This is a genomic window from Effusibacillus lacus (assembly GCF_002335525.1).
GTDB lineage: Bacteria > Bacillota > Bacilli > Tumebacillales > Effusibacillaceae > Effusibacillus > Effusibacillus lacus.
In genome coordinates, this window is the sequence record NZ_BDUF01000024.1 from 1 (window position 1) to 57,064 (window position 57,064).

The 57,064-nt window shown below is 52.4% G+C and carries 61 protein-coding genes (1 of these 61 cut by a window edge); 52 read left to right on the forward strand and 9 right to left on the reverse strand.

What is annotated here, in order from left to right:
* The first annotated feature begins 742 nt into the window (after positions 1 to 742).
* From EFBL_RS06185 to EFBL_RS06220, 8 genes are all read left to right on the forward strand, one after another.
* The gene (locus tag EFBL_RS06185) at positions 743 to 2,119 is read left to right on the forward strand and encodes a sigma-54 interaction domain-containing protein (protein WP_096181272.1); all 1,377 of its coding nucleotides are present in this window, start codon (positions 743 to 745) and stop codon (positions 2,117 to 2,119) included.
* Between the two features lie 286 nt (positions 2,120 to 2,405).
* Positions 2,406 to 3,617 carry an ABC transporter substrate-binding protein gene (locus EFBL_RS06190; RefSeq protein WP_096181273.1) on the forward strand — a complete coding sequence of 404 codons (1,212 nt, stop codon included), beginning with the start codon at positions 2,406 to 2,408 and terminating at the stop codon, positions 3,615 to 3,617.
* Between the two features lie 9 nt (positions 3,618 to 3,626).
* A complete protein-coding gene (locus EFBL_RS06195; protein WP_096181274.1) occupies positions 3,627 to 4,508 on the forward strand; it encodes a branched-chain amino acid ABC transporter permease in 882 nt (293 codons plus the stop codon).
* Positions 4,508 to 6,271 carry a branched-chain amino acid ABC transporter ATP-binding protein/permease gene (locus tag EFBL_RS06200; RefSeq protein ID WP_096181275.1) on the forward strand — a complete coding sequence of 588 codons (1,764 nt, stop codon included), beginning with the start codon at positions 4,508 to 4,510 and terminating at the stop codon, positions 6,269 to 6,271. The genes EFBL_RS06195 and EFBL_RS06200 overlap by 1 nt, the downstream gene beginning before the upstream one ends.
* Positions 6,255 to 6,989, forward strand: coding sequence for an ABC transporter ATP-binding protein (locus tag EFBL_RS06205; RefSeq protein WP_096181276.1), 735 nt, complete (start codon positions 6,255 to 6,257; stop codon positions 6,987 to 6,989). Before EFBL_RS06200 ends, EFBL_RS06205 begins: the two co-directional genes overlap by 17 nt.
* 39 nt (positions 6,990 to 7,028) lie before the next feature.
* Positions 7,029 to 7,847 carry a methyl-accepting chemotaxis protein gene (locus EFBL_RS06210; RefSeq protein ID WP_096181277.1) on the forward strand — a complete coding sequence of 273 codons (819 nt, stop codon included), beginning with the start codon at positions 7,029 to 7,031 and terminating at the stop codon, positions 7,845 to 7,847.
* A 15-nt stretch (positions 7,848 to 7,862) separates the two neighbouring features.
* On the forward strand, positions 7,863 to 8,648 hold the full coding sequence (locus tag EFBL_RS06215; RefSeq protein ID WP_096181278.1) for a 3-hydroxybutyrate dehydrogenase: 786 nt from the start codon (positions 7,863 to 7,865) through the stop codon (positions 8,646 to 8,648).
* Positions 8,649 to 8,758: 110 nt separating this feature from the next.
* Positions 8,759 to 10,705 carry an AMP-binding protein gene (locus tag EFBL_RS06220; protein WP_096181279.1) on the forward strand — a complete coding sequence of 649 codons (1,947 nt, stop codon included), beginning with the start codon at positions 8,759 to 8,761 and terminating at the stop codon, positions 10,703 to 10,705.
* 76 nt (positions 10,706 to 10,781) lie between these two features.
* Here the strand turns inward: EFBL_RS06220 and EFBL_RS06225 are convergent, their stop codons facing one another.
* A complete protein-coding gene (locus EFBL_RS06225; RefSeq protein WP_096181280.1) occupies positions 10,782 to 11,027 on the reverse strand; it encodes a type II toxin-antitoxin system RelE/ParE family toxin in 246 nt (81 codons plus the stop codon).
* Positions 11,005 to 11,307, reverse strand: coding sequence for an AbrB/MazE/SpoVT family DNA-binding domain-containing protein (locus EFBL_RS06230; protein ID WP_096181281.1), 303 nt, complete (start codon positions 11,305 to 11,307; stop codon positions 11,005 to 11,007). Before EFBL_RS06230 ends, EFBL_RS06225 begins: the two co-directional genes overlap by 23 nt.
* Before the next feature lie 194 nt (positions 11,308 to 11,501).
* On the opposite strand from EFBL_RS06230, the gene EFBL_RS06235 reads away from it, so the two are divergent.
* Both EFBL_RS06235 and spoIIR read left to right on the forward strand, forming a co-directional pair.
* Positions 11,502 to 12,089 (forward strand): class I SAM-dependent methyltransferase, encoded by a 588-nt coding sequence (locus EFBL_RS06235; RefSeq protein ID WP_096181282.1) that lies wholly within the window; start codon positions 11,502 to 11,504, stop codon positions 12,087 to 12,089.
* A 128-nt stretch (positions 12,090 to 12,217) separates the two neighbouring features.
* Positions 12,218 to 12,922: a stage II sporulation protein R gene (gene spoIIR / locus EFBL_RS06240; RefSeq protein WP_096181283.1), complete on the forward strand. Its 705-nt coding sequence runs from the start codon at positions 12,218 to 12,220 to the stop codon at positions 12,920 to 12,922.
* Here spoIIR and EFBL_RS06245 read toward each other — a convergent pair.
* From EFBL_RS06245 to EFBL_RS06260, 4 genes are read right to left on the reverse strand one after another with little or no spacing between them, the layout of a single operon-like run.
* Entirely contained in the window at positions 12,903 to 13,640 is a 738-nt protein-coding gene (locus EFBL_RS06245) for an ABC transporter ATP-binding protein (RefSeq protein WP_096181284.1), read from the reverse strand. The genes spoIIR and EFBL_RS06245 overlap by 20 nt on opposite strands.
* Positions 13,633 to 14,457 (reverse strand): ABC transporter permease, encoded by an 825-nt coding sequence (locus EFBL_RS06250; RefSeq protein WP_096181285.1) that lies wholly within the window; start codon positions 14,455 to 14,457, stop codon positions 13,633 to 13,635. Before EFBL_RS06250 ends, EFBL_RS06245 begins: the two co-directional genes overlap by 8 nt.
* A 20-nt stretch (positions 14,458 to 14,477) precedes the next feature.
* A complete protein-coding gene (locus EFBL_RS06255) occupies positions 14,478 to 14,996 on the reverse strand; it encodes a nitrous oxide reductase accessory protein NosL (RefSeq protein WP_096181286.1) in 519 nt (172 codons plus the stop codon).
* On the reverse strand, positions 14,993 to 16,324 hold the full coding sequence (locus EFBL_RS06260; RefSeq protein ID WP_165912661.1) for a right-handed parallel beta-helix repeat-containing protein: 1,332 nt from the start codon (positions 16,322 to 16,324) through the stop codon (positions 14,993 to 14,995). The genes EFBL_RS06255 and EFBL_RS06260 overlap by 4 nt, the downstream gene beginning before the upstream one ends.
* A gap of 105 nt (positions 16,325 to 16,429) precedes the next feature.
* Here EFBL_RS06260 and EFBL_RS06265 point away from each other — a divergent pair, with 105 nt between their 5' ends.
* Both EFBL_RS06265 and EFBL_RS06270 read left to right on the forward strand, forming a co-directional pair.
* Complete coding sequence (locus tag EFBL_RS06265; RefSeq protein ID WP_165912660.1) at positions 16,430 to 17,011, forward strand: GNAT family N-acetyltransferase; 582 nt, start codon at positions 16,430 to 16,432, stop codon at positions 17,009 to 17,011.
* A gap of 136 nt (positions 17,012 to 17,147) precedes the next feature.
* Positions 17,148 to 18,197: an L-threonylcarbamoyladenylate synthase gene (locus EFBL_RS06270; RefSeq protein WP_096181289.1), complete on the forward strand. Its 1,050-nt coding sequence runs from the start codon at positions 17,148 to 17,150 to the stop codon at positions 18,195 to 18,197.
* Between the two features lie 71 nt (positions 18,198 to 18,268).
* On the opposite strand, the gene EFBL_RS06275 is transcribed toward EFBL_RS06270, so the two are convergent.
* Positions 18,269 to 18,631: a VOC family protein gene (locus EFBL_RS06275; RefSeq protein ID WP_096181290.1), complete on the reverse strand. Its 363-nt coding sequence runs from the start codon at positions 18,629 to 18,631 to the stop codon at positions 18,269 to 18,271.
* A gap of 201 nt (positions 18,632 to 18,832) precedes the next feature.
* Between EFBL_RS06275 and EFBL_RS06280 the strand changes: the two genes are divergently transcribed.
* Genes EFBL_RS06280 through glyA form a run of 6 tightly spaced genes read left to right on the forward strand, consistent with a single transcriptional unit; the run spans position 18,833 to position 22,984 of the window.
* Positions 18,833 to 19,393 carry a manganese efflux pump MntP gene (locus tag EFBL_RS06280; protein ID WP_096181291.1) on the forward strand — a complete coding sequence of 187 codons (561 nt, stop codon included), beginning with the start codon at positions 18,833 to 18,835 and terminating at the stop codon, positions 19,391 to 19,393.
* Between the two features lie 12 nt (positions 19,394 to 19,405).
* Positions 19,406 to 20,173 (forward strand): ZIP family metal transporter, encoded by a 768-nt coding sequence (locus EFBL_RS06285; protein WP_096181292.1) that lies wholly within the window; start codon positions 19,406 to 19,408, stop codon positions 20,171 to 20,173.
* A gap of 45 nt (positions 20,174 to 20,218) precedes the next feature.
* The gene (locus tag EFBL_RS06290) at positions 20,219 to 20,677 is read left to right on the forward strand and encodes a low molecular weight protein arginine phosphatase (RefSeq protein WP_096181293.1); all 459 of its coding nucleotides are present in this window, start codon (positions 20,219 to 20,221) and stop codon (positions 20,675 to 20,677) included.
* 23 nt (positions 20,678 to 20,700) lie between these two features.
* Entirely contained in the window at positions 20,701 to 21,171 is a 471-nt protein-coding gene (gene rpiB / locus EFBL_RS06295; protein WP_096181294.1) for a ribose 5-phosphate isomerase B, read from the forward strand.
* A complete protein-coding gene (locus tag EFBL_RS06300) occupies positions 21,165 to 21,716 on the forward strand; it encodes a TIGR01440 family protein (RefSeq protein WP_096181295.1) in 552 nt (183 codons plus the stop codon). Before rpiB ends, EFBL_RS06300 begins: the two co-directional genes overlap by 7 nt.
* A gap of 17 nt (positions 21,717 to 21,733) precedes the next feature.
* Positions 21,734 to 22,984: a serine hydroxymethyltransferase gene (glyA, locus tag EFBL_RS06305; RefSeq protein ID WP_096181296.1), complete on the forward strand. Its 1,251-nt coding sequence runs from the start codon at positions 21,734 to 21,736 to the stop codon at positions 22,982 to 22,984.
* A gap of 584 nt (positions 22,985 to 23,568) precedes the next feature.
* Here the strand turns inward: glyA and EFBL_RS06310 are convergent.
* A complete protein-coding gene (locus tag EFBL_RS06310) occupies positions 23,569 to 24,327 on the reverse strand; it encodes a potassium channel family protein (protein WP_165912659.1) in 759 nt (252 codons plus the stop codon).
* A 208-nt stretch (positions 24,328 to 24,535) separates the two neighbouring features.
* Here EFBL_RS06310 and upp point away from each other — a divergent pair, with 208 nt between their 5' ends.
* The 33 genes from upp (at position 24,536) to EFBL_RS06480 (ending at position 56,400) form a co-directional block, all read left to right on the forward strand.
* Entirely contained in the window at positions 24,536 to 25,165 is a 630-nt protein-coding gene (gene upp, locus EFBL_RS06315; protein WP_096181298.1) for a uracil phosphoribosyltransferase, read from the forward strand.
* 11 nt (positions 25,166 to 25,176) lie between these two features.
* Complete coding sequence (gene wecB, locus EFBL_RS06320) at positions 25,177 to 26,319, forward strand: non-hydrolyzing UDP-N-acetylglucosamine 2-epimerase (RefSeq protein WP_096181299.1); 1,143 nt, start codon at positions 25,177 to 25,179, stop codon at positions 26,317 to 26,319.
* 163 nt (positions 26,320 to 26,482) lie between these two features.
* Positions 26,483 to 27,667 carry an acetyl-CoA C-acetyltransferase gene (locus tag EFBL_RS06325; protein ID WP_096181300.1) on the forward strand — a complete coding sequence of 395 codons (1,185 nt, stop codon included), beginning with the start codon at positions 26,483 to 26,485 and terminating at the stop codon, positions 27,665 to 27,667.
* A 248-nt stretch (positions 27,668 to 27,915) separates the two neighbouring features.
* Positions 27,916 to 28,308 (forward strand): ATP synthase subunit I, encoded by a 393-nt coding sequence (locus tag EFBL_RS06330; RefSeq protein WP_096181301.1) that lies wholly within the window; start codon positions 27,916 to 27,918, stop codon positions 28,306 to 28,308.
* 4 nt (positions 28,309 to 28,312) lie between these two features.
* Positions 28,313 to 29,071: a F0F1 ATP synthase subunit A gene (atpB, locus tag EFBL_RS06335; RefSeq protein ID WP_172899655.1), complete on the forward strand. Its 759-nt coding sequence runs from the start codon at positions 28,313 to 28,315 to the stop codon at positions 29,069 to 29,071.
* Between the two features lie 51 nt (positions 29,072 to 29,122).
* Complete coding sequence (gene atpE / locus EFBL_RS06340; RefSeq protein WP_096181303.1) at positions 29,123 to 29,341, forward strand: F0F1 ATP synthase subunit C; 219 nt, start codon at positions 29,123 to 29,125, stop codon at positions 29,339 to 29,341.
* Between the two features lie 97 nt (positions 29,342 to 29,438).
* Positions 29,439 to 29,927, forward strand: coding sequence for a F0F1 ATP synthase subunit B (gene atpF / locus EFBL_RS06345; RefSeq protein WP_172899656.1), 489 nt, complete (start codon positions 29,439 to 29,441; stop codon positions 29,925 to 29,927).
* On the forward strand, positions 29,921 to 30,469 hold the full coding sequence (locus EFBL_RS06350; protein ID WP_096181304.1) for a F0F1 ATP synthase subunit delta: 549 nt from the start codon (positions 29,921 to 29,923) through the stop codon (positions 30,467 to 30,469). The genes atpF and EFBL_RS06350 overlap by 7 nt, the downstream gene beginning before the upstream one ends.
* A gap of 14 nt (positions 30,470 to 30,483) precedes the next feature.
* Positions 30,484 to 31,992 (forward strand): F0F1 ATP synthase subunit alpha, encoded by a 1,509-nt coding sequence (gene atpA / locus EFBL_RS06355; RefSeq protein ID WP_096181305.1) that lies wholly within the window; start codon positions 30,484 to 30,486, stop codon positions 31,990 to 31,992.
* Between the two features lie 72 nt (positions 31,993 to 32,064).
* Positions 32,065 to 32,922: an ATP synthase F1 subunit gamma gene (atpG, locus tag EFBL_RS06360; RefSeq protein WP_096181306.1), complete on the forward strand. Its 858-nt coding sequence runs from the start codon at positions 32,065 to 32,067 to the stop codon at positions 32,920 to 32,922.
* 22 nt (positions 32,923 to 32,944) lie between these two features.
* Entirely contained in the window at positions 32,945 to 34,354 is a 1,410-nt protein-coding gene (atpD, locus tag EFBL_RS06365) for a F0F1 ATP synthase subunit beta (RefSeq protein ID WP_096181307.1), read from the forward strand.
* Between the two features lie 28 nt (positions 34,355 to 34,382).
* Positions 34,383 to 34,799, forward strand: a complete 417-nt coding sequence (locus tag EFBL_RS06370) for a F0F1 ATP synthase subunit epsilon (RefSeq protein WP_096181308.1) — start codon at positions 34,383 to 34,385, stop codon at positions 34,797 to 34,799.
* 110 nt (positions 34,800 to 34,909) lie between these two features.
* Positions 34,910 to 35,293, forward strand: coding sequence for an NADH-quinone oxidoreductase subunit A (locus EFBL_RS06375; protein WP_096181309.1), 384 nt, complete (start codon positions 34,910 to 34,912; stop codon positions 35,291 to 35,293).
* Positions 35,284 to 35,832, forward strand: coding sequence for a NuoB/complex I 20 kDa subunit family protein (locus EFBL_RS06380; protein WP_424955050.1), 549 nt, complete (start codon positions 35,284 to 35,286; stop codon positions 35,830 to 35,832). The genes EFBL_RS06375 and EFBL_RS06380 overlap by 10 nt, the downstream gene beginning before the upstream one ends.
* Complete coding sequence (locus EFBL_RS06385) at positions 35,829 to 36,629, forward strand: NADH-quinone oxidoreductase subunit C (protein ID WP_096181310.1); 801 nt, start codon at positions 35,829 to 35,831, stop codon at positions 36,627 to 36,629. The genes EFBL_RS06380 and EFBL_RS06385 overlap by 4 nt, the downstream gene beginning before the upstream one ends.
* 6 nt (positions 36,630 to 36,635) lie before the next feature.
* Entirely contained in the window at positions 36,636 to 37,739 is a 1,104-nt protein-coding gene (locus EFBL_RS06390; protein WP_096181311.1) for an NADH-quinone oxidoreductase subunit D, read from the forward strand.
* Complete coding sequence (gene nuoH, locus EFBL_RS06395) at positions 37,739 to 38,731, forward strand: NADH-quinone oxidoreductase subunit NuoH (RefSeq protein ID WP_096181312.1); 993 nt, start codon at positions 37,739 to 37,741, stop codon at positions 38,729 to 38,731. The genes EFBL_RS06390 and nuoH overlap by 1 nt, the downstream gene beginning before the upstream one ends.
* Before the next feature lie 13 nt (positions 38,732 to 38,744).
* Positions 38,745 to 39,224 (forward strand): NuoI/complex I 23 kDa subunit family protein, encoded by a 480-nt coding sequence (locus EFBL_RS06400; RefSeq protein WP_231705699.1) that lies wholly within the window; start codon positions 38,745 to 38,747, stop codon positions 39,222 to 39,224.
* Entirely contained in the window at positions 39,225 to 39,758 is a 534-nt protein-coding gene (locus EFBL_RS06405; protein WP_096181313.1) for an NADH-quinone oxidoreductase subunit J, read from the forward strand.
* On the forward strand, positions 39,758 to 40,069 hold the full coding sequence (nuoK, locus tag EFBL_RS06410) for an NADH-quinone oxidoreductase subunit NuoK (RefSeq protein ID WP_096181314.1): 312 nt from the start codon (positions 39,758 to 39,760) through the stop codon (positions 40,067 to 40,069). The genes EFBL_RS06405 and nuoK overlap by 1 nt, the downstream gene beginning before the upstream one ends.
* A gap of 28 nt (positions 40,070 to 40,097) precedes the next feature.
* On the forward strand, positions 40,098 to 42,002 hold the full coding sequence (gene nuoL, locus EFBL_RS06415; protein WP_096181315.1) for an NADH-quinone oxidoreductase subunit L: 1,905 nt from the start codon (positions 40,098 to 40,100) through the stop codon (positions 42,000 to 42,002).
* Positions 41,999 to 43,522, forward strand: a complete 1,524-nt coding sequence (locus EFBL_RS06420; protein ID WP_096181316.1) for a complex I subunit 4 family protein — start codon at positions 41,999 to 42,001, stop codon at positions 43,520 to 43,522. Before nuoL ends, EFBL_RS06420 begins: the two co-directional genes overlap by 4 nt.
* Before the next feature lie 3 nt (positions 43,523 to 43,525).
* Complete coding sequence (locus EFBL_RS06425; protein WP_096181317.1) at positions 43,526 to 45,037, forward strand: NADH-quinone oxidoreductase subunit N; 1,512 nt, start codon at positions 43,526 to 43,528, stop codon at positions 45,035 to 45,037.
* Positions 45,038 to 45,417: 380 nt separating this feature from the next.
* Positions 45,418 to 46,293 carry an IS1/IS1595 family N-terminal zinc-binding domain-containing protein gene (locus tag EFBL_RS06430; protein WP_096181318.1) on the forward strand — a complete coding sequence of 292 codons (876 nt, stop codon included), beginning with the start codon at positions 45,418 to 45,420 and terminating at the stop codon, positions 46,291 to 46,293.
* Between the two features lie 686 nt (positions 46,294 to 46,979).
* The gene (gene fdhD / locus EFBL_RS06435) at positions 46,980 to 47,738 is read left to right on the forward strand and encodes a formate dehydrogenase accessory sulfurtransferase FdhD (protein WP_096181319.1); all 759 of its coding nucleotides are present in this window, start codon (positions 46,980 to 46,982) and stop codon (positions 47,736 to 47,738) included.
* Between the two features lie 43 nt (positions 47,739 to 47,781).
* A complete protein-coding gene (gene fdnG / locus EFBL_RS06445; RefSeq protein WP_131927755.1) occupies positions 47,782 to 50,754 on the forward strand; it encodes a formate dehydrogenase-N subunit alpha in 2,973 nt (990 codons plus the stop codon).
* Positions 50,754 to 51,587: a 4Fe-4S dicluster domain-containing protein gene (locus tag EFBL_RS06450; protein ID WP_096181322.1), complete on the forward strand. Its 834-nt coding sequence runs from the start codon at positions 50,754 to 50,756 to the stop codon at positions 51,585 to 51,587. Before fdnG ends, EFBL_RS06450 begins: the two co-directional genes overlap by 1 nt.
* Positions 51,584 to 52,255, forward strand: a complete 672-nt coding sequence (locus EFBL_RS06455; RefSeq protein WP_096181323.1) for a formate dehydrogenase subunit gamma — start codon at positions 51,584 to 51,586, stop codon at positions 52,253 to 52,255. Before EFBL_RS06450 ends, EFBL_RS06455 begins: the two co-directional genes overlap by 4 nt.
* A gap of 12 nt (positions 52,256 to 52,267) precedes the next feature.
* A complete protein-coding gene (locus EFBL_RS06460; RefSeq protein ID WP_096181324.1) occupies positions 52,268 to 53,065 on the forward strand; it encodes a formate dehydrogenase accessory protein FdhE in 798 nt (265 codons plus the stop codon).
* A 74-nt stretch (positions 53,066 to 53,139) separates the two neighbouring features.
* Positions 53,140 to 53,391 (forward strand): DUF1146 domain-containing protein, encoded by a 252-nt coding sequence (locus tag EFBL_RS06465; protein ID WP_096181325.1) that lies wholly within the window; start codon positions 53,140 to 53,142, stop codon positions 53,389 to 53,391.
* Positions 53,392 to 53,474: 83 nt separating this feature from the next.
* Positions 53,475 to 54,239: a YwmB family TATA-box binding protein gene (locus EFBL_RS06470; protein WP_096181326.1), complete on the forward strand. Its 765-nt coding sequence runs from the start codon at positions 53,475 to 53,477 to the stop codon at positions 54,237 to 54,239.
* Between the two features lie 45 nt (positions 54,240 to 54,284).
* A complete protein-coding gene (gene murA, locus EFBL_RS06475) occupies positions 54,285 to 55,550 on the forward strand; it encodes a UDP-N-acetylglucosamine 1-carboxyvinyltransferase (RefSeq protein ID WP_096181327.1) in 1,266 nt (421 codons plus the stop codon).
* Between the two features lie 184 nt (positions 55,551 to 55,734).
* On the forward strand, positions 55,735 to 56,400 hold the full coding sequence (locus EFBL_RS06480; protein WP_096181328.1) for a putative endonuclease domain-containing protein: 666 nt from the start codon (positions 55,735 to 55,737) through the stop codon (positions 56,398 to 56,400).
* A 93-nt stretch (positions 56,401 to 56,493) separates the two neighbouring features.
* Here the strand turns inward: EFBL_RS06480 and EFBL_RS21625 are convergent, their stop codons facing one another.
* Positions 56,494 to 56,619 carry a hypothetical protein gene (locus EFBL_RS21625; RefSeq protein WP_269432682.1) on the reverse strand — a complete coding sequence of 42 codons (126 nt, stop codon included), beginning with the start codon at positions 56,617 to 56,619 and terminating at the stop codon, positions 56,494 to 56,496.
* 429 nt (positions 56,620 to 57,048) lie between these two features.
* Between EFBL_RS21625 and spoIID the strand changes: the two genes are divergently transcribed.
* On the forward strand, positions 57,049 to 57,064 hold the 5' portion of the coding sequence (gene spoIID / locus EFBL_RS06485; RefSeq protein ID WP_096181329.1) for a stage II sporulation protein D. The gene runs 989 nt beyond the window's last position; the window shows 16 of its 1,005 coding nt (coding positions 1-16); its start codon is at positions 57,049 to 57,051; the stop codon falls past the right edge of the window.

Genomic DNA, 57,064 nt, shown 5'->3' on the forward strand with positions numbered 1-57,064 from the left:
AATTAACGAAAATCCTGTTCCGTTTCGTTGGAAGTACGGCTTGGAGTCTGCTGCTAGGTAAAAGTAAGTCTATTATGGAAACGAACTACTAGTATTTGCTGTAAACGGTTTGACTACATACTATGGTGCTATGCTTTATTTATGGAGTGGACATACTCGATTGATTTATTGGACGTGGTTTGTTTTTGTTTTGACAAGTCATATTTTATTCACTATCTATCCAAAGATTTTTTCTCCCTTATTAAATCTGATTATAAAAATTGTTTTGCACGTTGTTACTACGTACTTATTAATGGTCATTTTTGGATTGCTTAAGGTGTAAAGAAGTACCGGTTCTTTGGCCCATATAAAAAATAGCACTGTATTTCAGGCTTATTTTGTCCGATTCAAAGGTACTCCCCAAAATAGGACTGTTTTTCAACCCTATATGCTATTCCTTACTTGTACACCTCGAAACTCACCCGAATAAGGCTGAAAATCAGCTCTATTTTTAAAATGACACTCAATAAATCAAAAATAAGGCTGGAAATCAGTCTTATTTCCACAATTTATACATTATGCAAACTAAAAGTCGGTCATGGAGAAGTCCCACGGGCTTGTCTCAAAAATCATAAAACAAGTTCCTGCTTTGGCCGTTGCAGCAGGCAGAAGCGGAGTTTTCAGTGAATAGAAAGGATTCCTGAATCCCCCAGCGAACTGAATAAGATACAGTTGAATGAGGTATCGGAGAGGGGGGCGCCTCATGGCAGAACAGAACCAAGTAAATGATCGCATAAATTGTCGCAATCTTCTGGAGTCAGTATTTGAGAAGGCTTACGAATCGATTGTCGTTTGCGATGCTGACGGGTACATTCTGATGATGAACCAGGCTTACAGGGACTTTCTGGGTGTGCAGGATGTGGTGGGGCGGCATGTGACCGATGTAATCGAAAACACACGCATGCATATCGTGGCCAGGACGGGCAAACCGGAAATCGCCGACATCCAGCGGATCAAAGGGCAGTATATGATTGCCAGTCGCATCCCGATTTTCGAAGATGGCAAACTGGTGGCAGTCGTCGGAACGGTCATGTTTCAGGATGTCCGGCAGCTGCAAGCCCTTGCCGCAACGGTGGACCAGTTGAAACAGGAACTTGCCTATTACAAACGGGAACTGCGGCGGAAAATGGGGGCGGTCTACCGGTTTGAACAGATTGCAGGCTCCAGCCAGAGAATGGAAGAGGTAAAGAATCTGGCGCGCAAAGTGGCCAACAGCGATACGACGGTTCTTATTATCGGTGAAAGCGGAACCGGCAAGGAGCTGTTCGCTCACGCCATCCATGCGGCCAGCAAACGGGAAATGGGGCCGTTCATCCGGGTCAATTGCGCGGCCATTCCGGATTCGCTGCTGGAATCGGAGTTGTTCGGTTACGAAGAAGGCGCTTTCACGGGGGCTGCCCGCAAAGGCAAGAAGGGGAAGTTTGAACTGGCCGACCATGGAACGATTCTGCTGGACGAAATTGGGGACATGCCGCTCAATTTGCAGGCCAAATTGCTGCGGGTGCTTCAGGAAAAAGAAGTGGAACGCGTCGGCGGTACCCGGCCCATCCCGATCAACGTGCGGGTGATTGCGTCCACCAACCGGAACCTGCAGGAGCTGATTCGCGAAGGCAAGTTTCGGGAAGACCTCTACTACCGGCTAAACGTCCTGAAACTGGAGATCCCCCCTCTGCGGGAAAGGGGGGAGGATCTGCAGGAATTGGTGGAAAGCCTGCTGGAGCAGCTGATGGAAACAACGGGCCTGGTAGTTCGCGAGATTCATCCGGACGTCTGGGAGATCTTGCGGAAGTACTCCTGGCCGGGCAACGTCCGGGAGTTGAGGAATGTACTGGAACGTGCCCTTCATAATATGGAAGGGAATTGCCTGAAAGCCGAACATATATCCGTCTCCCAAACGGACATGTACCGGACGAATCCTGCCGCTCCCTTGACGTTGAAAGAAAGTTTGGAACTGGCGGAGAAAGAGGCAATCAAACGGGCCTTGGCGGCTGCCGGGGGAAACCGGCCGGAGGCAGCCAGGATTCTTGGAATCAGCAAATCCGGACTTTATCAGAAACTTGACAAATACGGTCTTTCCTAGAATCAATTGCGTTTCAGCATATGGGTCCCAATACCGTTTAAGGGAGTCCAAAATTTTGGAATGGCGTCCAGTATTTTAGACGTCTTCTTTTTCTGGCTTTGTTACAAAAATGTGACAAATTTTCGCCGATGATGAATCCGGCAGCGTGTAGAAAAGTCCAAATTTTTGGACTACTGAATTTTTAAATGAGGGTAAAATCGGAGGTCGACGCTGCCGGAAGGAGTTGGCACGATGTTTGCAATTAATGTTTTCCGAAACAAATTCAGGTTTTAGGGGGTCAAAATGCATGAAACAAGAGCGCGTATGGAAGAAATTAACCGCCTTGACGGCAACCGGAATGCTGGCCGGAACGATGCTGCTGGCCGGGTGTGGTCCGAAGCTGGACCAACCTGCTGCCAAACCCGGTGAAAGCGCTTCCGGAGGGAAAGGTGACTTTGTCATCGGCATGCCCATCTCCCTCTCCGGCGGAACGGCCCTTTATGGGGAAGCGGCAAAGCGGGGCGCCGAACTGGCCATCAAGGAGTTTAACGAGAAAGGCGGCTTCCAGGGACGCAAGGCGAAACTGGTTCCCTACGACGACGAAGCCAACCCGGAGAAAGCAAAGCAGCACGTACAGCGGCTGATTGAACAGGATAAGGCAGTTGCCATCATCGGGCCTGCCAACTCCGGCAATGCAATGGCCCAGATCCCGATTGTGCAGAACGCCAAGATTCCGCAAGTGATCCCGGTGGCAACAGGTACCGCCATCACACAGCAGTTCAAGGATGAGCCCAAAAACTTCATCTTCCGAGTGGCTCCGTATGATGCGGGACAGGTGAAGAAGATGGTCAGCTGGGTCTTTGACGACAAGAAGCGGGAAAAAGTGGGTCTTCTGTACGACACCACCGGCTACGGCCAGGGCGGCAAGAAAGACCTGGATGCATTACTGGCAAACAAGGGCAAGAAGTTCCTGGCGTCCGAATCCTTCGGACCGAAAGACACCGACATGACATCCCAGCTCACCAAGCTGAAGAATGCAGGTGTTGACACCGTAATCGTATACGGATTGGCGGATACCATGGCCCAGATTCTCAAGTCTGCGGACAAGATCGGCTATAAGCCCACCTTTGTCGGCTCCTGGGCGTTCGGCGACCCGACGGTGAAGAAGCTGGCGGGCGACCTGGTCAACAATGACGTGCATTTTGTCCAGTCCTTCACCATTGATCAATCAGATGCGGCCAAGGCTTTCCATGAAAAAGTGGTCAAAGCCTACGGGGAAGACGTATTCCCGATTGCAACCGCACAGGGATACGATTCAACCAATCTGGTGCTGCAAGCCATCAGCAAAGCAGGACCCGACAGCCCGGAGAAGATCCGCGATGCGATTGAAGAGTTGAGTGATTTCAAAGCGGTCACCAGTGCGCCGGCAAAGCCTTTCGCCAAAGACAGGCATGAAGCGATTCTGGAAGAGAACATGTTCATGGCCACCTACAAAAACGGCGTAATTGTCAAAGACTAGGGGATCACAATGGAACAGGCGATTGTATCGGGACTGATACTCGGATGCATCTATGCGCTGGTGGCGCAGGGTTATTACATTACGCATATAACGACCAATACGTTGAATTTTGGCCAGGGTGACTTCCTGATGTTGGGTGCCATGGTGGGGTTGAGCAGTCTGGGGATGACTCTCCCCTTCCTCCCCGCATGGCTGGCCTTTCTGATTGCCGTTGCGGTGGTTGTACTGCTGCAGGCAGTTCTGGGCATGGCGCTGGAAAGGGTCGCCATCCGACCCCTGAAGAGTTTCGTCTCCATCAGCTGGATCCTGTCCACCGTGGCCGTGTCCATCATTGTTCGAAATCTGGCCATGATCATCTGGGGCAAGCCGACCCTTCCGTTTGCCTCTCCTTTCGGCGACAAAGTGGTGCGCATTGGTTCGGTGGGGATTCTGCCTCACGAAATCTTTATTGTAATTTGTGCGGTCGTGGTCATGGCCGTGTTGATGCTCGGGTTGAACCGGACCACCTTTGGCAAGGGACTGCGGGCGGTGGCGTTAAACCCCGATGCGGCAAGTCTTATGGGTGTGAACCCGAAAAAAATGGCTGTGACAGCCTACGTCATGTCCTGTATTCTTGCGGGAATCGGCGGACTCATGGTGGGTCCCATTACCAACGTGGTCTTCTTCATGGGAGTCGACTTGGGGCTGAAAGCGTTTGCCGCCGCCATTCTGGGCGGACTCGGCAACCCGTGGGGAATCCTGATCGGAGGCCTCCTGATCGGGGTCAGCGAGCAGGTAGCGGCACTCTATGACTCGCTGGCGAAGGATGCAGCCGCCTTCGTGCTGATCTTGCTTGTGCTGTTGATTCGTCCGCAGGGGCTGTTCGGAAAAAGTGTGAAGGAGAAATACTGATGAAACAGTTTGCGTTGCGTTTTGCGCTGCCGATCGCGTTCATATTCATACTTCCCTACGTGTACCCGAACAGTTTCTTCATGAAGATCATCACCAGTTTTGCCGCCCTTTATCTGGTGGTCGTCGGTCTCAATCTGCTGGTGGGGATTGCCGGCCAGCTCTCCTTGGGGCAGACCGGATTTTTCGCCATTGGCGCCTATGGGGCAGCACTGCTTGTCATGAAGCTGCAGCTTCCCTTCTTCGTGTCCATCTTTGTGGCGGCAGGAGTAACGGCGCTGTTTGGAGCCATTGTCGCCATGCTTTCCCTTCGGTCCCACGGGCCTTACCTGGCGATGGTCACCATTGCCTTCGGTTTGCTTGTTGAGATCGTGGCCAACCGCTGGGTGGATGTGACGGGAGGTCCTGCCGGCTTGTTTCTGCCGAAGGCGGATCTGTTCGGGTATGCGTTAAACAAGGTGGAATACTTTTACTTTGCGGCCCTGCTTGCGTTGGCAGGCCAGTGGGTTGCAACCAATCTTACCCGCAGCCAATTTGGACGTACGCTGCATGCTCTCCGCAACAGTCCGGTTGCGGCCGAAAGCCTGGGCGTCAATGTCACCGGCTGGAAAGTGGGAGCCTTTGTCCTCTCGGCTTTCTATGCGGGAGTTGGGGGAGCGCTGTTTGCGTTTCAGGACGGATATATCAATTCCGACTCCTTTACCTTCTCAAGTTCCATTATGTTTCTTGTAGCCGTGATTGTGGGAGGTGCCGGAACCGTACTGGGACCTTTCGTGGGAACCCTGATTATCGAAGTGCTTCCTACATTCTTTGCCAATCTTTATGACTATCATCTGTTAATCTTCGGCTCCATTCTCCTTCTGACCCTGGTGTTCCTGCCCGAAGGCGTTGTCGGAACCCTGGGAGGCCGTTGGAGGAAGAAGCCGCCGGCGGTTCCCGAACAGATCGAACCATATAGGATCGAACCGGCGGATATGGGCGAGATTGCCATCCGGATTGAAGGACTCAAGAAATATTTTGGCGGAGTCAAAGCCATCGACGGAGTGACCTTCACGGTGCAGCGCGGAACGATTCACGGCGTGATCGGTCCGAACGGCTCCGGCAAGAGCACGATGGTGAATCTCTTAAGCGGGGTCTATACGCCTTCGGAAGGGCAAGTGCTTTTGAACGGGAACACGGTCCAGGGAAAACCCACCTTCCGGATTGCCAAAATGGGCATGACACGTACCTTCCAGAATATCCAGCTGTTTAGCGATCTGACTGTGATGGAGAACGTATTGGTCGGATTTCATCGGCAGTTTCGCAGCGGAATGTTCAGGCAGATGCTGGCCCTCCGCTCAGTAAAGCGGGAAGAGCAGCAGTTTGTGGATCAATGTTTCCGCATCTTGAAGCTTGTGGGTCTGGAACAGAGGGCCTATGAAATCGCGGACAGCCTTTCCTATGGGGAAAAAAGGCTGATGGAGATCGCCCGGGCATTGGCAATGAAGCCGAGCGTCCTGCTGCTGGACGAACCGGCTGCCGGGGCAAGCCCCGTCGAAGTGGAGCGGATCGTCAATGTCATCCGCAAATTGCGGGATGCGGGACTGACCGTGATCCTGATCGAGCATCACATGGAGATTGTCATGGAGTTCTGCGATTCCATCACGGTGCTTGATTTCGGCATCAAACTGGCGGAGGGGACTCCGGAACAGATCAGCAGGAACGAAAAAGTGGTCGAGGCGTATCTGGGCGGCGAAGAGGTGATGAAGCTTGTTGGCGGTTTCTGATTTGACAGTATCCTACGGGCAGGCAAACGCCCTGCAAAACGTGTCTCTTCGCGTGGACGACGGGCAGATTGTAGCTTTGATCGGCCGCAACGGCGCGGGAAAGACCACATTGCTCAAGGCCGTTTCCGGTTTGCTGCCGATTCGGAGCGGTTCGGTCCAAATCGATGATACGATCCTCAACGGAACAAAAGATGGCACTGCGTACAACACCCCAGCCCATAAAATCATCGGCATGGGGGTCGGGCATGTGCCCCAGGGGAGGCAGGTTTTCTCCGATCAGACGGTGGAAGACAACCTGATCCTGGGAGGCTATTTGATTCGCAATAACAAACAGCTGCTGCAGGAGCGGATGGAGCGGGAATACAACCGGTTTCCGCGGCTCCTCGAACGGCGGAAACAGTTGGCCGGAACGCTGTCCGGCGGGGAGCAGCAAATGCTTGCCATGGCCAGAGCGCTGATCATGGATCCGAAAGTCCTGCTGCTGGACGAACCTTCCATGGGCCTGGCTCCGCTTTACGTCAAGCTTGTGCTTGACACCATTCTGGATTTGAAAAAACAGGGCGTGACCATACTTCTGGTGGAACAGCTCGCAACAGCTGCCCTTGCAATATCGGATTATGCCTATGTGCTGCAAAACGGAGACATCGTGATTGAAGGCGAGTCATCCAAACTGCGCAATGATCCTGCCCTGATTCAAACCTATCTGGGTGTTTCATGAGATCTCCTTCAATTTCGGCGGAAATGGGGAGGGATTGCCTTGAGGCTGGAGAGCTTTGTCAAACATGCTCCTGTTTTTAAGCAGCTTTTGGATTTGTACGTGGACTCGCTATTGTGCGTATCAGATCTTACAACGTATTTGTATGCTGAGGCCAGTTCCAATTTTGACCTTGGGGTGCGCAAAGGGGATTCTGTCAAGGAGGGTTCCACGCTGGCGCTGGCAATGGCTGAAAAAAAGCCGGTCAGAAAACGAATGGATCGCTCCTTGTACGGGGTTCCCTATATTGCCATGGCGGTGCCGATTTTTGCAGAGGATGGTACGGTATGCGGGGGACTGGTCTGCTGCGTTTCCACGGATCGGCAGGAACAGCTTTATTCTTCCTCCCAGGAGTTTTCATCTCTGACGGAGGAGCTTGCCGCAACTGCCGAGACATTCACACGCAATACCGAATCCCTTGCAAAAGCCAATCTGGACATTATGAATCTCGCAAAAGCACTTGATCAGCAAATGGTGGAAATTGAAAAGGTCAACCGCTTGATCGCCCAAGTGTCGCAGCAAACCAACCTGTTGGGCTTGAACGCACTGATAGAAGCGGCCCATGCAGGCGATAAGGGGAAAGGGTTTTCGGTTGTAGCCAATGAGATCCGGCGGCTTGCAGGGGAATCCCAGGCATCAGCCAAGGGAGTGACGGACAATGTCCGGCAGGTACAAGAGAGCGTCAGTGAATTGCTCCGGCATGCCGAAATCATTGCACAGTCCTCTCAGGAACAGGTTGCCGGCGCCGAGGAATTGACAGCCATGTCCCATCACATTTCACAATTGGCCGCATCTCTGAACAAATTAGCAAATATTATCTGAGTCGGAGGGATTTTGTTGAGCGGAATCCTGGAGCAAAAAGTGGCGATCGTAACAGGTGCGGCTAGCGGAATTGGACTGGAAATAGCCCGTACGTTTGCCGGCGAGGGCGCGAAAGTTATTGTTTCGGACCTCGATGAGGAAGCGTCCCAGGCTGCGGCAAAGCGGCTCCAGAACGAAGGGTATGAAGCATTGGGGCTGCCCTGTGACGTTACCGTGGAAGAACAGTTTAAGAATTGCATTGATATAACGCACAAAGCATTCGGGAGGCTGGACATTCTCGTCAACAACGCAGGCTTGCAGCACGTTGCTCCGATTGAGCAGTTCAGTACCGAGAAGTTTGAGCTGTTGATCAAAGTGATGCTGACAGGACCTTTCATTGGAATCAAAAATGCCTTCCCGATTATGAAGCGACAGGGATTTGGCCGTGTCATCAACATTGCATCCATCAACGGGTTGGTTGGATTTGCCGGGAAAGCGGCCTACAACAGCGCCAAGCACGGAGTAATCGGATTGACCAAGGTGGCTGCGTTAGAAGGAGCTGCCCACGGGATTACCGTAAACGCTCTGTGTCCCGGCTATGTGGATACGCCGCTGGTTCGCAATCAGTTGGAAGATTTGGCGAAGACCCGAAACGTCCCGTTGGAGAAGGTGTTGGAGGAAGTGATCTACCCCCTTGTTCCCCAGAAGCGCTTGCTTTCCACGAAAGAAGTGGCTGACTATGCGGTGTTTCTGGCGAGCGACAAAGGCAGGAGCATCACTGGTACGTCCGTTGTGATTGACGGTGGGTATACCGCGCAATAATTTGGGCAAATCCGTCAAATTTCCCGCCGGAACCAATCTGATATCTGAAAAGTTATGCTATTATAAATATAGAAATCGCTTACAATCAAAGAAGCGGGGGAGTGGGGATAGTGACGAGCAAAGCAGTATGGGTTCCCGATCAGTCCTTGATTGAATCGACCCGTCTGTATCAGTGGATGAAGCAGCTTGGTTTTGACGACTATGAGAGTTTCTTGCAGGCATCTGTCAAAGACATCGCCTGGTTCTGGCAGGAGGCGGAACGGGTTCTCGGCATCGAGTGGTTCCGTCCTTATGAAACGACGCTTGATCTGTCTAAGGGCATCAAATGGCCCGACTGGTATGTGGGCGGCCAATTGAATGTTGTTCACAACGCGGTTGACAAATGGGCGAAGAATCCGGCCACTTCCCAACAAACGGCGCTGGTTTGGGAAGGAGACGATGGTACGGTCAAACGGTACACCTTTGCCGAACTCAGCAGCTGGGTGGCCCGTGTGGCACTGGGTCTTCGCAAACAGGGTATCGACAAAGGGGATCGAATCTCCATCTACATGCCGATGATTCCGGAGACGGTTGTGGTGATGCTGGCTGCGGCAAAAATCGGGGCCATGTTCTCCCCGGCATTCTCCGGTTACGGAGCCGATGCGGTGGCAACAAGACTGAACGCGGCAACAGCGAAAATGCTGGTCACAGCGGACGGGTTCCTGCGGCGCGGCAAAGCGGTTCCGATGAAAGAGGAAGCGGACAAGGCGGCTGCCATGGCTCCTTCAGTGGAGAAGGTAGTGGTCGTAAGAAGGTTGGGCCGGGACATTCCGTGGACGGAAGGACGGGACATGGACTGGAGTGAATTGGATTCCGCCACAGGGGCTGCCTCCACCCAAATCATGAACAGTTCCGATCCGTTAATGCTGTTGTATACATCCGGGACTACCGGGAAGCCGAAAGGGGCGGTTCATACCCATGCGGGATTCCCGTTGAAGGCAGCCTTTGACGCAGGCATTTGCATGGACCTGAAACAGGGAGATACCCTGTTCTGGGTCACCGATATGGGCTGGATGATGGGACCGTTCATGATCTTCGGGGCCTTACTCAATGGTGCGGCTGCGGTGCTCTACGAAGGATCGCCCGATTATCCGGAGCCGGATCGGTTGTGGAAACTGACAGCCGATCACCGCGTGACGCATCTGGGCATATCGCCCACCCTGATCCGCTCCCTTATGAAACATGGGGAGTCCTGGGTGAAGAAGCACGACATCAGCAGTCTGCGGGTCATCGGGTCCACGGGGGAACCCTGGAACCCGGAACCCTGGATGTGGCTTTTTGAACGGGTTGGCAACAGCCGAATCCCCATTTTCAACTATTCAGGCGGCACAGAGATCTCCGGCGGCATTCTTGGCAATGTGCTGGTTCGTCCGATTGGACCCGTCACCTTCAACTCTCCGCTGCCGGGCATGGATGTTCAGGTTTATGACGAGCACGGGCAGCCGGTTCGCAACACAGTCGGCGAGTTGGTGATCAAACAGCCTTGGGTCGGCATGACCAACGGTTTCTGGCAGGAACCCGAAAGATATGAGAGCGCCTACTGGAACCGCTGGCCCGACACCTGGGTCCACGGGGATTGGGTAACACTTGATGATGAAGGCTTCTGGACCATCACAGGCCGTTCCGACGATACATTGAACGTGGCAGGAAAACGCTTGGGGCCGGCGGAAGTGGAATCGGTTCTCGTAGGTCATCCGGCAGTGCTGGAGGCGGGAACCATTGGAGTCCCGGATGAGTTGAAAGGGGAAGTGGCCGTCTGTTTTGTCGTCCTGAGACCGGGTCATGAAATGACAGACAAACTGCGGCAAGAGCTGCTGGACCTGGTGGCTGACAAACTGGGCAAAGCCCTCCGCCCGAAAACTCTCTACTTCGTAAACGACCTGCCAAAGACCCGAAACGGCAAGATCCTGCGCCGGGCCATGCGAGCCGCTTACCTTGACAAAGATGCAGGCGACCTGTCTTCACTGGAAAACCCGGATGCGGTGGAAACGGTTCGCAAACTTGCACATAATAACTGACAACTTGCTTTTAAGGATCGAGTCCGCTCTTTGTTAGTAAAGGGCGGCTTTTTTCTCGCGGGCGACTAGAATTTTCTCAGAATGTCTGGTGTCCAATGGCATGAACGATCAACGTATCGCCAGTGTTCTCAAAGATTATTCGGATATCCATGTTTACATAGGCTTCCCAAAAAGCAGTTCCTCGGATCTTATGAATCTGTAGAGAGGGATACCTCGGATCCTGTGCCAACATCCTGAGCGCCTTTCGAGCCTGTTTTTGTTCGATCCCGGTAAGTTTATCAAAGTCTTCTCGAAAAGGATCAGTTAGAAGAATCGTCGGCATCCTCTTCCTCCCCTAACTCCTTTAATAGCTCGTCCACATTCTCAAACTTCTTGTAATTTCCCTTTTCAAGAGCTTCAAGGCTGCGTTTTATTCGTTCCTGCCATTCTTTGGTCCAAAAGTATTCTTGGGACTTATCGTGCCAAGCAACCGGTCTAATAAAAATACCACCGTCTCGCTCTTGAATCAGTACATGGTCGCCTTCCTGCAAGTTTAAATCCTTTGCCATCTGCGCCAGACTGATAAGCATACGTTTTTGCACTTGCTGTATAATTTGCTTCATACCAAAACCACCTTTACAGTTTATCTGCAAATACAGCATAACACAACTATATTTTAGAAACAACAAATGCTAAGCATAAACGTCAAGAAACAGGAGGTGCTTTGTGAAATTTGTTTTGTTAAAGTATATTGTTGGTGATGTCCCTGTTTTGGTGAACCGATAAATATCAATGTCCAACATGCGGGGTGATTCCAGTGAATAAAATATCCCCCGGAATCTATGACTTCTTCATGCAGCCATTGGAAAAGAAATGGTTCCGGTCCATCCGAGAAAAACTGCTTTCAGAAGCGGAAGGCGATGTGCTGGAAATTGGATGTGGAACCGGTATCAATTTTTCACTGTACCGTGATGTCCACAGTGTTACTGCAATCGATCCGAATCCCTTGATGATGGAACGTTCCGCAGCACGCCTACAGCAAGCTCGTGTACCGATAAACTGCATAATTGCAAATGCGGAATCCCTTCCTTTCCCCGACAGTTCGTTTGATACCGTGGTTGCAACATTGGTGCTTTGTTCCATTCCCAATCCGGAAAAAGCATTGCAGGAATTGAGGAGAGTCCTGAAACCCAACGGAAAAGCGCTGTTCTTTGAACATGTAGCCATGGAAATCCGATGGTTGCGATTTTTGCAGGACATGCTGACCCCTCTTTGGAGGAGGGTTTGTGACGGCTGTCATCTCAACCGGCACTCCCAAGAGCTGATACAAAAGTCCGGTTTCAGGATTGTTTCCGTTAACGGGCACTGGAACAACTTGTTCCTTGAAATCAGGGCTGAAAAGTAGTCCGAAGCAAACTCAATACGCTCTGAATCTACTAAATGATTGAGAGACAAGTATAAAACTTCCTGTCCGCGACCATACTGAGGATACCGAAATACACGTTATGGGTTGTGGGTAGGAGGAAGCGGAACATGCGGGTACGAAGTCGGGTTCTGGCGGGAGTTGCGGGATGGGTTTTGGCAGGAACGCTGTTAACGGGATCCCAGGCGGGATTTGTTGCAAGTGCTGACGAATATGCAGGGACAACGGTGGTGGATGAGGAAGCTCCCCTGATTCCGAATGACGCAGTCCGCCTGCGGATCATTGCCAACTCTGACTCACCGGAGGATCAGGCACTCAAGCGTCAGATTCGCGACCGCATCATAGATGAAGTGGGCCGTCGTCTGCGGGGTGCCGGGGACAGGCAACAGGCACGGCAGGTTATTGAGGCGAATGTGCCAATTTTTACCCTCATGGCGGCACAAGCAGTTAAAGAAGCGGGTTACTCCTATACTGTCAAAACCGACTATGGCAGGGTCCCGTTCCCGACCAAGGTCTATGGGAACAACGTCTATCCGGCAGGCGAATACGAGGCATTAAGAATCGTCGTGGGAGAAGGAAAAGGGCAGAACTGGTGGTGCGTGCTGTTCCCGCCCCTCTGTTTCGTGGATCTGGCCAACGGCGATGCCGTGCAGGCCAAAGACATGGAAGCGAAATCCGAACCGCTGGCAACCATTGAAGTCCCGGCGGGTGAGAATCAAACAGCCCAGATGGTCCAAGTGCGCCTGGGGATTGTGGACGGTCTGAAATCCCTGTTTGAAAAAATTGGCGAATTCCTCAAGTCTCTCTTTGCCTGAGATCCGGTTTCGCCGACTCCGAGAACGCACCAATGAGTCCCATTGCTCCATACTGGTTCCGGTATTGTTCGATCGGACCGGAACTGACAATACACCCTTCCCGCAAAAACACGGCCTGATCGGCCGTTTCTTCGGCAATCCCCAGGTTGTGGGTGGAGAAGATCACCGATTGGCCCGCTTTCTTCACGGTGTTCAGCAGGGATACAAAGGACCGCATCCAATAAGGGTCGAGCCCGTTTGTCGGCTCATCCAGAATCAGCAAGGGCGGATCGGCCAGCAGTGCCTGGGCGAACAACAGCCTTTGGCGCATCCCTTTGGAAAAACCGGATACCTGCCGGTTCGCCACTTCTGACAGACCTACCAACTCCAGCGTCTGATCCGCTTTGTCACGGGATACACCCCGTAGTTCGGCAAAAAAGCCTAGAGTTTCCCGGGCGGTCAAGGACTGGCCAAACTGGAAGTCGTCCGGCATATAGCCGATTTTTCCGGCAAATTCTTTCCGGCTGTGTTTCCACTCCAGGCCGCACACCCTGATCGTTCCCGAAGACGGCTGCAGAATGCCGGCGATCATACGGAGAATCGTGCTCTTGCCGGCACCGTTGCCACCGCACAGCGCCAATACTTGTCCGGCAGACAGCCGCAGGGAAAATGGCTGGACAATTATTTTTTCGCCAATTGTCTTGCTTACGTTATCCAACTCCAGGACGGTCTTAACCACGGTATCTGCCTCTTTCCCAAAAATAAATCGCAAGACCCAATGACTCTCCGATCCACACAAGGTACCCGGCCAGGAAGACAAGGGTGCCCATCGGGCGTTCCGCCCAGTTGACCCACCTGTAATACTCCGGTCCAAAGACAGAACCGCCCCCCAGCTTCATGACGGCAAATACCCGGACAAATTCGGCCGGATTCAGGAGGGTAAGCACCTCCAGCGACGGCTGGATCATCCAATAGGGAAGAAAGCCCAGGACGGACAGCAGCAGGGTGGGCCAAGCCAATATGGTCGCAAACCAGATCCCTACAGCATAGGTCAAAGCTTGCCAGCGGTTGCGGGACAAACTGCCGATCCAAACAGCAATCCCCAGATATAACAGGACAATCCCAATCGAGAACAACAGCAGGGACAAAAGGGACTCAAGAGCAAACGAGTGTCCCACAAGGGACCCGACAATGCCTGACAGGCCGTACGCAAAGCAGGTAATGGCCAGCAGCACTGCCGTCAACCCCATAAACTTCCCAATCAACAGTGCGGATGAGGAAAGCGAATAGGTGGACAGCAGCTGCCAACTGCCATCCTCTTTCTCGGAAGTGACAGAGAAAGAGCCAAGCAATAGGGTCATCAGCGGCAGCAGGTACAAAGTCAGGTTCATCATGGTTCCAGCAGCGTGGGTATACCCTTGCATGTTGTATGCATTCTGGGATTGTATCAACAGCAGCGCCAAACTGAACAGGGTGAACAGAGCCAGAAATGAGTAGGACCAGGGGTTGCGAAATCCCAGTTTGATTTCCCGCTTGGCGACGATCCAGAAATTCACCTGCCACTCACTTCCCTTTTTTAGTGAGCATTTTGCTGCATGTTAGGCTGCTGTTTCATTTGTTTCATCATTTCCATGTTGCGTTCCCAGCTATGTGTTTCCAGATCGGCCGGGGTCAGCAGTTTCCCTTTTTTCTGCTCGTCAATATACTTTTGTGCCGCGGCTTTGTCTTTAAACGAGAGAACTCCGTAGGCCATTGCCGTTTTGAAATCTTTGTCGTAAGCAAATGTGGCATTCTCCAGTTTGATCCACTCTTTGGAGTTGAAATCGCGGACAAAGCGCGCCTGAATTTGATCTTTTCCGTTCTTGGTGCTCCATGCATTCTGGCAGCCGATGTCGTCGAACTTCAGCACCTTGCCGTTTTTCAGGATGGTTTCGGTTGCATTGTGGTCATCGGGAACCAGCATGTTGCACACATCACACTTGTCCACGCCGGCGGCGATAGCCACCGGTTTTGCTTCTTCCCGGCCGCATCCCGCAACCAGTACGGATGTCAAAAACAGACTTCCAAACAGTACGGTAAAAATTTTCTTCATCATATTCGTTTTACCCCTTTTCGGAAAAATGGGACTGCACCAGCGAGAAACAGAATGCAGCTGACCCACAGGGCTGACGGCTGGGATTCATCGGATGAGGGCGGAGGATGGACCGGCCGCATCAACGGCGATTCGTCTGTCATCCAATTGCCGGTGTCATTTTGGAACATGGACTCCAGAACGAACATGCCCGGTGCGTTAAACAGAATCTGCAGGGAGGGGATCGCATTCGTTACCGTCAGAAAAAACGGATCCGCCTTATAAGGAAGGTCGCTGCGTCCTGAGCCTGAGAAATCGATACCCTGATGGTCGTCCCAGAAATTTTCGCGCAATTGATTGTTGTGGCTGTCTTCCGCCTGCACCTGAATGACGTTGGAGATAAAATCATTGCGGAACAACCGGTTGTTTTCCGAACTAGACAATTGCGCACCCACGAAATTATGCAGAAGCTGATTGTCTGAGATGTCATTGGAGGCGGATTGTTCCACATATAACCCGACCCGGTTGCCTTCAATCCGATTGCCCGTTACAACCGAATTGGCTGCCTCATACAGCAGGATTCCCTGGGAATGGACATTGTCACTGGATTTGATAAACCGGTTGCCATTGATTTCCGTTCTGTCGGCTTCCATCACCATGGCGCCCGTAACATTTCGGACCGATTCGTTTCGGCGAATGTCCGTGTCTTCCGCATACATCACATGAATTGCATAGCGGGAATTTTCCACCCGGCTGTCGGCAATTTCGTTCCGGTGGCTTTTCTCCAGATAGATCCCGTCCTGGACTCCTAAGAGGAAAGCCCCCCGGATCACATTGTCGTGTGAATCGAACAGATCAATGCCGTTGCCCTGGTTCATAAACGACGTATCTCCGGCCTGAGGGTCTGCCGTGCCCTCGATGCGAATGTCCTCCAGTATGCTGCCGCTGGCTCCTTCCAGTTTCAGACCGATGCCGCGGGTAGAAATCTTGAGATTGCGCAGCTTGTTGTTGAAGCCTTTCAGCAGGACGACCACCTGTTCAGGGTTGTTGCGCGGGTCAATAATGGTCAGACCTGACACTTCAACCTGACTGGCGTGTATCAACAAAGCGGGTTGTTCCCCTTTTGCCGCTATTCGCACGTCCCCCTCGGGTTTGATTGTGAGCGATTTGGTTATGACGATCGGTCCCTCATACAAATCGGAAGGAACTACAATCGTTTCACCGGGCTTCGCACGGTCAATCATCGATTGCAAATCCGGTTCGGCTCTCGCGGGGGAAGCCAAGTGAAACGAGACGGCGGTCGCTGCTGTTGCGATGATGAAAGCTGTTGCCAATATGCGGGATGCCTGCAATCGGATACCCCCCTCCGTAATGATGTTTGTAAGGATAGTATAGCGGATATACATAAAATGAATTGTTAACAAGATTTGAAAACTTTTGTTCCTGCAGGGGAGCCGATGAGCGGGATTCAAGGAATGAAAGTGTACAAGTTTGCATATTCTGGCAGCAAAATGCAAGTCTACCGGGAGGATGGAAGAATGCGGGACACGATTGCGATTCGCCGGGCGACGGCCGCAGATTTGGAAAGTGTCTCTTCTTTGTTGGAGGAAGCGGGGATTCGATCGATGGGCTTGGACAAATGGATTGAATCTTTCATTGTTGCGGAAACTGTCCGCGACCATCAGGCGGAATCGGCTGAAGGCCACGGGACGGAACCGCCCCACCGCAGATCCTCGGAGATTGTGGCGACGGCAGGTCTTGAACAATATGATTCGAAAGGACTATTGCGTTCCCTTGTCATCCGATCAAAGGCCTGGTCTGCGGAGGACGGATTGCGCATGTTGCAGCTGGTGCTCGCTTATGCGGAAGAGACTGGGTTTTCCGAATTGTACTTACTCACAGAATCCCCATCTTTGTTTATCCACATGGGATTTGCCCCGGTGGCATGCGAAGAAGTCGCTCCGGAGCTGCTGGAATCCCTGCATTTTCGCCAGCATCGGGAACGGGCTGTTCCCATGCGAAAAGTTCTGCAGGCTTAAGTTATCCACACCCCTATGTGGATAATGTGAACAACTCGAACAGTCGTTCCGTGAATACAGACCCAGACTGGATTTCTGGCCGGGTTCGGTATAATATGCCTGTAGCACGAATTGGCAGACAAGGTGGTTACATCTCATGAACACGCTTCGACTGGGTACAAGCGACCAAGCGATTGAACAGGCAGCCGCTCTGCTGCGGCAAGGGGAATTGGTGGCGTTTCCGACGGAAACGGTGTACGGTCTGGGCGCACACGCTCTGGATCCGCTGGCTGTGGATAAAATCTTTGCGGCCAAGGGGCGTCCTTCCGACAATCCGCTGATTGTTCACATTGCCCACAGGGATCAACTTGCCGGGCTTGCGGAGTCGTTGCCGCCCGTTGCGGAACAATTAATGGAAGTGTTCTGGCCGGGGCCTTTGACGTTGATCTTGCCAAGGCGAGCCGGTGTTCCGGACCGGGTGACGGCCGGGTTGTCCACAGTGGCGGTACGGATGCCGGATCATCCGGTGGCTCTTGCGCTGCTGGAACAGACAGGGGTCCCAATAGCCGCACCCAGTGCCAACCGCTCAGGGCGCCCCAGCCCGACATCGGCTGAGCATGTTCTGGAAGATCTGGAAGGGCGGGTTGCCGCTGTGGTGGACGGAGGGGATACCGGCGTGGGAGTCGAGTCAACAGTGCTTGACGTAACAGTAGATCCGCCCATGATTCTGCGCCCGGGCGGTATTACAAAAGAAATGTTGGAGCAAGTGACGGGGAAGGTGCAGGTGGACCCTTCCCTGTCAGAGAACCGGCATCCTGATCCGGGTTCGGCTCCTCGCTCCCCCGGCATGAAATATACCCACTATGCACCGCAAGGAGAAATGTGGATTGTGGTAGGAGATGTGGACAAGCAGTCGGCCACGATTCAGTCGCTTGTGGATAAGTCCCGGAGGGAAGGAATCAAGACGGGAGTGCTGACGACAGAAGAACGCAAGGGGGCTTACCGCGCCGATGCAGTTCTGTCATGTGGGGAACGGGGCAGCCTGGAAACGGTGGCAGCGGGATTGTACGGGGTCCTGCGGGAATTCGACCAATTGGGGATCGAACGGATCTACTCGGAAAGCTTTCCGGAAGCGGGAATTGGCATGGCGGTCATGAACCGGCTTCGGAAGGCGGCGGGGTACCGGGTGATTCGGGCAGAGAACTGATGGAGATAGCGGCACGCTAGTGCCGGTATTACCAATCAGTGTAAATCGGGGGAAAGGGGGAAGACCGCCCCTCACCCCTTCAGAACATACTCATTTCCATCCAGGTCCTCGAAGATCGCAAAGGTGCCCCACTGCATCTGTTTCAACTCTTCCTTAAACTTGACCCCTTTTTCAGCCATTGCTTTGTAGGTTTCCTGAATGTCGTCGCAAACGAATACAATTGACGGTTTCAATTCGTTTGCGTTCGGCATCATCGCTCTCGGATATATGACCAGATTGGTTTCAGCGCCTTCCGGACCCACTTCCAACCAGAATGCGTTGGGGCCCATCGGGTGTTCCGCCTTGGCGACAAAACCCGCTTTTTCCGTCCAGAACTCCTTCGCTTTCTGCTGGTCCTCCACATAGACTGCTACGGTTGCGATCTGCTTGATCATTTTGAGGTCCTCCATTCTTATTATGTCAATGGTTCCAGTATCCCATAAATGGGACATGCAATTCCATAATACAAGAAACGGCATGATCCTTGTCGGCAAACAAGGTTACCCTGGATTTCAATGATGTGACGGAAACTGTCCTTTTTCGTGGACATGTTGCATAAACATGGCAGGGAAACAACATGGATCGGAGGCGTTTCCATGGCACATGCAGCACCGGGAGATCTGGTAACCATGTTGGCGACGGCTGTCGCCCTCGGCAGTGACGCCATGTCGTTGGGTGTCGGGCTTGGCATGTACCGGTTGACCCGCACAGAAATTTCAAAGGTCAGCTTTACCATTGGACTGTTTCATGTGTTGATGCCTTTGGCCGGAATGGCCATCGGAATCTATCTGCATAGATTGTTGGGAGAAGTGGCGGCCGTTTTGGGAGCCATTTTGCTGATCGGCTTGGGAGTTCACATGATCTCGGATGCCTGGCGGGGGGAAGAGAAGACCCTGTTCCGTTTGAACAAAACGGCAGGTTGGGGGCTGCTGCTGTTTGCCATGAGTGTGAGCATTGACGCCTTGTCGGTAGGCTTCAGCTTTGGATTGTCCGATACCAACCTGGGTCTGTCGGTGGCTCTGTTCGGGATTGTCGGAGGGCTCATGGCCGCCATCGGCCTCTCTATCGGAAGCATGGTGGGGCGCGTATTGGGAGAATCGATGGAGATTTTGGGGGGTGCCATCCTCATTCTGTTCGGCATCTTTTTCCTGATTTAGGGGTGGTCGGCCATGTGGGAGATTGTGGGCATCAGTTTCTTGACAGGGTTGGCAACACCCCTTGGCGGGTGGATTGTCCTCAGGTTCCGGCAGTTGTCTCCACGGCTCTTGGCGCTGTTTCTCGGCCTGGCAGCGGGAATTATGATTACGGTGGTGTTTAGTGAACTGATGCCTAATTCCATCCGCTCGGGAAGTCACGAAATTTTCATTGTCGGGATGGGCGGAGGGTGGTTGTTCATGCTGGTTCTCCGGTGGATATTTTCTGCCGCAATGGGGCATGGGAATGTTCACGGAGACAAAGCCGCATACCTGCAATTGGGGTGGTTTATTGCACTGGCGATTGCGCTGCATGACCTGCCGGAAGGCTTTGCGATTGGAGCCGGAGATGCTTTAAATTCGAACATTGGCTTGATCATTGCCCTGGCCATTGCCCTTCACAATATTCCGGAAGGAATGAGCATCGCGATCCCGTTGCGATTGGCCGGTGTGTCAAAAGGGGTTGTACTGTGGATCACAATACTTGCGGGCATCACCACTCCGATGGGAACCGTCTTATCTCTATGGTTGTTTAGTGTGTCAGAATTTTTCATCTCCTTCTCCCTGGCTTTTGCTGGCGGTGCAATGGCCTATGTGGTTTCAAGGGACATCCTTCCGGAAGCTTTGCAGGCGAGTGTTCCCTCCGCATTGTTCGGAATGGCAGGAGGCGGAGTTGTGATGCTGGCTGTTTCAGAGCTTCACTGGGTCGATTTTGCATTGCAGGTGAATCTAGCGGTATACTGAAAATTGGATTCATGTGCGTTCAAGCAAGATCGGAGGGGGGGTCCCATGTATCGCATATTATTTGTGTGTACGGGCAATACCTGCCGCAGTCCAATGGCAGAAGCTATTTTGAGGAAGCGGTTGGCGGAAAGGGAAATATCTGATGTTGAGGTGCGCTCGGCCGGTGTGGCAGCTTATGACGGGAGCCCGGCATCGCCCGGCGCGCTGGAAGCACTGAAGCAGCGTCAAATTGACGGAGACGTGCACCGGGCTCAAATGTTCACGGAAGAAATCGGAGAGTGGGCGGATCTGATTCTGACCATGACCACCTCCCATAAAATGACGGTGGGGGGCCGGTTTCCGCAGTTTTTGGACAAGCTGTTTACCCTGAAAGAGTACGTGGGCGGCTACGAGAATCCGGACATTGCCGATCCCTTTGGCGGCAGCCAGGATGTGTACGAGCAGTCGGCACGGGAGATTGAACAGGCGCTTCACCCGCTTGTCGAAAGACTGTCACAAAGGTAAAATTGAGCGAAGGGGGAATCAGCGTGCGTGTGGCAATTGCGGCAGACCATGGCGGGTATGCCCTGAAAGAACAGCTGAAAAATGTACTGAAAGAGTTGAATCTGGAATTTCATGATTTCGGAACGGACAGTGAGCAGTCGGTTGATTATCCCGACTATGGGATTCAGGTGGCGGAAAGTGTCGCCAAAGGGGAATTTGACCGTGGTATTCTGATTTGCGGAACCGGCCTTGGCATGTCAATCGTAGCCAACAAGGTCCCGGGTGTACGCTGTGCGGTGGTGCACGACTGCTTCTCCGCAAAAGCGACCCGCGAACATAACGATACGAACGTGTTGGCCATGGGAGCCCGCGTAATTGGTCCCGGTTTGGCGGAAGAGATTGTCCGCATATGGCTGACGACCGAATTTACAGGCGGCCGCCATATCCAGCGGTTGGACAAAATCCGCCAAATCGAGGAAAAATACGGTCAGGAAGAGAGCGTCCGCGGATGCTAGACAAGGCCCATATCCAACAGGCAACCCGGCAGGCGATCGATGAACTGCAGCAAGTTGCAAGGTTGTCCCCTGATCAGATTCTGGTAATCGGAGCTTCCAGTTCGGAAGTGATCGGGGAGCGAATCGGGACTTCCGGTTCCACGGAAGTTGCCGGGGTGATCGTGGATGCGGTTCTTTCCGCCCGGGAATTTTACGGGTTTCATGTGGCGTTTCAATGCTGCGAACATTTGAATCGCGCCCTGGTAGTGGAACGTTCCACCCAGAAGGAATACAGGCTGGAAGAAGTAACGGTCGTACCGGTGCCCCAAGCGGGTGGAGCAGTGGCCTCTGCCGCCTTCAAGCGGTTTCGTGAACCTGTGATGGTGGAGTCGATACAAGCCCATGCCGGAATTGACATCGGGGACACTTTTATCGGCATGCATCTCAGGCCGGTGGCAGTTCCCGTTCGCACCAGCATCAAGACCATCGGCCAGGCACACGTGACCATGGCAAGAACCCGCCCGAAACTGATTGGCGGAGCACGAGCCGTATACATAGTGGAATAGTGGAAGGAGCGTAAACAATGAATCATCTTCGGTTAATCGACCATGAAGTGGCGGAAGCAATCGGCAAGGAGTTGGGCCGCCAGCAATCCAACATCGAACTGATTGCGTCCGAAAACTTTGTCAGCCGTGCCGTAATGGAAGCAATGGGTACGGTTCTGACCAACAAATATGCGGAGGGCTATCCCGGCAAACGCTATTACGGCGGATGCGAATATGTGGATATCGTGGAAAATCTGGCCCGCGACAGGGTAAAGAAAATCTTTGGCGCCGAACACGCCAACGTGCAGCCTCATTCGGGGGCTCAGGCGAATACCGCCGTGTATTTTGCATTTTTGAAGCCGGGAGACACCGTGCTTGGGATGAATCTGGCCCACGGCGGCCATCTGACCCACGGCAGTCCGGTCAACATTTCAGGCCAATACTACAATTTCGTGCCCTACGGTGTGGATGAGAATACCCACCGGATTGATTACGACGTGGTCCGTCGTCTGGCGGAGGAACACAAACCGAAGATGATTGTGGCTGGCGCATCTGCCTATCCCAGAGTCATCGACTTCCCGAAACTGCGTGAAATTGCAGACTCTGTTGGAGCCTACCTGATGGTGGACATGGCGCACATTGCCGGATTGGTGGCAACCGGGCATCATCCATCTCCGGTGCCCTTTTCCGATTTTGTAACGTCAACCACTCACAAAACGCTGCGGGGACCTCGAGGAGGCCTGATCCTCTGCAAAGAGCGGTACGCGAAAGAAATTGACAAAGCGATCTTCCCGGGCATCCAGGGCGGCCCGCTGATGCATGTGATTGCGGCCAAAGCGGTGGCTTTCGGGGAAGCGCTGCGTCCCGAGTTCTCCCGGTATTCGCAAGCGGTCATCGACAATGCGCAGACGTTGGCGAATGCGTTGACCGAACGCGGCTTCAATTTGGTCTCAGGCGGTACGGACAACCACCTGATCCTGATCGACCTGCGCAGCATAGGACTTACAGGAAAAGAAGCGGAAAAACTGCTGGATGAAGTCGGCATCACAGTCAACAAGAATGCCATTCCCTTCGACCCGCAAAGCCCGTTCATCACCAGCGGAATCCGGATCGGAACACCGGCTGTCACCACCCGCGGATTCGACCGGGAAGCAATGGTGGAAGTGGCGGACATTATCAACCTTACCCTGCGCAACGGCACCGATCAGCCCAGCCTGAACGAGGCGATGCGCCGCGTTCGCGAACTGTGCGCAAAGTTCCCTTTGTATGAAGGTCTGGAGAAGGAATAAAACCATATACGCAAACATTTTAGAGGCTGTCCCAAAAGAGGTTGTTTAGAAACTTCCTGGTCAGGGCAGAAGCCATGAGAAGGACAACCATTATTGAAAAATAGCGGTGATTTTCAAGGTTATTTGAAGAATTTCTTTGGTGGGAATAAAGAAACGCTAAATAGCGGTGCAAAACGAACGTTATTATAAGAATCGAAATGAATTCGACAAGAATAGCGGTGAAAAACAGCGTTATTTTCGAAAGCGTACCCTAAGCGGGCTGTCTTATGAATGTTGAGACAGCCCGTTTTTGTTTAACAGCAGACGGCCTGTGCAAATTAAGAGATTTTTGATCCTTTATTACTCGATTCGGCTGCCGATTTTTTGGATTAAGCGATTCACAGGCACTTAATGGGCACTTTTGATACCTGCTTGGAGATCATGGGGTGGCATAAGAGCCTCAGAATCCGCAATTACAAAATAACTGCCCAAAAAGTCAAAATAAGCACCTGGAAATCCGTAATTTCTCAGGGGCGAGGGTAGCTTCACGCGGACGAAGCAATCAATGCCCACCCAACCCATCTTCACCGCGCCGGGTTTCGGATTTATTTTTCAGCTTCTTCCTGCAACAATTCCGCATCGGGAATTCCCGGATCTTCCCTGTGTCCCCGCTTATACTCAAGCAACGCTTCCATATAACGGATCAGCATCTTCAGATCCGTTTCGGACAGGTCATGAAACCGGGCCAGCTCCTGTTGGATATGCTTGACGCTGTTGGGAACGTCATGTTCCTTTTGGGTCAGAAAGTAGGTGGCAATGGTACCTGTGATGATCCCCATCGTCCCGATTCCGACCAGCATCAGAACAACCGCAACCATTCGTCCGGGTCCCGTTTTCGGGGAGATGTCTCCATAGCCGACGGTGGTTGCCGTTACGATTGCCCACCACAATCCGTCCTCAATCGATTGAATCTCCGGTTCCACCAGATCGATGATAGCGGCGCCGGCAATGATTGTTACGAACGCAAACACCAGAACCTTGGACAATTCGTTCATGCGCAGGACCGTAAGCAAAGGTTTTACATAGCGGTAGGCATACACGCTCAGCCGGAACACCCGGAAAACTTGCACAATCCGGAGAGACAGGAAGAGGCTGTCAAGCGGAATGATGGCAATCAGATCAATTACATGCGATTTGACAAACTTCTTTTTCTCTTGTGCCTTCAAAAGCCGGACAAAATAGTCCAACACAAAGACCATCCAGATCAGCAGGTCGATTTGTCCGGAAAACGCCGCATCCGAAAAGGGAATCGCCACCGATATGAGGATCAGAATCAACATGAAGATCTCATAAGTTTTTGCCATGGCAGATTCACTCCTGTGCGTTTTCTCGTCCTCCCGACAATTCGCCATCTGATGGACAGATTCCTCCAGATCCTGAATCCTGCATATTGGCAGCAAGCCGAAAAGAGGAATTTCTGGCAAGTAGCAGTATAAAATGCGCTCTGTTATAATGAAGGATGGATTGCAAAAACTTCCCTATTTTGAGTTTTTAGAAGGAGATCTTACTGTAATGGGCAAAGTTCATTCATTCGATCACCCGTTGATTCAACACAAATTGACTTACATACGGGACGAGAAAACGGGTACGAAAGAATTCCGCGAGTTGGTGGAAGAAGTGGCCATGCTGATGGCGTACGAGATTACCCGTGATCTTCCGTTGGCGGAAACGACGGTCAAAACTCCCGTTGCGGAAGCGAAAACCAAAGTCATTTCCGGCAAAAAATTGGGCCTGGTGCCAATCCTGCGCGCGGGACTTGGAATGGTGGACGGGATTCTGCGGTTAATTCCGGCAGCCAAAGTCGGTCATATCGGACTGTACCGGGATCCTGAGACCCTCCAGCCGGTTGAGTATTACTGCAAACTTCCAACCGACGTGCAGGAGCGGGATCTGATTGTAATTGACCCGATGCTTGCAACGGGGGGTTCAGCTGTCGCCGCCATTTCATTCTTGAAGGACCGGGGTGTCAGGAACATCAAATTAATGTGTCTCATCGCCGCGCCGGAAGGCATCGCCGCGGTGGAGAAGGAACATCCGGATGTGGACATTTTTGTGGCGGCCATTGACGAGAAGCTGAATGATCATGGATACATAGTACCGGGGCTCGGGGATGCGGGAGACCGTCTTTTCGGGACCAAGTAAGGAGATACTCAATGGAACCAATTCGGGTGCTTACAGTGTTTGGAACGCGTCCGGAGGCCATCAAGATGGCTCCGCTCGTGAAAGCGTTGGAACAGGCAGCCCCTGCCATCGACTCGAAAGTCTGTGTAACCGCTCAACACCGGCAGATGCTGGATCAGGTGCTCGACATTTTTCAGATCAAGCCGGATTATGACCTGGACATAATGGAACCCCGTCAAACCCTGACAGGTATTACAGTCAAGGCGCTGAAAGGGTTGGAACAGGTCATAGGGGAGGTCCAGCCGCACATTGTGCTGGTCCATGGGGACACCACCACCACTTTCGTCGCGGCAGTTGCCGCATTTTACCAGCAGGTTGCCATTGGCCATGTGGAAGCGGGGCTTCGCACCTATGACAAATACTCTCCCTTCCCGGAAGAGATGAACCGTCAACTGACAGGCGTGATGGCCGACCTTCACTTCGCTCCCACCAGTGATTCCGCAAGGAACCTGCTGCAGGAGAACAAGAATCCGGATAAGATCTTCGTTACGGGGAATACGGCAATTGACGCCATGAAAACTACGGTAAGAGCCGACTACAGACACCCGATCCTTGATCAAGTGGGCCACGGGAAGCGGTTAATCTTCATGACCGCTCACCGTCGCGAGAATCTGGGGGAGAAGATGGAGAACATCTTCCGGGCGGTCCGGCGCATTGTGGAGGATCATAAAGACGTGGCGCTGGTTTATCCTGTCCATCTGAATCCGGCTGTGCAGGAACCGGCACGGGCGATTCTGGGCGGACATCCCCGGGTCCATTTGATCGACCCGCTTGATGTGGTGGATACGCATAATTTCATGTCCCGGTCGTATCTGATCCTGACCGATTCCGGGGGTATCCAGGAAGAAGCTCCGTCCCTGGGGGTTCCCGTGTTGGTGTTGCGTGACACCACGGAGCGGCCGGAGGGAATTGCCGCAGGCACGCTTAAGCTTGCGGGAACCGATGAGGACACAATTTACAGATTGGCCTGCGAGCTTCTCAACAACAAAGAGGCCCACCGGGTCATGTCGATTGCGGCCAACCCGTATGGGGACGGCTTGGCATCCGATCGCATCGTAAAAGCCATCCTGTACCACTATGGTCGCGGCGAACGTCCCGACGAGTTTGAAGTTTAATGATTTTTCGGGGTCCCCGCCAAGTACTCGGAGTTATCATCAGAGCTTCACGTCACTTGGTGGGGTGTGGCGTATAGTGGAAACAACTGGCAGGCACACTAAACAAGGGCATCCAGAACTACTTTCACATAGAGACAATTCTTTGGGAGAGGTAGGAGAAAAAATGGGGAAAGAAGCAGTAATCGTCAGTGCCGTTCGCACGGCCATCGGAAGTTTTCAAGGATCGCTTGCCGGGGTGCCCGCAACCGAGTTGGGAAGCATTGTGCTGAAAGAAGCGCTCGCCCGGGCCGGTGTCAGCCATGAACAGGTGGATGAGGTCATTCTCGGAAACGTGCTGCAAGCCGGACTTGGCCAGAATCCCGCTCGCCAGGCCTGGGTCAAAGCGGGGTACCATGAATCGGTTCCGGCGATAACGATCAATAAAGTCTGCGGATCCGGTCTGAAAGCGGTAATGCTGGCGGCGCAGGCGATCAAGGCGGGAGATGCGGATGTCATCCTTGCCGGTGGCATGGAAAATATGAGCCGCGCACCCTACCTGCTGGAAGGAGCCCGCACCGGGTTCCGGATGGGGGATGCCAAAGCGGTTGATTCCATGATTCGCGATGGGTTGTGGTGCGCATTCTTTGATTGCCACATGGGAATCACGGCCGAGAACGTGGCGGAGAAATACGGCCTGTCCCGAGAGGAACAGGATGAATTCGCCGCGTGGAGCCAGCAGAAAGCGGAAGCGGCTGTCAATTCCAACCGGTTCAAGGAAGAGATTGTGCCGGTTGAAATCCCTGCAAAAAAAGGGGAAACGGTGCTGTTTGACAAAGACGAGTATCCGCGAGCCGGGACCACTGCAGAGGTACTGGCAAAGCTTCGCCCCGCCTTCAAGAAAGAAGGAACCGTTACAGCGGGGAACGCCTCGGGAATCAACGACGGGGCTGCCGCCCTGCTGGTGATGTCGGCGGACAAAGCAGCCGAGCTGGACGTTAAACCTCTTGCCCGGATTGCCGCATATGCCTCTGCGGGACTGGATCCGTCGATCATGGGGCTGGGGCCGATTTTTGCGACACGTAAAGTATTGGAAAAAACCGGCCTGCGAATGGATGAGATCGATCTGATTGAAGCCAACGAGGCTTTTGCCGCTCAGGCCCTTGCGGTTGGAAAAGACCTGGAGATTCCCCGCGAGAAGCTGAACGTAAACGGTGGCGCCATCGCTTTGGGTCACCCGATTGGTGCCAGTGGTGCACGTGTTCTGGTGACGCTGTTGCACGAACTGGAGAAACGGGACGGCAAACGGGGACTTGCAACCCTTTGCATCGGCGGCGGCCAGGGCGTTTCGATGATAGTGGAAAGAATGTAATTTCAACCAACCCCGAGTTTCGGGACCGCTCCCGGGCCGCCAGGAGGCCGGAGACAATGGTCGTAAAGACAGCGGGTTGGGTAACTTTGACAGAATTGTGAACGATCCGTGAAGCTTGAAATTGCGCCGAAATTAAAAGGATTTATTCTCGTTGACAATCAAACCTGGCTATTGTACGATGGTCTAGGTCGATTTCACCACGAGATACACCCGTTTTACCTAGTGAAACACCAGGAGCCGTTGAGTGTATGGAAGATGCAAAGAAATATGTGCAAAGAACGGTCAGATACACAATCCTCTTTACCTTGGTGTGGTTTGTATTATGGGCTCTCGTGCCTGCCTGGAAGTCGATTGTATCGGGTTTGGCAATAGGATCAGCGGTAAGCGTTTACTTTGCGGTAAGCTTTGCCAGACAAGCCCAGATGGGGGCTGCAACCGCGGCGAGGGGTGGCAAGAACAAGCCGATCGTCCCGTTTGTGTCGAGGATTGCGGCCATCGCTGTCGCTGTGATGATTGCAAACAAGCTCTCCTATCCAAATGTCTACGCGCTGATATTTGCACTGCTTACATATCAGGTTGTCATATTCGTAGACATGTTTGTGAATAGGGGACAACAAAGGATTCCAAACCGGAAGGGGTGAAATGATGGAGCATTTATTTCCAACGATTGAACTTTTCGGTATACCTGGATTCACTCTGAATCTGACGGTTGCTTTGATGTCGGTGATTGTTTCGTTGATTGTAATCCTGATTGCGATGGCAGCTGTGCGGCGTATGGATGTTCGACGTCCAAGCGGGATGCAGAACTTCCTGGAAGCTATCATTGATTTCATCCGCGGTCTTGCCAAGGATACCGTTGGAGCCAAGCATGCGGATGAGTGGGTGCCGCTCGGTCTGACGTTGTTTATCTGGATTTTCGTTTCCAACCAAATCGGGTTGATCACGAACGTTACCGCCGAGGCTCATCAAGGACTGGGGATTCATGAAGAAGGACATTACTCGTTCTGGATGTCTCCCACAGCTAACTTCAACGTGGCGATGGCAATGGGGATCGCGATGGTTCTGTTGAGTCACTTTGTGGGTCTTCGCAGGCCGGGGGAGTATTTTAAACACTGGGTTTCTCCGAATCCGGCAATGCTGCCGCTGCACTTGGTGGAAGAACTTCCAAAGTTCCTGACTCTCGGCCTCCGTTTGTTTGGCAACATTTTTGCCGGCGAGGTTTTGCTGGCAATTCTTGTGGGGTTGCCGCTGTCGATGGGCTGGGTGGCCGGTTCTCTCGCTGGCGGAATTCCGATGCTGGTGTGGTTGGGTTACTCAATGTTTGTGGGTACGGTACAGGCGTTTGTCTTTACTGTATTGACACTTGTCTATATCGGGCAAAAGCTTCCGCATGGCGATCATTAATATACAATTCCAAAAATCGTTTGGACGAATTATTACAAGGAGGAATTTAGAATGGATTTCGCAATTGCAGTTGGTTTGATTATGGGTCTTGCAGCAGTTGGTGCTGGTATCGGTAACGGTTTGGTTATGAGTCGCTATATTGAAGGGATTGCACGTCAACCTGAAGCTCGCGGTCTGCTCTTCACCCAAGCGTTGATCGGTCTGGGTCTCGTAGAGGCGCTCCCGGTTATCGCTTTGGCTATCGGTTTGATCCTCTTCGGTCGTCTGTAATCTGTAACGGGACTCTCTGAGCCTCGTTGGGCGGGACAAGATGAACTTGTACTCGCCATTCTTTTGTCCTTGTCCTTTGAGAAAGGAGTGAAAACAGGTGGAATTTCAACTTGGAACCATGTTATTTCAATTGATCGTCTTCTTGATCTTGTTCCTCATCCTCAGGAAAGTTGCGTTCGGTCCGTTGATGAAGATGATGAACGACCGTCAGCAATACATCGAAAATCAAATCGCTACGGCAGAGCAGCATCGCCAGGAAGCCGAAAAGCTGGCAAAGCAGCATCAGGAAGCGATTCAGCAAGCTAAGAAAGAGGCTTCTGAGATGATGGAAAACGCCCGTCGTACCGGTGAAAAACAAGCGGCTGATATCCTCGCCGCCGCTGAAGCGGAAGCCAAGCGGATCAAGGATGAAGCTGTTGCTGACATCAATCGCGAAAAAGAGTTGGCAATTGCCCAATTGCAAGAACAAGTGGCGGAACTGTCCGTTCTTCTTGCGGGCAAGATCATAGGCAAAGAAGTGGATGCTGCAAAGCACAAGTCCCTTTTTGACGAAGCGGTTAAGGAGATGGAGGAACGCGTATGCTAGGCGGAGCGGTAGCGAAACGTTACGCGGACGCGCTTTTCTCCATCGCAAAAGAACAGAACGTTGTAGACGGCATGGAAGCTGATTTATCCACTGTACTCGCAGCCCTGCATGAGTATCCTGAGTTGAAGCGTATTCTTCAGCATCCTGCAATTTCGGCGGATGTGAAAAAACGGCAGGTCAATGAGCTTTTTGGAAAAGCGATTTCCCGCACGGCGCTGAACTTGTTGAACCTGTTGCTGGATCGCCGACGTGAAGACCATTTGGAGTTTATTTATGAAGAATACGTACGATTGGCCAATGAACACAGGGGACAAGTCAAAGCCCATGTGGAGACGGCGGTACCCATGTCCGAAAACGATCTGAATGAACTCGGGGAAAAGCTTGGCGCTGCGTGCGGCAAGAAACTCGACATTACTTCATCGGTTAATCCGGAACTGATTGCAGGAGTTCGTCTGCAAGTCGGTGGCCGTGTAATCGATGCAAGCATAAAAGGGCAGTTGGATCGTTTCAGTCAGAATCTTAAGCGGAACCAAGTTCGGTAGATAGGGGTGAAAAAATGAGCATTCGTCCTGAAGAAATCAGTGCGTTAATCAAACAACAGATTGAGAATTACCAATCTGATATTCAAGTATATGACGTCGGTACTGTAATCCAGGTTGGTGACGGGATTGCCCGTATCCACGGACTTGAGAAAGTAATGGCCGGCGAACTGCTCGAATTCCCGAACGGTGAAGTCGGGATGGCGTTCAATCTGGAAGAAGACAACGTGGGTGTCGTTATATTGGGCCGGGTATCCGGAATCAAGGAAGGCGATACCGTTAAGCGTACCGGTAACATCGCTCAGGTTCCCGTAGGGGAAGCGTTGATCGGTCGGGTAGTGAACTCCCTGGGTCAACCTGTTGACGGCCGCGGTCCGATTGAGACCAAGGAATACCGTCCGATTGAATCTCCGGCACCGGGCGTTATCGACCGGAAGTCGGTTCATGAGCCGCTGCAAACCGGTATCAAGGCAATCGATGCCCTGATTCCGATTGGACACGGCCAGCGGGAATTGATTATCGGTGACCGTCAGACCGGTAAAACGGCTGTTGCCATCGATACGATCCTCAACCAGAAAGGCAAAGGCGTAATCTGCATCTACGTTGCCATCGGTCAGAAGCAATCCACCGTTGCGCAGGTTGTGGAAACCCTCCGCAAGCACGGCGCAATGGAGTACACCATTGTAGTAACCGCATCCGCATCCGAACCTGCACCGCTCCTGTTCTTGGCGCCCTATGCAGGTTGTGCAATGGGAGAGTATTTCATGTACAAAGGCGGCAAAGTTCTTTGCGTATATGATGACCTCTCCAAGCAAGCGGCCGCATACCGTGAATTGTCACTGTTGATGCGCCGTCCTCCCGGACGCGAAGCGTTCCCTGGGGACGTGTTCTATCTGCATTCCCGTTTGCTCGAGCGTGCTGCAAAGCTCTCTGACAAACTGGGTGGCGGTTCGTTAACTGCACTTCCGTTTATTGAAACGCAAGCGGGTGACGTATCCGCCTATATTCCGACCAACGTGATCTCCATCACCGACGGTCAGATTTTCCTGGAAGCAGACCTGTTCTACTCGGGTGTTCGTCCGGCGCTGAACGTCGGTATCTCCGTTTCCCGCGTAGGTGGGGCTGCCCAAATCAAGGCAATGAAGAAGGTTGCCGGTACATTGAAGCTTGAGTTGGCACAATATCGTGAATTGGCGGCGTTTGCCCAGTTCGGTTCCGACCTGGACAAAGCGACTCAAGCTCGCCTCAATCGCGGCGCCCGGTTGACCGAGCTGCTGAAGCAGGGTCAATACCAGCCGATGCCGGTTGAGAAGCAGGTGATCTCCATCTGGGCCGGTACCAATGGGTATCTGGATGACATTGCTGTTGAAAACGTACGCCGGTTCGAGAAAGAATTCCTGGCGTTTGTCGATACCAACTACCCGCAAATCCCGAAGGCGATCGTCGAAACGAAAGACCTCTCCGATGAGACTGTCGGCCTTCTGAAGCAAGCTGTGGAGAAGTTCAAAGCGCAGTTTGTCGGTTAAGAACCGACGGTGGCCCCACCCTCTCCATGATGTTGGAGCCCATGCAAGTCACTCAAAAGGTGGTGAAACGAGATGGCTAATGCTCGCGATATACGGCGTCGTATTCGAAGCGTCAAGAACACCCAGCAAATCACCAAAGCGATGAAAATGGTCGCAGCCGCCAAATTGCGCCGTGCCCAGGAGCGGGTGACACTGGCCCGGCCTTATGCGGCTAAGCTGCAGGAAGTGATTGGGAGTATTGCGAAAGCAGGTGGCGGAGCCAAACACCCGATGCTCGTCAAGCGTCCTGTGAAAAAAATCGGCTATGTGGTGATTGCCGCTGACCGCGGTCTTAAAGGAGCTTTTAACGCTCAAGTGATCAGGCATGCGTTGAATGAATTCAGGGATAAACCCAAAGATGAATACGTAATCTTTGCGGTAGGCCGGAAGGCTCGCGATTTCTTCGTGAAGCGCGGATATCCCGTAGTAGGGGAGATCACCGGACTGGCGGATTTTCCAACCTATGCCGACATCAAACGCGTGACCGAAGCGGTCGTGAAGAACTACGAAGACGGCACCTATGATGAGGTTTACCTTGTATACAACATGTTTAAGTCTGCGATTTCGCAGATTCCGGTTACCAAACAGATCCTTCCCTTGTCCGATGTTGGCGGGGGGGAAGCCAGAGTCACCTCTGGTTATCTGTATGAGCCGTCTCAAGAAGAAGTGCTTGACGCGCTTCTGCCGAAATATGCTGAAACACTCATTTACTCTGCGCTGCTCGAATCGAAAGCTTCCGAACACGGTGCCCAGATGACTGCGATGGGCAACGCAACAGACAATGCAACCGAAATGATTGCATCGTTGACACTGTCGTTGAACCGTGCGCGTCAGGCTGCAATAACCACGCAGATTACAGAAATCGTCGGCGGTGCCGAAGCTCTGAAGTAGACGGATGATAGGAGGGACAATGATGAACACTGGACGTATTGTTCAGGTAATGGGTCCGGTCGTGGACGTTCGGTTCCCGGAAGGCCAGCTTCCCGAATTGAACAACGCACTGACTATTACTCATAAAGCGCAAAACGAGAACGAACGTGATATCAATCTGACGATCGAAGTGGCCGTTCATCTGGGTGACAACGTGGTTCGCTGCGTTGCCATGTCATCAACGGATGGACTGGTTCGCGGCATGGAAGCTGTGGACACCGGTGCTGCCATTTCGGTGCCCGTTGGTACTGCCACCCTGGGCCGCATCTTTAATGTGCTGGGTGAAACGATTGACGAACAAGGTCCGGTAGAGGTGACGGAAAGACATCCGATTCACCGTCCGGCTCCTGAATACACGGATCTATCGACCAAAGTGGAAATCCTGGAAACCGGGATCAAGGTTATCGACCTGCTCGCCCCTTACATCAAGGGCGGCAAGATCGGTCTGTTCGGCGGTGCCGGCGTAGGTAAGACCGTTACGATGCAGGAATTGATCCACAACATCGCGAAGCAGCACGGCGGTTACTCCGTATTTGCCGGTGTGGGGGAGCGTACCCGTGAAGGGAACGACCTCTACCACGAGATGAAGGATTCCGGAGTTATCGACAAGACCGCGATGGTCTTCGGTCAGATGAACGAGCCGCCGGGTGCGCGTCTGCGCGTTGCTTTGACCGGTCTGACAATGGCAGAGTATTTCCGTGACGCGGAAGGCAAGGACATCCTGCTCTTTATCGACAACATCTTCCGCTTTACCCAAGCGGGTTCCGAAGTGTCCGCCCTGCTTGGACGGATGCCGTCCGCGGTGGGTTACCAGCCGACCCTCGCAACAGAGATGGGTCAGCTGCAAGAGCGGATTACATCGACAAAGAAAGGATCGATCACTTCGATTCAGGCGATCTACGTTCCGGCCGACGACTATACCGACCCGGCTCCGGCAACGGCGTTCGCTCACCTGGATGCAACCACCAACCTGGACCGTAAGATCGCCGAACTCGGGATCTTCCCGGCGGTTGACCCGTTGGCATCCACTTCCCGCGCTCTGTCTCCGGACATCGTAGGGGAAGAGCATTACCAGGTGGCTCGTGGCGTTCAGGCGGTTCTCCAGCGTTACCGTGAATTGCAGGATATTATCGCGATCCTTGGTATGGACGAACTGTCTGACGAAGACAAGTTGACAGTTGCCCGTGCCCGTAAGATCCAGCGTTTCCTGTCCCAGCCGTTCCACGTTGCGGAACAGTTTACCGGTACTCCGGGCGCTTACGTTCCGGTTAAGGAAACGGTTCGCGGTTTCAAGGAGATCCTCGAAGGCAAGCACGACGACCTGCCGGAAGGTGCATTCCTTTATGTAGGAACGATAGAAGAAGCTGTCGAGCAAGCCAAGAGACAGTCCTAGGTCTGTCTGACCGTAGGAGGGAATCGATATGAAGACCGTTCCGCTTGAAATCGTTACGCCTGAGCGAATCGTGTTCAGCGATGACGTTCAGATGGTGATTGCGCGCGGCGGCGCCGGAGATGTAGGTATTCTTCCCGGTCACACGCCGCTGGTCACCACGTTGAAGATCTCGGCTGTACGACTGAAATTGAAAGACGGAAGCGAACAGCACGTTGCAGTTACCGGCGGATTCCTGGAAGTGAAACCGCAGAAGGTGACCATCCTGGCAGAAGCTGCCGAACTGCCTGAAGAAATCGACATTGACAGGGCGGAGCGTGCCCGTGAACGAGCGGAAGCACGCTTGGCTGCAAGTGGTCAGGAGAATCTCGATTTCCGCCGTGCGGAGCTTGCTCTGCAACGAGCTGTCAACCGTCTGCAAGTTGCAAAAGGCAAGGACCGGAGATAACCGGAGAGCCCACCCGCATGCGGCGAGGTGGGCTTTTTCCCGTGATTTTTGTCATTCCCGTGAACACTTAATATGCTATAATAGATACGTTGTGTGAAAACTTTCTCATAATGGAGGAGTGCCTCGTGTTTGAATACTGGAACAGTTATTTATTTGTAACCTTGTTCCTGCTGTTGGGCATCATACTCCCCGTTGGCTCGCTTATGGTACTCGGGCCTCTTTTGCGTCCGAACAAACCGACCGCCAACAAGCTGACCACTTATGAAAGCGGTCTCGAGCCCTTCGGAGAAGCGCAAGTACGTTACAACATCCGGTATTACCTGTTTGCGCTGCTGTTCGTGGTATTTGATGTGGAAATCCTGTTTTTGTATCCGTGGGCGATTTCTTTCATGGATCTGGGGCTGTTCGGCCTGATTGAAGTGTTGATCTTCATCGGACTTCTGGTGATTGGCCTTGCCTACGCTTGGAAAAAGAAGGTGCTGGAATGGACGTAATCAAAGGGTATAGCCAACAACCCCGGGTAGAATTTGAAGGTTTTACGTCTGAAGAATCGATGGAACTCCAACAAGCCGGCGTTTTTGTCGGGGCGTTGGAACAGATAAAAGCATGGGCGCGCAGCAACTCCTTATGGCCAATGACATTTGGACTGGCCTGCTGCGCCATTGAGATGATGGGGACAGGGGCATCCCACTATGACCTGGACCGGTTTGGCATCATCTTCCGTGCTTCGCCAAGACAGTCGGACTGCATGATCGTGTCCGGTACGGTTACGAAAAAAATGGCCCCGCTGATCAAGCGTCTTTATGATCAGATGCCGGAACCGAAGTGGGTGGTGGCCATGGGATCCTGCGCAACCGCAGGCGGTCCCTACGTTCGCTCCTATTCGGTTGTCAAAGGTGTGGACCAGTTTGTTCCGGTGGACGTTTACATTCCCGGATGTCCTCCCTCTCCTCCCGCATTGATCTATGGATTGAACAAGCTCCAGGAAAAAATCCGGCTGGAGGCTAAAGGAAAGAAGGTGCCTCGTACGTGACGGAAGAGAACAAAGTGAACGGGGAATCGGAACAACTGGCTCCTGCGGAAGCGGACCCCAAAAAACAGGAGTCGCCGAAGCCTGAGGATCAAATAGCGGAGAAGCTGCCGCCCGAGCAAGCCGTCGGTGCGGCTGAACCGGCGGAACAGGCGCAGGCGTCCGGCGTTAAGGAGCCGGGAAAGCAGGCAGAAGAGGGGAAAACCGAAGCGGCGAAACCGGCAGCTTCGGTTGTGAAGCCGGCTGCCGCGAAGCCTGTGGCTGACAAGCCTGCAGCGGCCGCAGCAGCCAAGGCAGAGCCGGCGGAAGAAAAGCCGGATCCGAAGAAGGAAGAGGCGCAGAAGGTCCTCGACAAGTTCCGTCAACTGATCGCAGGGAAGTTCGGGGAAGAGGTTCTGGAAGAGGCAGTCCTCGCCAAGTACCAGCCGACCTATGTGATCAAGCGGGAACACTGGCGGACGGTGGTCGAATTTTTACGGGATGATTCCCAATTGCTGTTTGATTATCCGGAAGCGATGGCGGGAACCGATTATCCCGACAAAGGCTATATTGAGGTTGTCCTGTATCTGTATTCGATGAAGCACGGGTATTTCATTACCGTGAAGACCCGGACTCCCCGCGACAACGCGGAAGTTCCTTCCCTCACCCCGGTCTACAACGGCGTGAATTGGGAAGAGCGCGAGATCTACGATCTGTTGGGCGTGAACTTCACCGGTCATCCGGATCTCCGCAGAATCATGATGCCTGAAGATTATGAGGGCTATCCATTGCGCAAAGATTTCAGCCCGTGGAAGGAGTAGAGGGAGATGGCAGAAATTCGCACGGAAGAGATGCTCTTGAACGTAGGCCCTCAACATCCGTCTACCCACGGAGTGTTTCGAGTTGTTGTAAAGATTGATGGAGAGATGATCACCGAAGCGACTCCCGTGATTGGGTACCTGCATCGCGGAACGGAAAAGTTGGCGGAAGACCTGCAGTATCAACAGATTATCCCGTACTTCGACCGTCTGGATTATCTTGCAGCCATGCTGAACAACCATGCGATCGTGAATTCGGTAGAGAAAGCCATGGATGTGCAGGTTCCCGAGCGGGCTGAATATCTGCGGGTAATCGTTGCCGAACTGAACCGGGTGGCATCCCATCTGTTGTTTCTTGGGGCTTACCTGTTGGACTTGGGTGCCATGAGTCCCTTCCTGTATGCGTTTCAGGAACGGGAGACCATTTGCGAGTTTTTTAACAAAATTTGCGGCGCGCGGCTTACCTACAACTATATGCGTGTTGGCGGAGTCAAATATGATGCTCCGGAAGGATGGCTCGACGAGATTCGCGCTTATATTCCGCACTTCCGGGAGAAGCTGAAGTTGTATCATGACCTTGTCACAGGCAATGAGATCTTCCTGAGCCGCGTGAAAGGGGTCGGCGTGTATGATGCGGAGACAGCCATCAATTACGGACTGTCCGGCATTAATCTTCGTTGTACCGGATTCAAATGGGATCTCCGCAAGAACAAACCGTACTCCATTTACGACCGGTTCGATTTTGAGGTGCCGGTGGGCAGCAACGGCGACTGCTTCGACCGTTACATGTGCCATATGCTGGAGATGGAAGAATCCATCAAGATTGTGGAACAGGCGCTGGAGCAGATTCCTGAAGGGCCTGTCATGGGCAAAGTGCCGAAGATTCTGCGTGTGCCTGCAGGTGAGTACTATGCGGGAATTGAGGCTGCCAAAGGGGAACTTGGCGTGTATATCGTCTCCGAGGGGAAAGACAAACCCTACCGGCTGAAGATTCGTCGCCCGTCCTTCGATAACCTGCAGATCCTGCCGAGCCTGCTCAAAGGGCAAAGCATGTCCAACTTCATTGCCATACTGGGTGCAACAGACATTGTCCTTGGGGAGGTTGACGCATAATGTGGGAGTGGATCAATCAACCTTTCACGCCGCAGACTGCACTCATTATGTTGTTGGGCGGTATTGCCGTGCTTGGGGTCGTTCTGGGCGTTGTCACTTACACCATCTATTTTGAACGGAAGATCATCGGTTGGATGCAGGGTCGCATCGGCCCGAACCGGGTGGGTCCCCTGGGATTGTTCCAGTCCTTCGCCGACATCCTGAAGCTTTTAATCAAGGAAGACATCATTCCAGGGAAAGCGGACCGGCTGATGTTCCTGATCGCCCCGATGATCACCTATGTGCCGGCTTTCATGGTACTTGCGGTAATTCCTTATACAGCGACCCACCTGTTTACAGCAGAATTGAATGTCGGCATTATCTATTACATTGCCCTGTCTGCCCTCTCCATCATCGGTGTAATGTTGGGCGGTTGGGCGTCCAACAACAAATATTCGATTATCGGCGGGCTCCGTTCCGCCGCCCAGATGATTGCCTATGAGATTCCGCTTGCCATGTCGATGCTGGGCGTGATTCTCATGGCCGGTTCGATGAACATTGTGGAGATTGTCGAAGCACAGGAGAAATTCCCTTATGTCTGGTATGTGGTTCCGCAGTTCCTCGGTTTCTGCATCTTTATCATTGCCGCAACAGCCGAGCTGAACCGGACTCCCTTTGACTTGCCGGAAGCGGAATCGGAGCTTGTATCCGGATACTTCACCGAGTACTCCGGTTTCCGGTTCGCCTTCTACATGCTGGCCGAGTACGTGTATATCGTGGCTATGGCAGGACTGGCTGCCGCCCTCTTTTTCGGCGGTTGGTCGGGACCGTTGCTTCCCGGCTGGTTGTGGTATGCCATCAAGGCGGGAGCGTTTATCTTCCTGATGTTCTGGCTGCGGGCTACATTTCCCCGCGTGCGGAACGACCAGCTGATGACCTTCAGCTGGAAAGTCCTGATCCCGTTGTCACTGCTTAACATCATTCTCACTGCAGCGATCAAGCTCGCGGTGTAACAGGGGGGATACGATGTTTGGACTGTTTAAAGGGCTGAGCGTAACCATCAGTCAGATCCCCAAGAAAAAGTACACTCTCATGTACCCGGAAGTGAAGCCGGAATGGCCGGACCGTTTCCGTGGTGTGCACAAGTTTTATCCGGAACTTTGTATTGTCTGCAACCAATGTGCCCGGATTTGCCCGACAAGCTGCATTTCCCTTTCGGGAAGCCGCGGGGAAGACAAGAAGCTGCACATTGAGACCTACGACATTAACTTTGAGATCTGCATCCTGTGCGATCTTTGTACGGAGGTGTGTCCGACGGAGGCGATTCAGATGACCGATACGTTTGAATTGGCCGAGTACAGCCGGGACGCCCTCTACAAAAACATCGAGTGGCTGGCGGAAAACGGAAGGCAGCACGATGCGCGCAAGGGTTTGAAGACGGGAGAGACAGACAAAGAGACTACGGAACACAAAGAAGTCGAAGCCGTGAAAGCAGGTGACAAATAGATGGCATTGCCAGTGTTTACCGGTCAAATGATTGCTTTTATCCTCATCAGTTTGCTTGTGATCGGGTCGGCGGTCGCTATGTTGTTCGCCCGCAAGGTCATCTACATGGCTTTGTTGATCGGCGGCGTGTTTATCGGCGTCGCCGGAATCTACATCCTGCTGGATGCGGATTTTGTAGGTTTTGCCCAGGTATTGATCTACGCCGGCGCCATCACAATCCTGATGCTGTTTGCGATTATGCTGACCAATCACGGATCGCAAGAACAGACACCTGTGAATACCCATTCCGTAATGGCCGGACTTGCGGCCGGCGGATTGCTGGCGCTGCTGTATTGGGGGTTTAACTCCGTCGATTGGACCAACTGGCAACAGATCTCGCCAAAGGATCCGGTGCCGCCCTGGGGGGACAGCTCGGTGAAAGCTGTGGGGGATGCGGTTTACAATGTGTATGCGATCCCTTTTGAGCTGGTTTCCGTTGTATTGATTGTGGCACTGGTCGGCGCCATCATTCTGGCGCGGAAGGGGGAGGAATAATGGAGCCGACGATTGTACGTTACCTGTTGTTGGCGGCCGTATTATTCTGCATCGGGTTGTTTGGGGTACTCTGGAAACGGAACATCATCATCGTGTTGGTGTCGATCGAACTGATGCTCAACGCGGTGAATATCAATCTGGTGGCATTCTCCCGATTGGGGCTTGCGCCAAACATTAACGGCCAGGTGTTTGCCCTGTTTGCCATGGTGATTGCAGCCTGTGAAGTGGCAGTGGGACTTGCCGTTTTGATTGCTCTCTACCGGAACCGCAACACAAGCGACGTCAAAGACATGAACTTGAACAAGTGGTAAAGAAAAGGCGAAACTGGATGGTGATAACATGGTAGCTTATTCATGGCTCGTCCCCTTTTTCCCGCTTGTGGCCTACCTGTTGCTGTTGGTTCTCGGTAGACGGGCACAAGAGGGGATTGTGGCCGCGATCAGTGTGATTGGGTCATTGGCTTCCTTCGTTGTATCTTTGCTGGTGATGTCAGACGTGGTGGCCAACGGGTATACGGGATCTTATCCGTTCCGCTGGCTGCAGTTCGGGGACACCACCTTGACTGTCGGATTTGAAGTGACACAGTTGAACGCCATCATGCTGGTGGTGGTCACCTTTGTCAGCACGCTTGTCCTGTTGTTCTCCAAGGGATACATGCACGGGGACGAGAGATTCAGCGTGTTCTATCAGTACTTAAACCTGTTCGTATTCTCGATGCTCGGTCTTGTGATTTCTCCAAACCTGCTCCAATTGTATGTGTTCTGGGAACTTGTGGGCCTGTGTTCCTTCTTGCTGGTCGGGTTCTGGTATTTCAAGCCGGAAGCGGCAGCGGCGGCAAAGAAATCCTTTGTCGTGACAAGGATTGGCGACGTGGGGCTGTTCATCGGGATTATCCTGTTGTTCCTTGCAACAGGGACATTCGAGTATCAATCGATCTTTGAATTTGCGAAAGCGTCGGCGGCTGCTGCACCTGTCGAGGTCATGTTCGGAATGACCCCGCAATCGTTGATCACGTTGTCAGCCATCCTGATCTTTATCGGGGCTGTCGGAAAATCGGCCCAGTTTCCGCTGCATGTATGGCTGCCTGATGCGATGGAAGGCCCGACTCCCGTATCCGCATTGATTCACGCGGCTACGATGGTGGCAGCAGGGGTCTATTTGGTTGCTCGCACCTTTCCGTTGTTTGCCGTGTCGGAGGGGGCACTGATGGTAGTGGCGGTGATCGGTGGCGTAACGGCCATTTTTGCCGCAATCATCGGTTTGACCCAGAATGACATCAAGCGGGTAGTCGCTTACTCGACCATTTCCCAGCTTGGATACATGATGCTGGCCTTGGGACTGAGTGCCTATGTCGCATCCGTATTCCACCTGATGACTCACGCTTTCTTCAAAGCGCTGTTGTTCCTGGCGGCTGGCTCGGTCATTCATGCGGTGCATACCCAGGACATCCGGGAGATGGGTGGCCTTTGGAAAAAAATGCCGATCACCACATGGACCTTCCTGTTCGGTGCGCTGGCTTTGTCCGGAATCCCGCCCTTTGCCGGGTTCTGGTCCAAAGATGAAATACTTACGGCCGCTTTTGCAAGCGGCAACTGGGTATTGGCAATCCTTGCGACTCTTGCGGCTTTCTTTACCGCTTTCTATATCTTCCGAGTCTTCTTCCTGACCTTTACCGGGGAATATCGCGGCAACCAATCGGTGCATCCGCACGAAAGCGGACCGGTGATGACCATCCCGTTGGTGCTGTTGGCCATCATGTCCCTGGTGATCGGGTTTGTCAACGCGCCGTTCCTCGGACACGCTTTTGGCCACTTCCTGCAAGGCGATCAGACAATCGGCTTTGTGCCGGACTTCAGTTTTGGCATTGCAGGAGTGTCGGTGCTGGTGGGAATTGCGGGGATCCTCCTGGCGTACCTGATGTATGGCAAACGCAGCATTGATGCGGAGAAGGTTGCACGGATCAGCGGACCGTTCTACACGCTGTCTTACCGGAAGTTCTTTATTGATGAGATTTACCACCTGTTGATTGTGACTCCGTTTGTGTGGATCGGACGGATTCTTAACTTTATCGACCGTTGGATTGTGGACGGATTGGTGTCGCTGGCAGGCTACACCGCCTATCAGTCGTCTGTCGGACTGAAGTACGGACAAAACGGTCAGATTCAAACCTACGGGTTGTTGACATCGCTTGGAGTGCTGGCCCTTGTTGCGGTCAGCTTGTGGATGGGAGGTGTAATCCAATGAACAGCTTATTGATTGCGATTACACTTCTCCCATTGATTGGCTCGCTGATCATCCTGTTTGTGCCAGGCAGTGCGAAATCCCAGATCAAGGGAATTGCGCTTCTGGCTACCCTGTTGTCCCTGGCTGGTGCCTTGGCATTGCTTGGCGGTTTTGATGCGGCCGGGAAGATGCAGTTCCAGGTAATCAAGGACTGGATTCAGATTCCGGCAGCATTCGAGCAGAACCGGATGCCGGTCCCGCTGCGTATCGGCTTTGACCTTGGGATTGACGGGTTGTCTTTGCCGTTTGTGCTTCTGACGGCGCTGGTGAGTTTCTTGTCGGTGCTGGCTTCCTGGCGGGTCGATTACCGGACCAAAGAATATTTCTTCTGGTTCCTGCTGTTGGTTACAGGGCTGTTTGGGGTATTCGTATCCCTTGACCTGTTCCTGTTCTTCCTGTTCCTTGAATTGACCCTGATTCCGATGTACTTCCTGATTGGGATCTGGGGGGGCGAGAACAAACGGAAAGTTGCGACCAAATTTTTGATATACCGTGGATTTGCTTCTGTCGGCATTCTTGTGTCATTTCTTGGAATGGCTTATGCCGCCGGTTATACCAGCGGATCCATGAGCTTTAACATGCTGCAGATTGCGGACGCGTTCAAGCAGGCGGGCGAAATGATCCCTGGCGACTATCGCATGTGGGTATTCGCTGTCCTGTTCCTGGCCATCCTGATCGAAGAAGCTTTCTTCCCGTTCCATACCTGGTTGCCTGACGCCCATGAGCAATCTTCTTCTGCGGTCTCCATGATCCTTGGGGGCGTGCTGATGAAAGTGGGCGCCTACGTGCTCTTCCGGATCGGGGTTGGCGTATTGCCGGATATGATAGCTGCATTCGGTACCGCAATTGCGGTGCTCGGTGTGATAAACATTGTGTATGGCGCGATGGTCGCCTTGGTGCAGAAAGATTGGAGACGCCTGCTGGCATTTTCCACCATTTCCCATATGGGGATTGTCCTGCTGGCCGTGGCGTCGATGACAAGCGCGGGCCTGCAGGGAGCTGTTTTCATGACCATTTCCTCCGGTCTGCTGTCGGCTTTGTTGTTCTTCCTGGTGGGTGCCATTCAGCACCGGACAGGTACTGCTCGAATTGATGCGATGGGCGGAATCTCAAAACAGCTTCCGGTCTTGTCGGGATTCCTTCTGGCAGGAGCACTGGGGTCCCTCGGACTGCCGGGCATGAGCGGATTTGTATCGGAGATCGTCTCCTTCATGGGAGCGTTCCAGAAGTTCCCGATCCTGTCTGCCATCGGAACATTGGGTATCATCCTGGCAGCCGTGTACCTGTTGTGGGCGATGCAGCGCACAACCTTTGGGCCTCCCGGCATGGTACTGGAAGGGGCACAGGACGCAACAGCGGCAGAATATGTACCGATGGTGCTGCTGTTGGCGATTGTCATCCTGATCGGTGTCTATCCGGCAATTTTGGGCGACATCATGAACCCGACACTGACTCAGCTTGTCGCGAAGATAGGGGGATAGACGATGCCGCAAGGGATACAGCGATTGGATTTTTTGTCTGTTTGGAATGTCATGGGGCCGGAAATAGTCCTGGTTCTGGGGGGCTTCCTGCTTCTGACAATCGACCTGTTCATGAAGAAAGAGCAAAAACATATCCTCCCCTGGCTGGGAATCCTTTTCTTTGCCATCGCGGGCGGAATGGTAGTCAATAACATGGTGAGACTGCAAACTGCCGAGCAGTTGCAGCACCTGTCCGGATACCTGTATGTTCTGGACGATTTCGGCAACATTTTCAAACTGATTTTCCTGGTGGGAGCCGCCCTCACACTGTTGATGTCGGTGGATTACACGAAGCATGTGAATCTGCCGAGGGGAGAATATACCTACATTCTGATGTTTGGCACTGTAGGCGCTATGGTGATGGCTTCTTCCCTCGATCTGATCACAATCTTTGTCGGCCTTGAACTGCTTTCCATCGCATCCTATGTTCTGGTGGGCATGCGTCGCAATTATGCGAAATCGGCGGAAGGCGCCATGAAGTACCTAATGATCGGGGCTGTCGGAACCGCTCTGACACTGTACGGAATGTCTTTCGTCTATGGTCTGACTGGCACCACCAATATCGCAATTGCCATGGATTCAGTAACCGCCATGTGGGAGCAATTCCGCTTCCTGTTCCTGCTGTCCCTCGTTATGATGCTGGCCGGATTTGGAATCAAGATCTCCATGGTACCGTTCCATATGTGGACACCGGATACGTATGAAGGTGCCCCGACACCGATTACGGCTTTCCTGTCAGCCGTGTCCAAAGCGGCGGGATTCGCCATGCTGTTCCGCGTCATCCTGTTCCTCTACTCCAACTTCATTACGGAGTGGTACATGATTGTCGTGGTGCTGGCGATTCTGACGATGGTGATCGGAAACGTGGCGGCTCTTTCGCAACAAAACATGAAACGCCTGATGGCGTACTCCAGCATCGCGCAAGCGGGCTATCTGCTGGTTCCCATTGCGGTGCTCGGCAAGGCTCAGGGTTCTGTCAACCTGCTGCAGTCCATGACAAACTTGGTGTTCTACATCGGCATCTATGTGGTGATGACCATGGGAGCCTTCGCGATCATCTCGCTTGTGACGCGCGATGCGGGCAATGAGAAGATCGATGCATTCCGCGGACTCTACCAACGTTCGCCGTATTTGGCCATAGCCTTGACCGTGTTCCTGCTGTCCATGGCGGGGATGCCAGTGACGGCCGGATTTTTCGGGAAGTTCATGATTATCCTCGGAGCGGTTCACACCCAGTCCTTGTGGCTGGCAGGCATCATGTTTGCCGCATCCGTAATATCGTTCTACTATTACTTCGGAGTCATCCGGGTAATCTTCAGCAAGGAGACGGACGGCATCGAACCCCGTCTGCAGACGTCCGCAAGCTTGTCGGTGGTTATTGGACTTGCACTGCTTGTAACAGTGGGACTCGGGGTAGTTCCCGATGTCTTTCTGGATGTCCTGGCGCAGTTGAAGTGGTTCGGACCTACAGCATAACTCCGATCCGGCAATGGCACCCACTTCGGTCTGGCCATGGTACGGATTCGGCATAACCAAAGTGAATATTTCCAGAGTGGATGTTTTCCGCAGGCTTTTCCTATACGGATGGCCTGCGGTTTTTTTATGGAAGGACGAAATCAGTACCGAATTACAGCCCGGGGGGTGCAGTATGAGTTGTTTTCATCCATTTGTTATTCAGAATTGTGGATGGGAGATGAGTGCATGGTACTTTTCATGCTTTGTTATACGGAAATGTGGATAGAAGATGAGTGAATAGTTTGCATTTGTTGGCCAGAAATGTGTATGGGTAATGGGGCATGGACAACTAGTAAGTTTGTGATATAATAAGAACATACGTTTGGGTGGAGGTGGTTATTGTGTTTATCAGAGAAACGAAGCAGGATGCGAAAGAGCGTCTGCGACGCTACTTTCACCGGTATCAGGATCCTGATACTTGTCAGCAAGTGCTTCAGGAATTAATAACTCAACAACATAAGGAAGGTGTCTCGTGCCCCCATTGCAACAGCCTGGCGGTTGTATGCTATGGTCGGTATAAAGACCGTCAGCGTTACAAGTGCAATGATTGCCGTAAAACCTTCAACGACCTCACTCACACACCCCTTCACAGAACCCACCATCCTGACAAATGGATCAAGTTTCTGGAGTGTATGATTCACGATGATTGCCTACGCACATCCGCCATCAAAGTTGGGGTCTGTTATGTTACCCTATTTTACTGGCGGCACAAAATCCTGCAGGTCCTGCAATTGATCGAGAAGGAATTTGAAAAAGATATTCCAAAGCGAGAAGAACCTATTGAACGAATTCCTGCAGAACAACCGCCAAACGAACAACCGCCAAACGGGCACGCGAAACTTAGAAACACTGGGATTCCGTGCAAAACCCCTCCAACATACAACTTTCTATCCAATCGGAATGCCTTTCCCACCCAAAATACAGCATTCTATCTGGTAAAGTATAGACAAAAGCCATATCCCGGAATCCTGACGTGGGAGCAGGAGCCTTTTCGACAATGGATCCGATCCTTTGATCGAATTAAAGTCAAATATTTTCCCCGCTATGCAGCCTGGTTCCGCTTCCTGCAAAAGGTGGGGGGTGAGCATGAATTCTGTCCCAGTGAGCTCAAGTACATTCACAGCCGGAACGAACTTCCTGCCATGAAGCAATTGCTTGCCACCGCATGCTCCATCCGGTTAAACCAGACATACACGTCAGTACGAGTGCCACTGTAACCCGTTATTTTTTGGGTTACATAAAAAGTAAAAAAGTAACTTCTCCAAATAAGCGAGTTACCTCAAGGTAGTAAGCAATCTCTACAAAGTGAGCAGGTACCCACAAGAAAGTGAATAACCTCCACAAAATGGGCAAGAGACTTCAGGATAGTAAGAAACCATAACAAAAAGGGCAAGTAATTTTTAATAAAGCAAGTGACTTTAATATAACAAGCGAAACGTTGAAAAAATTGGCCCGGAGCATACCCATTTTTATCATCCACAAGGTTGTATAACAAATGACTGAATAGGCACCCCTCTGACACAACCCCCCGATAAATATTGGTGGAAAAAGTGGCCCGGAGCACACTCGCTTTTATCATCCACAAAGTTGTATAACAAATGACTGAATAGACACCTCATATACCCTATGAAAAAAACTCCGAAAAAAGTAAAAAAAGATTAAATCGACATCTGAATAACCGTGCAATTTACAATTTTAAATTGATAAAAATTAAATAAATTATTGTCCGAATCGAGAACGAATTGTGACGAGAGTGTTCTTTTGTGTAATAAGAACAATCTTTCTCCAAATTGATAGAATTTGAGGCCTACAATCGGGGGATTCCCCAATGGTCATGATGTTTCACCAGGATTATCATAAAACCGAATAAAATTACCGCATTTCCCGCTAGGGGGTGGACAAGTTGCTGAACAAGACACCACCGGACGAATACCCGGTGACTTTATATGTGAACGGGTATGAACTGGCAACTTATCAACTGACGAAACAGGACTTGCAGGATTGGGTCATCGGTCAATTGTTTAACGAGAAGTTGATTCAATCGCCCGGCGATATCCACAAACTGCGAATTGAGGAAGGGCGGGGGAAGATTTGGGCCGATTTGCATCCGCAAGCGAATCTCCCTCCCGGGTGGCAGCAGCAAAAGAAGCATTATACGGCAGGATGCGGAAAAGGGGCCACCTTTCTGTCCATATCGGACATTCGGAGTTTCAAGAAGGTGAGATCCAGGCGGTCAGTCACATGTTCTTATCTGACCGACAGGATGCAAGCCTTCACCAGGAACTCGCCGCTTTATCTAAGGACGGGAGGCATGCACGGCGCCTGCCTTGTGGACATGGAAGGAAAAATTCATGTCCGGGAAGACATCGGCAGGCATAATGCGGTCGACAAAGTAATCGGTTACGCGCTGCAAAAGGAACTGCATCCGGAAACATTGATTCTTCTGACCACTGGACGCATCTCTTATGAAATGCTGGCCAAGGCGGCCCGATTTGGCATCGGGATCGTCGGTTCCAGAACGGCTGCAACTCGTCAGGCCTTGCAGTTGGCAAATTATCTGCAGATTGATGTGGCCGGTTATATTCGCGGAAAAATGGTCCAGATCTACACATCCCATGGGCGTATCATCAACGATCATACACAAAAGGTCGCTGCTGAATAACAACAAACAGATTCTACTTCAGCTTAAGTTAGGAGGAAGCAACATGGTCGATTTGACACGCCGACAGTTTCTCAAGCTGTCGGGAGCTACCGCAGTTACGTTGGCGGTGGTGGAATTGGGCTTCAATGACAAGCAAGTCCATGCACAAGCAAGCGAACTTAAAATCGAAAAGGCAAAAGTGACACCCACAATCTGTCCGTACTGTTCCGTGGGATGCGGCATCCTGGTTCATGTGAAGGACAATGATGTGGTGTACACCGAGGGAGATCCTGATCATCCGATCAATCAGGGGGCTTTGTGCAGCAAAGGAACTGCTGTAAGACAGGTGTACACTTCAAGCAAGCGTGTGCTGAAACCTCTCTACCGCGCTCCCGGCAGCAGCAAATGGGAGGAGAAGGATTGGGATTGGATGCTCACCCGAATCGCTGAGAAGGTGAGAGACACCCGTGATAAGAGCTTCGTTGAAACGGAAAACGGGATCACGGTCAACAAGACCGAAGCGATTGCGTGCTTCGGTGGGGCCGCCCTGGACAACGAAGAAGATTATTTGCTCGTAAAACTGATGAGGGGGTTAGGCCTGGTCAACATTGAACACCAGGCACGGATTTGACACAGCCCGACGGTTGCCGGTCTGGCACCCTCATTTGGTCGCGGCGCGATGACAAATCACTGGATTGATCTCCAGCATTCCGATTGCATTCTGATTATGGGCGGGAATCCGGCGGAGAACCATCCCATCAGCTTCAAATGGATTCTGAAAGCCAAGGAAAAAGGAGCCAAGCTGATTTCGGTAGACCCGCGTTATACCCGGTCTTCCAAAATTGCCGATTACTACGCTCCTTTGCGGTCAGGCACCGATATCGCTTTTATCGGCGGTATCATCAATTACGCACTTCAGAACGACCTGATTCAAAAGGAATATGTTCGTCATTACACGAACGCGTCGTTCCTTGTCAGCGACAAGTATTCGTTCAACGACGGTTTGTTCAGCGGATATGATGCGGCAAAACGCAGCTACAACACGGATACCTGGGCATTCCAAAAAAATGAGAAGGGTGAAATCATCAAGGACGAAACCCTCTCCCATCCACAGTCTGTATACCAGCTTCTGAAGAAACACTATTCAAGGTATGACGCGGACACCGTTTGTGCAGTAACGGGCACACCGAAAGAAGCGTTTCTGGCGGTAGCCAAAGCATTCTGTGAAACCTCCAGCCCTGACAAAGCGGGCACAATCCTGTACGCCATGGGTACAACCCAGCATACAACCGGTACCCAAAACGTTCGGATTTACGCGATTCTGCAGTTGCTGCTGGGGAACATCGGATTGCCTGGCGGGGGAATCAACGCGCTCCGAGGGGAATCCAACGTACAGGGATCGACCGATTTCGGATTGCTGTACGGAAGTCTGACCGGTTACTTGAACGCACCAACCGCAAGCGCCAAGCATGCTACTTTGGCAGACTACAACAAGAACGAGACACCCACCAGCGGGTACTGGATCAACAAACCGAAATTCATGGTCAGCCTGCTGAAGGCCTTCTACGGTCCGAACGCCACGGCTGAAAACGAGTTTGGATACCAGTACCTGCCGAAGGGGAACAAAAACTATTCCCATATTGCCATCTTTGAGAGCATGGACAAAGGCACCATCAAGGGGATGCTCGCATTCGGCCAGAATCCTGTGGTGGGCGGACCTAACGCAGGCAAAGAGCATAAGGCGCTGGCGAAACTTGACTGGCTGGTTGCCGTCGACTTGTGGGAAACCGAAACGGCTTCTTTCTGGCAGAAAGAAGCGGGCAGCAACCCGGCGGAAATCAAGACGGAAGTATTCTTCCTTCCGGCTTGCGGGTCCTACGAGAAGGAAGGTTCGATCAGCAACAGCGGACGCTGGATGCAGTACCGTTGGCAAGCGATCAAGCCAAGAGGCGAATCGAAAGCCGACCTGGAAATTATTCACATGTTGGCCCTGAAGATCAAGGCGCTCTATAAGAATCGCACAGACGCTGCTGCCCGTCCCATTAATGCACTGCACTGGGAATACGGTCATGGCGATCACCCGGACATCGATCTTGTGGCCCGTGAAATCAATGGATACGATTACAAGACCGGAAAGCAATTGTCCGGCTTCGCAGAGTTGAAAGACGACGGTTCCACCTGCAGCGGCAACTGGATCTATTGCGGGTTCTATCCGGAAGCGGGCAACCTGTCCAAACGCCGCGACAACAAAGATACAGGGATGGGCAACTACCTGAACTGGTCCTATGCTTGGCCTATGAACCGACGCGTGCTGTATAACCGTGCCGCAGCCAATCCGGCAGGACAGCCCTGGAGCAAGAAGAAAGAAATCATCTGGTGGGATGAAGCCAAGCAAAAATGGGTCGGACATGACGTGCCTGACTTTGCTGCCACCAAGGCTCCGACTTCAGCCGGAGGAACCACACCGTTCATCATGATGCCCAATGAAGTGGCCGGGTTGTTCGCGGTTCGTAAGGATGGACCTTTCCCGGAACACTACGAACCTTATGAAAGCCCGGTTGCCAATGCGTTCTCCAGCGTACAGTTCAATCCGGTCTCCGTAATTTGGAGCGAGGAGGGCAACAAGAAGGGAGACAAGGACAAATTCCCGATTATTGCAACCACTTACCGGGTATCGGAACATTGGCAGTCCGGCGCGATGACAAGAAATCAGGAGTGGCTTTCCGAACTGGTACCGCATATGTTCATTGAAATCAGTGAAGAACTGGCGGCAGAGAAAGGGATCAAGAACAAAGACCGTGTCCTGGTAACTTCCGCAAGGGGAAGTATTGAAGCATATGCGATGATCACCAAGCGGTTCAAGCCAATGGTTATTCGAGGCAAAAAGACCCACCAGATCGGCATGCCATGGCACTTCGGATACAAGGGAATCGTGACCGGCGGTACGGCCAACAATCTGACCGCCAACATTGCGGATCCGGAAACCACAATGCCTGAATACAAAGCGTTTCTTTGCGATGTAAGGAGGATTGACTAATGCCCGAGTTTGTCAAACTTGTTGATGTTACCAAATGTACAGGCTGCCGGGCATGCATGGTCGCTTGCAAGAACTGGAACGATCTGCCCGCCGAGAGGCAGGAGTTCCAGGGCAGTATTCAATCCCATAAGAAAACGACCGCCCACACATGGAACGTGGTCACTTATACCGAGTATGAACAAGAAGACGGTTCCCTGGACTGGCTCTTCCGCCACAGCGCCTGCTTGCACTGCAAGGAAGCGGCTTGTGTCAAGGTTTGTCCGGAGAACGCCATCGGGTATACCAAATTCGGTTCGGTGGTCATTGATTCGGAAAAATGCATAGGGTGCGGCTATTGTGTGAACAACTGTCCGTTCAAAGTGGTGGAACTGGCCGAGTACAAGGATGAGCAGAACGACAAAACCTATTACAAAGCACAAAAATGTACACTCTGCACCAATCGCCTTGAGAAAAACATGCAGCCTGCATGTGCCGTTACTTGCCCGACAGATGCCATTGTGTTTGGTGAGCAAGAAGCGATGCTCAAACAGGCGGAAGCCCGTTTGGCTGAGATCAAGCCGCTCTATCCGAATGCAAACATTTACAATCCGCCAGGAGTAGGGGGTACCCATGCGGTTTATGTCCTGCCGGAGAAACCGAGCGTATTCGGCTTGCCGGAAGACCCCCGTGTTCCATTGTCGGCGACCATCTGGAAGGATTATGCCCAGCCGATCGGCAAGGCATTGTTTGGCGTCACCACCATGGCGGTAATTGGGGCCTTCATCTCCAACAGCCTGTTCAGGAGACATGAAAACTTGGAACAAGTTGAGAATGAAGGGGGATCGGAGCAATGAGCCGGAACCGGATTCATTCGGAACAACAAATGGTGAGACGTTTTACCAGGACATTCATCGTGACCCACTGGCTCTATGCGTCATCGTTTTTGGCGCTGCTGGTGACCGGACTTCCCATGTACACCGAGTTCTTCGACTGGCTGTATCCCGTGCTGGGAGGGCCAGCCACCGCCCGGCAGCTGCACCGGATTTTTGCAGTAGTGTTTGTCGTGCCGTTCCTGATTCTGCTGGTGTTTGACCGGGCCAGTCTGAAGAACTGGTTGAAACAGATTCTCAGTTGGAAGAAGCATGACTTCCAGTTTTTTGCGGCATTCCCGAAGGAGTTTTTTGGGTTCCATACGGATATGCCCAAGCAGGACTTCTTTAATGCAGGAGAAAAGCTCAACTCCATCCTGCAGATGTTTTCTTTCTTGCTGCTAATCCTGTCGGGGGTCTTCATGTGGTTTCCCAAGTACTTTCCAAAATGGCTGCAAGTCTGGAGCTACCCGATCCATGACATCGGTTTCGGTCTGGCCATCGCTGTAGTGGTGGGCCATATTTATCTGAGCATCGGTCACCCGTCATCCCGGGTGTCCATCAAGGGGATGACCAAAGGGTATGTGCCCATGAAGTATGTGGAGGAACATCACGGTCGCTGGGCGGATGAGCTGCGCCGGCAAGGAAAGTAAGGGGGATCCAGCATGTCCAATTATGTTTCGCCGGAATATCGGGAACTGCAAGAGAAAATTGTCCAACTGCAAACGCAATGGCAGGAGAGTATAGAGCCAGGGATCTATGAACACGCATTGGAGGCACTCTCCGTTAACAACCGGATTCCCCTTGTCATGAGACTGACGCTGCCAGTCGATTCCAAACTGTATCTGGCCTGGGTGGGGCAGCTTGTCGATCTGTTGGCAGATTCCATACAGGGAATCGAATCGCCACTCCGACAGGCGCTGAAATCTCTGGATGCAGCCATGGTTGAGGAGTGGGTGGCGGAAACGGTGGCCATGAACACCTATTATTTCGAAAAATTTGCCGCCAAGTACCAACTGCCGGAGTGGCTTCCCCATTTCCTGGCGGAACACGCAATCCGTCCTTATCTGCGGGTATTGGCCCAGAATTGCGAAAGTGTGGTTCAGGGCTCGGTTCAGGCTGAGGGCGGGCAGGCGTGCCCCTGCTGCGGCGAACCGGTACGTCTTGGTCAGATTGTGGACAAGGGGGAGAAGGTTCTGCATTGTCCCCGCTGTGAATACAATTGGCGGGAGAACCGGCTGAAATGTTCTCACTGCGGCAACGAAGACTTCGAGACTATGCATTTCCTGACGGTTGAGGGGGAAGAGACAGCGAAGATCCACGTCTGCGAGAAGTGCGGGGGTTACGTAAAAGTAATCGATACCCGCCAGTATCTCGCAAAACCGGCTCCTGCCCTGCTGGATCTGGACACGGTGCATCTCGACTTCATCGCCCAGCAAAACGGGTATAGCCCGATTTCTTGACAACCAGCCGGCAAAGCACTAGGATTAAGTTCCAAGGTCAGGCTGCCGGGCATCCGGCGGGGGAAGGAGGAACCATGTTTCCAGGCTTGTCGCTGCCGGTTTCAACCGGTATCTTTGGTCTTGTCCAACTGCTGACGTATCTGATGACCATTTCTATCGCTTGGTACGCGCTGGGGAGCGTGAAGTGGGATCTGTTCCTGCGGGATCACCGCGGGGGTCCGGCGATGATGCTCCGCCTGATATTCGCGATTGTTCTCGGGTTTCTGGTGGGCCAATTTTTCCTGCAGTATCTGAGTGCCTCGCTGCTTCTCAAATACCTGAGATAAAGTTCCTGCAGGTATATATCCTCTTGCATTGGGTCAAGCTGGTTGATAGGGTACTAGACTTGACCGGCGGGGGGATTTTTTTTATGAAAAAAATGGTCTTATTCTTCCTGTTCATCACATTGCTGGCGGGAGTGGCATTTGCGGGGGAACTGCACAGCGGTGCCAGGTCTGCCAAGAAGCTGCACATGGGTGAGTTCCTCAACCGCGCTTTCGCGGCAAGCGGTGCGCAGGGGGAAGGTTACAGCGTTCACAATTGGTCGGTGGTCAACTCCCAATATCTCCCGATGGATGCTTTAAAGCTCATGGCCGGGAAAATAAATGCGGAACTTGCCATTCCCGACCCCCAGGAGCACAAGAATAGCGAAGAGCGGCAGAATGTGTATCAACTCTATGGGCAATGGGACCCCCACACGTCCGTCTCTCTGATCCTTACCTCCATGAACCTTTCCGAACACCCTCAACAGACCGTTCTGGTGATAAAAATTGAGCGGGAATCGGACCGCTTGCAGGATATCCCGGAACATATAGAGAAAGTAAAACAAGCAGCCGCACAAGTCGGCGCAACCCCACAAATTAGCACTTGTATCAAGGGATTTTTCAATGATAGAATTGAAGGTATGGAGCGGGATCAGCTCGTATCCGGAATATTTGCGGCAGTGGAAGCAAACGAGGTCGAGGGGATTCGTTCCGATTCCCTGACAAGTGTGTCGGGGTATTCTCCCATTGTCTTGGAGTACATAATGACCAACAAGAAGCGTATGAATTTGCAAGTTGCGGTTCATTATGACGAGTATTCCGCGAAGACGCGCATACTGGTTGGTTCTCCGATTGTGACAATTGAGTATTAGGCAAAGTATGAGGGCTGCGGCCCGCCCTGAGCGGAGGTTCTAACATTGTCGAAGTTTTTGATTCGAGGCGGTAACCGCCTGTCGGGCAGCGTGAAGGTTGACGGAGCCAAAAACGCTGTTTTGCCGATACTTGCCGCTTCGATACTTGCATCGGAAGGTACAAGCACCATTGAAGACGTCCCTTGGCTGGCGGACGTGGAGACGATCAGCGAAGTGATCGGTTGTCTTGGCGCTGAAGTGCGCCGGGAAGGCGATAGTGTGTTGCATATCGATTCACGCAATGTAAACGAGTGGATCGCAAATGAATCCTTGGTTCGAAAAATGAGGGCCTCTTTTTTGGTGATGGGTCCTCTTTTGGCCCGTATGGGGAAAGCGCGCGTGGCTCTGCCCGGCGGCTGCGCCATCGGGGCGAGACCGGTGGACCAGCATATTAAAGGATTCCAAGCGTTGGGTGCGGAGGTGGATGTCGGACACGGGCACGTGGAAGCCCGATTGCCTGAGGGACGCCGTTTGCAGGGCACCCGGATTTACCTGGACATTCAAAGCGTGGGTGCCACCCAGAACATCATGATGGCAGCTTCGCTGGCGGAAGGCAGGACGATCATTGAGAATGCGGCGAAAGAACCGGAGATCGTGGATCTTGCCAATTATCTGAACGCTATGGGCGCCAACGTACGGGGAGCGGGTACGGACGTGATCCGGATCGAAGGCGTCGAGTCCTTGCGCGGCGCGAACCACGCGGTCATTCCTGACCGGATTCAGGCCGGCACTTTCCTGATTGCGTCAGCCATGACCGGAGGCGATGTCTATGTGGAAGGGGCAATTTCCAACCACTTGAAACCGGTCATTGCCAAAATGAAAGAAGCAGGCATCCAGATTGAAGAGGATGTGAACGGGATCCGTGTGATCGGAGGACCTGGCAACAAGCATCTGGATGTAAAGACACTGCCGTATCCGGGATTCCCTACAGACATGCAGGCGCAGATGATGGCGCTGCTCACCGTCCTTCCGGGCAACAGCCTGGTTACCGAAAGCGTGTTTGAGAACCGCTTCATGCATGTGGCGGAACTGCAGCGCATGGGAGCCGACATCAAGGTGGAAGGCCGCACGGCTTTGATTACGGGAGTACCGATCCTGACCGGTGCCGGTGTGACTGCCAGCGACCTGCGTGCGGGTGCCGCTCTGGTAATCGCGGGTCTTGGCGCGCAAGGCGAGACGGAAGTAAACGGGCTTCATCACATCGATCGCGGCTATCTCCGACTGGAGGACAAACTCCGGGAGATCGGCGCCGACATTGAGAGAGTGGAATAACAGCAAAGGATGAAGAGGGCTTCGGCCCTCTTTATTTGTTTTGTCTGTCTTCCGCTCCGCCCATTTCTCCTACTCCCGCCAGATGCCCCACCCGCACATAGTGAGTTTCAAGTTGATAATTTATTTAAAACTACAATATGGTATTATATTTTTGTACAAAAACAAGTCGGTAAGGAGGAGTTTTATGAAGTTTGACTTGGCCTTTGAACAGTTGATCAATTCCCATTTAAAAAAGCGGAAGGGGGAAAGGCACCGAAGATTGAAAGAAGGATTGGGGCATGGAGAGAAATTGTTTCTGGAAAAGGTTTGGTGGCCTGCTTTCGGTCACTTTAACTACTTACATCCGGAATATGAGATTCAGGACTTTAAGGATGGTTACCGTTTTATCGATTTCGCCTATATTCGTCGCCCGTTTCGTGTGGCATTTGAGATTGACGGATACAGCACCCATTGTCGTGACTTAAGCAGAAGGCAGTTTGCCGACCACCTGTTGAGGCAGAATCACTTGATACTGGACGGCTGGGACGTCATGCGATTCAGTTATGATGATATAAAGGAGAAGCCGCGAATGTGTCAACAGATGCTACAACAGTGGATGGGGCGTTGGTTTGGAGATGAAACAAATTTAGGGGATTTGAATCCCTTGGAGAAGGAACTTATGAGGCTTGCGCTAAGGCTAGGTCGCTCCATCACCCCAACAGATGCTCGTGAACAGTTAGGTATAGGTAGGGACAAGTCCCGAGTACTCCTAAAAAACCTGGTTGAAAAAGGTTGGCTTCAACCCGCCGGGGGACAATACAGGGTTCGTTCTTATACCCCCAATCTTAAGGGGAAGAAACTTCTATGGTAACTCTGATCTCCACTACTCATTTCACTAGCACTTCCAATTCTGCTCCCACTCCCGCCTCTATCAGGACTTCCATTTCTGCTCCCACTCCCGATTTCACACCAGCACTTTCATTTTTACTCCCACTCCCGCCTCCACCAGCAATTCCATTTCTATTCCCACTCCCGCCTCCACCAGCAATTCCATTTCTATTCCCACTCCCGCCTCCACCAGCAATTCCATTTCTATTCCCACTCCCAATTTCACAAATAGGACTGTTCTTCAGGCTTATTATTGTCGAATGGGTTTTAGGCAGTAAAATAGGGCTGATTCTCAGTCTTATATCACACTTTTTCGGAGCATGCGAATAAATACCTCATATAAAACTGAAAATCAGTCCTATTTTAAAGGGCTGATCCCGAATCGGAAGATTAAGACTGAAAACCAGTCCTATTATATCTGCCGGGACATTTTCGCCTGGTGAGGCAGCCGGGGGGATGAAGTAGCGAGGGATGAGGCAGCGAGGAGTGAGGCAGACTTCCACAGTCTATCACTTCAAGGGCATACCGGTAAGAGTTTCACATATACATTTCATAGAGTGGCGGCGGGAACAGCGCGGAACGGTGAAGCGCGGGGGAAAGCCGTTATTGCATAAAAGGGGGGGAACAGCCGTTGAGAAGCGCAACAG

Bases quoted from the DNA above. Each gene is read 5' to 3' on its own strand.
- EFBL_RS06185 (WP_096181272.1), top strand. From the start codon at position 743: ATGGCAGAACAGAACCAAGTAAATGATCGCATAAATTGTCGCAATCTT.
- EFBL_RS06190 (WP_096181273.1), top strand. From the start codon at position 2,406: ATGAAACAAGAGCGCGTATGGAAGAAATTAACCGCCTTGACGGCAACC.
- EFBL_RS06195 (WP_096181274.1), top strand. From the start codon at position 3,627: ATGGAACAGGCGATTGTATCGGGACTGATACTCGGATGCATCTATGCG.
- EFBL_RS06200 (WP_096181275.1), top strand. From the start codon at position 4,508: ATGAAACAGTTTGCGTTGCGTTTTGCGCTGCCGATCGCGTTCATATTC.
- EFBL_RS06225 (WP_096181280.1), bottom strand. From the start codon at position 11,027: ATGCCGACGATTCTTCTAACTGATCCTTTTCGAGAAGACTTTGATAAA.
- EFBL_RS06230 (WP_096181281.1), bottom strand. From the start codon at position 11,307: ATGAAGCAAATTATACAGCAAGTGCAAAAACGTATGCTTATCAGTCTG.
- spoIIR (WP_096181283.1), top strand. From the start codon at position 12,218: ATGCGGGTACGAAGTCGGGTTCTGGCGGGAGTTGCGGGATGGGTTTTG.
- EFBL_RS06255 (WP_096181286.1), bottom strand. From the start codon at position 14,996: ATGATGAAGAAAATTTTTACCGTACTGTTTGGAAGTCTGTTTTTGACA.
- EFBL_RS06265 (WP_165912660.1), top strand. From the start codon at position 16,430: ATGAGCGGGATTCAAGGAATGAAAGTGTACAAGTTTGCATATTCTGGC.
- EFBL_RS06270 (WP_096181289.1), top strand. From the start codon at position 17,148: ATGAACACGCTTCGACTGGGTACAAGCGACCAAGCGATTGAACAGGCA.
- EFBL_RS06275 (WP_096181290.1), bottom strand. From the start codon at position 18,631: ATGATCAAGCAGATCGCAACCGTAGCAGTCTATGTGGAGGACCAGCAG.
- EFBL_RS06280 (WP_096181291.1), top strand. From the start codon at position 18,833: ATGGCACATGCAGCACCGGGAGATCTGGTAACCATGTTGGCGACGGCT.
- EFBL_RS06285 (WP_096181292.1), top strand. From the start codon at position 19,406: ATGTGGGAGATTGTGGGCATCAGTTTCTTGACAGGGTTGGCAACACCC.
- EFBL_RS06290 (WP_096181293.1), top strand. From the start codon at position 20,219: ATGTATCGCATATTATTTGTGTGTACGGGCAATACCTGCCGCAGTCCA.
- EFBL_RS06300 (WP_096181295.1), top strand. From the start codon at position 21,165: ATGCTAGACAAGGCCCATATCCAACAGGCAACCCGGCAGGCGATCGAT.
- glyA (WP_096181296.1), top strand. From the start codon at position 21,734: ATGAATCATCTTCGGTTAATCGACCATGAAGTGGCGGAAGCAATCGGC.
- EFBL_RS06310 (WP_165912659.1), bottom strand. From the start codon at position 24,327: ATGGCAAAAACTTATGAGATCTTCATGTTGATTCTGATCCTCATATCG.
- upp (WP_096181298.1), top strand. From the start codon at position 24,536: ATGGGCAAAGTTCATTCATTCGATCACCCGTTGATTCAACACAAATTG.
- wecB (WP_096181299.1), top strand. From the start codon at position 25,177: ATGGAACCAATTCGGGTGCTTACAGTGTTTGGAACGCGTCCGGAGGCC.
- EFBL_RS06325 (WP_096181300.1), top strand. From the start codon at position 26,483: ATGGGGAAAGAAGCAGTAATCGTCAGTGCCGTTCGCACGGCCATCGGA.
- EFBL_RS06330 (WP_096181301.1), top strand. From the start codon at position 27,916: ATGGAAGATGCAAAGAAATATGTGCAAAGAACGGTCAGATACACAATC.
- atpB (WP_172899655.1), top strand. From the start codon at position 28,313: ATGGAGCATTTATTTCCAACGATTGAACTTTTCGGTATACCTGGATTC.
- atpE (WP_096181303.1), top strand. From the start codon at position 29,123: ATGGATTTCGCAATTGCAGTTGGTTTGATTATGGGTCTTGCAGCAGTT.
- EFBL_RS06350 (WP_096181304.1), top strand. From the start codon at position 29,921: ATGCTAGGCGGAGCGGTAGCGAAACGTTACGCGGACGCGCTTTTCTCC.
- atpA (WP_096181305.1), top strand. From the start codon at position 30,484: ATGAGCATTCGTCCTGAAGAAATCAGTGCGTTAATCAAACAACAGATT.
- atpG (WP_096181306.1), top strand. From the start codon at position 32,065: ATGGCTAATGCTCGCGATATACGGCGTCGTATTCGAAGCGTCAAGAAC.
- atpD (WP_096181307.1), top strand. From the start codon at position 32,945: ATGAACACTGGACGTATTGTTCAGGTAATGGGTCCGGTCGTGGACGTT.
- EFBL_RS06370 (WP_096181308.1), top strand. From the start codon at position 34,383: ATGAAGACCGTTCCGCTTGAAATCGTTACGCCTGAGCGAATCGTGTTC.
- EFBL_RS06375 (WP_096181309.1), top strand. From the start codon at position 34,910: ATGGAGGAGTGCCTCGTGTTTGAATACTGGAACAGTTATTTATTTGTA.
- EFBL_RS06380 (WP_424955050.1), top strand. From the start codon at position 35,284: ATGGACGTAATCAAAGGGTATAGCCAACAACCCCGGGTAGAATTTGAA.
- EFBL_RS06390 (WP_096181311.1), top strand. From the start codon at position 36,636: ATGGCAGAAATTCGCACGGAAGAGATGCTCTTGAACGTAGGCCCTCAA.
- nuoH (WP_096181312.1), top strand. From the start codon at position 37,739: ATGTGGGAGTGGATCAATCAACCTTTCACGCCGCAGACTGCACTCATT.
- EFBL_RS06400 (WP_231705699.1), top strand. From the start codon at position 38,745: ATGTTTGGACTGTTTAAAGGGCTGAGCGTAACCATCAGTCAGATCCCC.
- EFBL_RS06405 (WP_096181313.1), top strand. From the start codon at position 39,225: ATGGCATTGCCAGTGTTTACCGGTCAAATGATTGCTTTTATCCTCATC.
- nuoK (WP_096181314.1), top strand. From the start codon at position 39,758: ATGGAGCCGACGATTGTACGTTACCTGTTGTTGGCGGCCGTATTATTC.
- nuoL (WP_096181315.1), top strand. From the start codon at position 40,098: ATGGTAGCTTATTCATGGCTCGTCCCCTTTTTCCCGCTTGTGGCCTAC.
- EFBL_RS06420 (WP_096181316.1), top strand. From the start codon at position 41,999: ATGAACAGCTTATTGATTGCGATTACACTTCTCCCATTGATTGGCTCG.
- EFBL_RS06425 (WP_096181317.1), top strand. From the start codon at position 43,526: ATGCCGCAAGGGATACAGCGATTGGATTTTTTGTCTGTTTGGAATGTC.
- EFBL_RS06450 (WP_096181322.1), top strand. From the start codon at position 50,754: ATGCCCGAGTTTGTCAAACTTGTTGATGTTACCAAATGTACAGGCTGC.
- EFBL_RS06455 (WP_096181323.1), top strand. From the start codon at position 51,584: ATGAGCCGGAACCGGATTCATTCGGAACAACAAATGGTGAGACGTTTT.
- EFBL_RS06460 (WP_096181324.1), top strand. From the start codon at position 52,268: ATGTCCAATTATGTTTCGCCGGAATATCGGGAACTGCAAGAGAAAATT.
- EFBL_RS06465 (WP_096181325.1), top strand. From the start codon at position 53,140: ATGTTTCCAGGCTTGTCGCTGCCGGTTTCAACCGGTATCTTTGGTCTT.
- EFBL_RS06470 (WP_096181326.1), top strand. From the start codon at position 53,475: ATGAAAAAAATGGTCTTATTCTTCCTGTTCATCACATTGCTGGCGGGA.
- EFBL_RS06480 (WP_096181328.1), top strand. From the start codon at position 55,735: ATGAAGTTTGACTTGGCCTTTGAACAGTTGATCAATTCCCATTTAAAA.
- EFBL_RS21625 (WP_269432682.1), bottom strand. From the start codon at position 56,619: ATGGAATTGCTGGTGGAGGCGGGAGTGGGAATAGAAATGGAATTGCTG.